Annotated in this window: 48 protein-coding genes and 1 tRNA gene (2 of these 49 cut by a window edge); 30 read left to right on the forward strand and 19 right to left on the reverse strand. The window is 69.8% G+C overall.

Annotated elements, in window-relative coordinates:
* Positions 1-40: the 5' portion of a hypothetical protein gene (locus QSK26_RS37445; RefSeq protein WP_285780090.1), read on the reverse strand. It extends 146 nt beyond the left edge of the window; the window shows 40 of its 186 coding nt (coding positions 1-40); its start codon is at positions 38-40; the stop codon falls past the left edge of the window.
* 118 nt (positions 41-158) lie between these two features.
* Between QSK26_RS37445 and QSK26_RS37450 the strand changes: the two genes are divergently transcribed.
* Positions 159-917: a deoxyribonuclease IV gene (locus QSK26_RS37450; RefSeq protein WP_285780091.1), complete on the forward strand. Its 759-nt coding sequence runs from the start codon at positions 159-161 to the stop codon at positions 915-917.
* Between the two features lie 119 nt (positions 918-1,036).
* Here QSK26_RS37450 and QSK26_RS37455 read toward each other — a convergent pair whose 3' ends face one another.
* The 5 genes from QSK26_RS37455 to QSK26_RS37475 all read right to left on the reverse strand — a co-directional run bounded on the left by QSK26_RS37455 (position 1,037) and on the right by QSK26_RS37475 (position 7,967).
* Positions 1,037-1,843 (reverse strand): SDR family NAD(P)-dependent oxidoreductase, encoded by an 807-nt coding sequence (locus tag QSK26_RS37455; protein ID WP_285780092.1) that lies wholly within the window; start codon positions 1,841-1,843, stop codon positions 1,037-1,039.
* Between the two features lie 199 nt (positions 1,844-2,042).
* The gene (locus QSK26_RS37460; protein ID WP_285780093.1) at positions 2,043-3,242 is read right to left on the reverse strand and encodes a mannosyltransferase family protein; all 1,200 of its coding nucleotides are present in this window, start codon (positions 3,240-3,242) and stop codon (positions 2,043-2,045) included.
* Between the two features lie 19 nt (positions 3,243-3,261).
* Positions 3,262-4,629, reverse strand: a complete 1,368-nt coding sequence (locus tag QSK26_RS37465; RefSeq protein WP_285780094.1) for a glycosyltransferase family 87 protein — start codon at positions 4,627-4,629, stop codon at positions 3,262-3,264.
* Positions 4,630-4,632: 3 nt separating this feature from the next.
* Positions 4,633-7,455, reverse strand: coding sequence for a transglycosylase domain-containing protein (locus tag QSK26_RS37470; protein ID WP_285780095.1), 2,823 nt, complete (start codon positions 7,453-7,455; stop codon positions 4,633-4,635).
* A gap of 77 nt (positions 7,456-7,532) precedes the next feature.
* Positions 7,533-7,967 carry a DUF5318 family protein gene (locus tag QSK26_RS37475; RefSeq protein WP_352244473.1) on the reverse strand — a complete coding sequence of 145 codons (435 nt, stop codon included), beginning with the start codon at positions 7,965-7,967 and terminating at the stop codon, positions 7,533-7,535.
* A gap of 91 nt (positions 7,968-8,058) precedes the next feature.
* On the opposite strand from QSK26_RS37475, the gene QSK26_RS37480 reads away from it, so the two are divergent.
* Together QSK26_RS37480 and QSK26_RS37485 are read left to right on the forward strand one after the other, a co-directional pair.
* Complete coding sequence (locus QSK26_RS37480) at positions 8,059-8,757, forward strand: PadR family transcriptional regulator (RefSeq protein WP_285780097.1); 699 nt, start codon at positions 8,059-8,061, stop codon at positions 8,755-8,757.
* 20 nt (positions 8,758-8,777) lie between these two features.
* Positions 8,778-9,857, forward strand: coding sequence for an inositol-3-phosphate synthase (locus tag QSK26_RS37485; protein ID WP_285780098.1), 1,080 nt, complete (start codon positions 8,778-8,780; stop codon positions 9,855-9,857).
* Positions 9,858-9,903: 46 nt separating this feature from the next.
* On the opposite strand, the gene idi is transcribed toward QSK26_RS37485, so the two are convergent.
* The gene (gene idi / locus QSK26_RS37490; RefSeq protein ID WP_285780099.1) at positions 9,904-10,488 is read right to left on the reverse strand and encodes an isopentenyl-diphosphate Delta-isomerase; all 585 of its coding nucleotides are present in this window, start codon (positions 10,486-10,488) and stop codon (positions 9,904-9,906) included.
* A gap of 114 nt (positions 10,489-10,602) precedes the next feature.
* On the opposite strand from idi, the gene QSK26_RS37495 reads away from it, so the two are divergent.
* Positions 10,603-11,898: an MFS transporter gene (locus QSK26_RS37495; protein WP_285780100.1), complete on the forward strand. Its 1,296-nt coding sequence runs from the start codon at positions 10,603-10,605 to the stop codon at positions 11,896-11,898.
* Between the two features lie 31 nt (positions 11,899-11,929).
* Here QSK26_RS37495 and QSK26_RS37500 read toward each other — a convergent pair whose 3' ends face one another.
* The gene (locus tag QSK26_RS37500; RefSeq protein WP_285780101.1) at positions 11,930-13,393 is read right to left on the reverse strand and encodes a CCA tRNA nucleotidyltransferase; all 1,464 of its coding nucleotides are present in this window, start codon (positions 13,391-13,393) and stop codon (positions 11,930-11,932) included.
* Positions 13,394-13,616: 223 nt separating this feature from the next.
* Here QSK26_RS37500 and QSK26_RS37505 point away from each other — a divergent pair, with 223 nt between their 5' ends.
* The 8 genes from QSK26_RS37505 to trxA all read left to right on the forward strand — a co-directional run bounded on the left by QSK26_RS37505 (position 13,617) and on the right by trxA (position 23,427).
* The gene (locus tag QSK26_RS37505; RefSeq protein ID WP_285780102.1) at positions 13,617-14,159 is read left to right on the forward strand and encodes an aminoacyl-tRNA deacylase; all 543 of its coding nucleotides are present in this window, start codon (positions 13,617-13,619) and stop codon (positions 14,157-14,159) included.
* Between the two features lie 67 nt (positions 14,160-14,226).
* Positions 14,227-16,794, forward strand: coding sequence for a DUF6049 family protein (locus QSK26_RS37510; RefSeq protein WP_285780103.1), 2,568 nt, complete (start codon positions 14,227-14,229; stop codon positions 16,792-16,794).
* Positions 16,795-17,005: 211 nt separating this feature from the next.
* Positions 17,006-18,613 carry a murein biosynthesis integral membrane protein MurJ gene (gene murJ / locus QSK26_RS37515; RefSeq protein ID WP_285780104.1) on the forward strand — a complete coding sequence of 536 codons (1,608 nt, stop codon included), beginning with the start codon at positions 17,006-17,008 and terminating at the stop codon, positions 18,611-18,613.
* Positions 18,614-18,848: 235 nt separating this feature from the next.
* A complete protein-coding gene (locus QSK26_RS37520; RefSeq protein WP_285780105.1) occupies positions 18,849-20,366 on the forward strand; it encodes a protein kinase family protein in 1,518 nt (505 codons plus the stop codon).
* A gap of 13 nt (positions 20,367-20,379) precedes the next feature.
* Positions 20,380-21,021 (forward strand): RNA polymerase sigma factor SigM, encoded by a 642-nt coding sequence (gene sigM, locus QSK26_RS37525; RefSeq protein WP_285780106.1) that lies wholly within the window; start codon positions 20,380-20,382, stop codon positions 21,019-21,021.
* Positions 21,011-21,982 (forward strand): RsmA family anti-sigma factor, encoded by a 972-nt coding sequence (locus QSK26_RS37530; protein ID WP_285780107.1) that lies wholly within the window; start codon positions 21,011-21,013, stop codon positions 21,980-21,982. Before sigM ends, QSK26_RS37530 begins: the two co-directional genes overlap by 11 nt.
* Positions 21,983-22,156: 174 nt before the next feature.
* The gene (gene trxB / locus QSK26_RS37535; RefSeq protein ID WP_285780108.1) at positions 22,157-23,089 is read left to right on the forward strand and encodes a thioredoxin-disulfide reductase; all 933 of its coding nucleotides are present in this window, start codon (positions 22,157-22,159) and stop codon (positions 23,087-23,089) included.
* Positions 23,090-23,103: 14 nt separating this feature from the next.
* Positions 23,104-23,427: a thioredoxin gene (gene trxA, locus QSK26_RS37540; protein WP_285780109.1), complete on the forward strand. Its 324-nt coding sequence runs from the start codon at positions 23,104-23,106 to the stop codon at positions 23,425-23,427.
* A gap of 254 nt (positions 23,428-23,681) precedes the next feature.
* On the opposite strand, the gene QSK26_RS37545 is transcribed toward trxA, so the two are convergent.
* Positions 23,682-24,299: a GNAT family N-acetyltransferase gene (locus QSK26_RS37545; RefSeq protein ID WP_285780110.1), complete on the reverse strand. Its 618-nt coding sequence runs from the start codon at positions 24,297-24,299 to the stop codon at positions 23,682-23,684.
* Between the two features lie 288 nt (positions 24,300-24,587).
* Between QSK26_RS37545 and QSK26_RS37550 the strand changes: the two genes are divergently transcribed.
* The 3 genes from QSK26_RS37550 (at position 24,588) to QSK26_RS37560 (ending at position 29,277) form a co-directional block, all read left to right on the forward strand.
* Positions 24,588-25,820: an aminotransferase-like domain-containing protein gene (locus QSK26_RS37550; RefSeq protein WP_285780148.1), complete on the forward strand. Its 1,233-nt coding sequence runs from the start codon at positions 24,588-24,590 to the stop codon at positions 25,818-25,820.
* A 70-nt stretch (positions 25,821-25,890) separates the two neighbouring features.
* Entirely contained in the window at positions 25,891-26,841 is a 951-nt protein-coding gene (locus QSK26_RS37555; protein WP_285780111.1) for a D-alanine--D-alanine ligase family protein, read from the forward strand.
* Positions 26,842-28,227: 1,386 nt separating this feature from the next.
* On the forward strand, positions 28,228-29,277 hold the full coding sequence (locus QSK26_RS37560; RefSeq protein ID WP_285780112.1) for a threonine aldolase family protein: 1,050 nt from the start codon (positions 28,228-28,230) through the stop codon (positions 29,275-29,277).
* Positions 29,278-30,395: 1,118 nt separating this feature from the next.
* Here the strand turns inward: QSK26_RS37560 and QSK26_RS37565 are convergent.
* The 8 genes from QSK26_RS37565 to rpmH all read right to left on the reverse strand — a co-directional run bounded on the left by QSK26_RS37565 (position 30,396) and on the right by rpmH (position 36,270).
* Entirely contained in the window at positions 30,396-31,394 is a 999-nt protein-coding gene (locus QSK26_RS37565; protein ID WP_285780113.1) for a ParB/RepB/Spo0J family partition protein, read from the reverse strand.
* Between the two features lie 109 nt (positions 31,395-31,503).
* Positions 31,504-32,328: a ParA family protein gene (locus QSK26_RS37570; protein WP_285780149.1), complete on the reverse strand. Its 825-nt coding sequence runs from the start codon at positions 32,326-32,328 to the stop codon at positions 31,504-31,506.
* Positions 32,329-32,732: 404 nt separating this feature from the next.
* A complete protein-coding gene (rsmG, locus tag QSK26_RS37575; RefSeq protein ID WP_285780114.1) occupies positions 32,733-33,419 on the reverse strand; it encodes a 16S rRNA (guanine(527)-N(7))-methyltransferase RsmG in 687 nt (228 codons plus the stop codon).
* Positions 33,420-33,751: 332 nt separating this feature from the next.
* Positions 33,752-34,246 (reverse strand): Jag family protein, encoded by a 495-nt coding sequence (locus QSK26_RS37580; RefSeq protein WP_285780115.1) that lies wholly within the window; start codon positions 34,244-34,246, stop codon positions 33,752-33,754.
* Between the two features lie 48 nt (positions 34,247-34,294).
* Complete coding sequence (gene yidC / locus QSK26_RS37585) at positions 34,295-35,254, reverse strand: membrane protein insertase YidC (RefSeq protein ID WP_285780116.1); 960 nt, start codon at positions 35,252-35,254, stop codon at positions 34,295-34,297.
* Between the two features lie 4 nt (positions 35,255-35,258).
* Entirely contained in the window at positions 35,259-35,540 is a 282-nt protein-coding gene (yidD, locus tag QSK26_RS37590; RefSeq protein WP_285780150.1) for a membrane protein insertion efficiency factor YidD, read from the reverse strand.
* An 82-nt stretch (positions 35,541-35,622) separates the two neighbouring features.
* Positions 35,623-36,003, reverse strand: coding sequence for a ribonuclease P protein component (gene rnpA, locus QSK26_RS37595; RefSeq protein ID WP_285780117.1), 381 nt, complete (start codon positions 36,001-36,003; stop codon positions 35,623-35,625).
* Positions 36,004-36,132: 129 nt separating this feature from the next.
* Positions 36,133-36,270: a 50S ribosomal protein L34 gene (gene rpmH / locus QSK26_RS37600; protein WP_130345073.1), complete on the reverse strand. Its 138-nt coding sequence runs from the start codon at positions 36,268-36,270 to the stop codon at positions 36,133-36,135.
* Positions 36,271-36,788: 518 nt separating this feature from the next.
* On the opposite strand from rpmH, the gene dnaA reads away from it, so the two are divergent.
* From dnaA to QSK26_RS37645, 9 genes are all read left to right on the forward strand, one after another.
* On the forward strand, positions 36,789-38,675 hold the full coding sequence (dnaA, locus tag QSK26_RS37605; RefSeq protein ID WP_285780118.1) for a chromosomal replication initiator protein DnaA: 1,887 nt from the start codon (positions 36,789-36,791) through the stop codon (positions 38,673-38,675).
* 564 nt (positions 38,676-39,239) lie between these two features.
* Positions 39,240-40,376 carry a DNA polymerase III subunit beta gene (gene dnaN, locus QSK26_RS37610; RefSeq protein WP_285780119.1) on the forward strand — a complete coding sequence of 379 codons (1,137 nt, stop codon included), beginning with the start codon at positions 39,240-39,242 and terminating at the stop codon, positions 40,374-40,376.
* Positions 40,377-40,460: 84 nt separating this feature from the next.
* A complete protein-coding gene (gnd, locus tag QSK26_RS37615; protein ID WP_285780151.1) occupies positions 40,461-41,423 on the forward strand; it encodes a phosphogluconate dehydrogenase (NAD(+)-dependent, decarboxylating) in 963 nt (320 codons plus the stop codon).
* 83 nt (positions 41,424-41,506) lie between these two features.
* A complete protein-coding gene (gene recF / locus QSK26_RS37620; RefSeq protein ID WP_285780120.1) occupies positions 41,507-42,739 on the forward strand; it encodes a DNA replication/repair protein RecF in 1,233 nt (410 codons plus the stop codon).
* Positions 42,729-43,253: a DciA family protein gene (locus QSK26_RS37625; RefSeq protein ID WP_352244474.1), complete on the forward strand. Its 525-nt coding sequence runs from the start codon at positions 42,729-42,731 to the stop codon at positions 43,251-43,253. The genes recF and QSK26_RS37625 overlap by 11 nt, the downstream gene beginning before the upstream one ends.
* Before the next feature lie 352 nt (positions 43,254-43,605).
* Positions 43,606-45,549 carry a DNA topoisomerase (ATP-hydrolyzing) subunit B gene (gene gyrB, locus QSK26_RS37630; RefSeq protein ID WP_285780121.1) on the forward strand — a complete coding sequence of 648 codons (1,944 nt, stop codon included), beginning with the start codon at positions 43,606-43,608 and terminating at the stop codon, positions 45,547-45,549.
* A gap of 30 nt (positions 45,550-45,579) precedes the next feature.
* Complete coding sequence (gene gyrA, locus QSK26_RS37635; RefSeq protein ID WP_285780122.1) at positions 45,580-48,141, forward strand: DNA gyrase subunit A; 2,562 nt, start codon at positions 45,580-45,582, stop codon at positions 48,139-48,141.
* A gap of 255 nt (positions 48,142-48,396) precedes the next feature.
* Positions 48,397-48,957: a DUF3566 domain-containing protein gene (locus QSK26_RS37640; protein WP_285780123.1), complete on the forward strand. Its 561-nt coding sequence runs from the start codon at positions 48,397-48,399 to the stop codon at positions 48,955-48,957.
* A gap of 147 nt (positions 48,958-49,104) precedes the next feature.
* A tRNA-Ile gene (locus tag QSK26_RS37645) sits at positions 49,105-49,178 on the forward strand.
* Between the two features lie 33 nt (positions 49,179-49,211).
* Here QSK26_RS37645 and QSK26_RS37650 read toward each other — a convergent pair.
* Positions 49,212-49,826, reverse strand: coding sequence for a hypothetical protein (locus tag QSK26_RS37650; protein ID WP_285780124.1), 615 nt, complete (start codon positions 49,824-49,826; stop codon positions 49,212-49,214).
* Between the two features lie 158 nt (positions 49,827-49,984).
* Here QSK26_RS37650 and QSK26_RS37655 point away from each other — a divergent pair, with 158 nt between their 5' ends.
* The gene (locus QSK26_RS37655) at positions 49,985-50,470 is read left to right on the forward strand and encodes an HAD family hydrolase (RefSeq protein WP_285780125.1); all 486 of its coding nucleotides are present in this window, start codon (positions 49,985-49,987) and stop codon (positions 50,468-50,470) included.
* Positions 50,471-50,761: 291 nt separating this feature from the next.
* Here the strand turns inward: QSK26_RS37655 and QSK26_RS37660 are convergent, their stop codons facing one another.
* On the reverse strand, positions 50,762-51,529 hold the full coding sequence (locus QSK26_RS37660) for a GntR family transcriptional regulator (protein WP_285780126.1): 768 nt from the start codon (positions 51,527-51,529) through the stop codon (positions 50,762-50,764).
* A gap of 278 nt (positions 51,530-51,807) precedes the next feature.
* On the opposite strand from QSK26_RS37660, the gene QSK26_RS37665 reads away from it, so the two are divergent.
* The 5 genes from QSK26_RS37665 to QSK26_RS37685 all read left to right on the forward strand — a co-directional run.
* On the forward strand, positions 51,808-51,984 hold the full coding sequence (locus tag QSK26_RS37665; RefSeq protein ID WP_285780127.1) for an FxLD family lanthipeptide: 177 nt from the start codon (positions 51,808-51,810) through the stop codon (positions 51,982-51,984).
* A 77-nt stretch (positions 51,985-52,061) separates the two neighbouring features.
* Positions 52,062-54,092 carry a lantibiotic dehydratase family protein gene (locus tag QSK26_RS37670; protein ID WP_285780128.1) on the forward strand — a complete coding sequence of 677 codons (2,031 nt, stop codon included), beginning with the start codon at positions 52,062-52,064 and terminating at the stop codon, positions 54,090-54,092.
* Positions 54,089-55,159: a lanthionine synthetase C family protein gene (locus tag QSK26_RS37675; RefSeq protein ID WP_285780129.1), complete on the forward strand. Its 1,071-nt coding sequence runs from the start codon at positions 54,089-54,091 to the stop codon at positions 55,157-55,159. Before QSK26_RS37670 ends, QSK26_RS37675 begins: the two co-directional genes overlap by 4 nt.
* A 20-nt stretch (positions 55,160-55,179) precedes the next feature.
* Positions 55,180-57,213 (forward strand): methyltransferase, FxLD system, encoded by a 2,034-nt coding sequence (fxlM, locus tag QSK26_RS37680; protein ID WP_285780130.1) that lies wholly within the window; start codon positions 55,180-55,182, stop codon positions 57,211-57,213.
* 11 nt (positions 57,214-57,224) lie between these two features.
* Positions 57,225-57,671: the start of a hypothetical protein gene (locus QSK26_RS37685; protein ID WP_285780131.1), read on the forward strand. 681 nt of this gene lie beyond the right edge of the window; only the first 447 of its 1,128 coding nucleotides appear in the window; its start codon is at positions 57,225-57,227; its stop codon lies beyond the right edge, outside the window.

Raw genomic sequence — 57,671 nt, forward strand, 5'->3', positions numbered from 1 at the left:
GTCCGACCAGGCTGACGCCTCTCCGGTATCTGTATGCCACGTCGTCTCCTCGGGGGTAAAAAGCCGCGTGACGCGGGGGTTTCGCCCGTCACGACTGCCCATCCGGCGGGCCTCGAAACGGAGACCGGCCCCCACCTGGGTCGACTACGCTCGAAGGCATGGTGCGCATCGGAGCTCACGTCGACCAGGACGACCCAAGAGGCCACGCGGCGGCGGTCGACGCCGACGTGGTGCAGTTCTTCCTCGGCGATCCGCAGGGCTGGAAGGGTCCCGTGGTGCCGGAGAAGGCCGCCGACCTCCGGGACTCCGGCGTCGACGTCTACATCCACGCGCCCTATGTGATCAACGTGGCGACCGCCAACAACCGGATCAGGATCCCCAGCCGCAAGCTGCTCGGCCAGCACCTCGCGGCGGCGGCCGACCTCGGCGCGAAGGGCCTGATCGTGCACGGCGGCCACGTCGGCAAGGACGACGACCCGCAGGGCGGTTTCGACAACTGGCGCAAGGTGTTCGAGCGCCTGGAGGACCGCCGCGTCCCCGTCCTCATCGAGAACACCGCGGGCGGCGGCAACGCGATGGCCCGCAAGCTGGAGCGGATCGCCCGGCTGTGGGAGGCGCTCGACGGGTTCGACGTGGGCTTCTGCCTCGACACCTGCCACGCCCACGCCGGCGGCGAAGACCTCGTCGGCCTCGTCGAGCGGGTCAGGGCCATCACCGGCCGCGTCGACCTCGTCCACTGCAACGACTCGCGCGACGCCTTCGACTCCGGCGCCGACCGGCACGCCAACCTGGGCGCCGGCCGGATCGACCCGGAGCTGATCCTCGGCGTGTGCCGGGCCGCCGGGGCGCCGATCGTGGTGGAGACGCCCGGCGCGGGCCAGGCCGACGACATCGCCTTCCTCAGGAAGCACCTGTAGGGATATCCCCAAGGGCTGCCCAGGATTCGTACACAGCCTGTGGATAACTTCCCTGGATTACCAAGACCGAAAAGTGGGTAAGGGCGCCGGGCCCCAGGTCAAGGGCCCGGCACCGAGCCTCAGACGGCCTTGAGGAAACCGCCGTCCACCACGTAGTCCGCCCCGGTGGTGCTGCCCGAGCGCGGCGACGCCAGCAGCGCGACCACGTCGGCGACCTCCTGCGGGTCCACCAGGCGGCCGGTGGTCAGGCTCATCATCTCCGGCGCGAGGCTGGCGATGACGGTGTCGCGGTCGGTGTTCACCTGGGCGGCGATGATGTCGGCGGCGCCGCCCTCCTCGGTCCACCAGGCCGTGCGGACCGGCCCCGGGGAGACGGTGTTCACCCGGATGCCCTGCGGGCCGTACTCCTCCGACAGCGCCTTGCCGAGGTTGTTCAGGCCGGCCTTGGCGGCGTTGTAGTCGACGTTCATCGGGGCGGGCTGCCGCGCGCCGCCCGAGGAGACGTTGACGATGGCGCCGCCGCCCCGCCGGAGCATCAGCGGGATCGCCGCCCGCACCGCACGGACCACGGAGAAGAGGTTGAACTCGAACATCTCCCGCCAGGCGGCGTCATCCGGGGCGAGGAAGGTGAAGCGCGGAAGGCTGACGCCGGGGGGCGGACCGCCCGCGTTGTTCACCAGGATGTCCAGCCCGCCGAACTCCTCGGCCGCGCGCGCCATGACCCGGGCGGGCGCCTCCGGGTCCATCAGGTCCACCGGCACGTGCACCAGGTCGGGCCCGGCGAGCGCGTCCAGGTCCGCGCCGCTCCTGCGGGAGGCGGCGACCACCCTGGCGCCCTCGTCGAGCAGGGTACGCACCACGGCGAGCCCGATGCCCTTCGACGCCCCGGTGACCACGGCGACACGGCCGGAAAGTCGCAGGTCCATGATGTCCGTCCTTCCCTCGTCAACGGCCCGGATCCGGGCCACGTCGCCGAAGGTAGTTCGCTCATCTGTTCGATCGCTGGCGGCGAACGGACGCGTAATCCGGCAGGTGGTCCCGGCGGATTCCTAGGAACGCCGACCCTCTCCTTGCCTGCGGCACGGCCCAGCCTGGGTCCGCCGGTGCGCCGGTGCCCCGGGCGGTCTAGCCCGCCCAGGCCCCGGCCAGGAAGGTGAGCGTGTTGAGCGCCATCAGCGGCGCGATGAGCAGGGCGTAGACCCAGATGCCCGAACGGCGGAGCCGGGACCTCCGGCTCGTCTCCCCGGGGCGCGGCGTGGTCGCGCGGGCGAGCGCCAGCCACAGCGGCCACCACAGCAGCGCCGAGCGCGGGATCGACAGGTAGTACGCGGAGCACACCAGCGCGCCCACCTGGAGCCCCACGTAGACGAGTTCGCTCCACCTCCGCCGGGCGAGCAGCCACCCCACCAGCGCCACGCCGACGAACGCCCCGGCGATCTCCAGCCGGAACGCCCAGACGTACGGCCCGTTCCCCGTCGCCTCCTGCCACGTGGTGAGGAACGACTCCCACGGCGGCACGAGGGTGCGCCCCCAGCCGGCCTCCTGGGCATGGTTCCAGGCCAGCCAGTCGCCGGTCCGCCCGTGCTGGTAGGCCGAGTAGAGCACCAGGGGCACGAACGGCACCGCCAGCCAGCCCCAGTGGGTCCGGTACGGCTCCCGCCTCCGGTGCGCCCGCCACGAACCGCCGGCGTACTCCACGATGAGCGCGAGGGCCAGGAAGAGGCCGGTGATCCGCATGCAGGAGGCGCCCGCGGCGAGCAGCCCGGCCGTCAGCCAGTCGCCGCGCCGGGCGGCCAGCCACGCCGGGATGGCGAACGCGAGGAACAGCGCCTCGCTGTACCCGGCGAACAGGAAGACCGCGGTCGGGCACAGCAGCAGCGCCAGGACGGCACGCCAGCCGGCGCCCGGCGGCCCTTCGAACTCGGCGAGCCTGGCCAGCGCGACCACCGCGACGCCCCCGGCCACCATCGAGATCAGCAGGCCGCTGAGGGTCCAGTCGGGCACGAGGAGGTGAACCACCCGGAGCATGACCGGCATTCCGGGGAAGAAGGCGGGCAGCCCGGCGTCCGGCGGGGCGGAGGGGTCGCCGCCGTAGCCGTACTGGGCGATCTTGATCAGCAGGTCGGCGTCCCAGTGCCGCCAGCGGTCCACGAAGGACGGGGCGGCCCGGTCGCCGAGCAGCGCCCCGGTGCCCACCACGGCCAGGATGACGATCCCGGCCCGGGAGGCCACCCACAGCGTCAGGGCGTGGAAGGCGGCGTCCGAGCTATCCCGGGGGGCCGGGGTCCGGGCGGCGGCTGCGGTCTCGGAGGGCGGGGAGGACACGGGGGTGCGCGGCGGGCGGTCAGCCGATGCCGAGGAGCGGGTCCCGCCGGGACGAGGGCAGCAGGCGGAAGCGGTCCGGCGCGTTGTCGAAGACCCCGCCGGTCACGTCGTCCGAGCCGTCCTGCCGTACCACGTCCTTCTCCGGCCGGAGGATGTCCCGCACCACGAACGCGACCAGGATCATGATGGTGATGGCCCGGCCCCACACGGCGGTGAAGTAGGTGGTGTCGCTGATGCCGAGGGCCTCGTTGCCCTGCTGGAGGCCGACGAGGTAGAGCCAGATGGCGAAGAAGTACCAGACTTCGGCGAGTTGCCACAGCGCGAGCGGTTTCCAGTTGGGTCTGGCCAGCACGGCGAAGGGCACCAGCCACAGCACGAACTGCGGGGACCACACCTTGTTCGTCAGCATGAAGGCGGCGAGCGCCAGGAAGCACAGCTGCGCCAGGCGCGGCCGGGTCGGCGCCAGCAGGGCGAGCAGCGCGATGCCGAGGCAGAGCAGGGCGAGGACGACGATTCCCAGCACGCTCAGCAGGTCGGGGTCGCCCAGGATCGGCCACTGCCGCTGCTGGAAGTAGAACCAGAGCGATCCCCAGTCGGCCCCGCGCTCCTGGCTGAAGACGTAGAACCGCCGCCACCCGTCGAACGCGAAGATCATGACCGGCAGGTTGACGGCCAGCCACGCGCCCGCCGTGCCCGCCATCGTCTTCAGGAACGGCCGCCACGTCCCGGTGCGCAGCGTGAGCAGGAAGAGCGCGCCGACGAACATGAGCGGGTAGAACTTCGTGGCGATCGCCAGGCCGAGCAGGATGCCGGCGAGCCACTGCCGCTTCCTGGACCAGGCGAGCAGCATGCCCAGGGAGAGGACGCCGGCGGCGAGGTCCCAGTTGATGTACGCGGCGAGGATCACGCCGGGGGCGACCGCGTACCACAGCGCGTCCCAGCGGCGGCGGCCGGGACCGGCGAGCGCCGCCATCAGCAGCACGCCGGCCACCAGGCAGACGGCCATGAGCAGCGCGGTCAGGTCATAGAACCGCGCGCCCCTGGCCGCCACGTCGCCGACCGTGCCGACCAGCCGCGAGATCACGTCCATGACCCCGCCGAGCACCACCGGGTACTCGACCTGCTTGTCGAAGGGCACGTTGGCGAAGTAGGGGACCTGCCCCTCGGCCAGGTGCCGGTCGAAGTAGAGCGGATAGATGTCGGTGTAACAGAAGTTGGTGAACTGCAGCGTCCCGTCGTTCCACGCCCCGCCGAAGCGGCAGGGCCACTTCCACAGGTACGCGAGGAGCGCGCCCATCACCCCGAACACCGCGAGCGGCACGTAGGCGAGGGCGCGCGTCCCCGAGTCGAACAGGATCAGATCGCGGGACGCTGTGTCACGTTTCATCCGTCATCCGTCATCCGTGTCGCGGCCTCGGGTGGAGAACTCGGACGTGGTGCCGGGCGGGTTGCCGCCCCAGCCTCCGCCGCCGTCGCCCATGCCCGGATCCTCACAGGAGCCGTCCCACGGGAGGCACTCGCGGCTCTCCTCGGTGGGCGGGTCCACCGGGACGTCCTCGGCCGGTCCCCAGTCGTCGCCGGGGAAGCCCGAGTCGTCCGGCGGGATCGGGGTTTCGGTCTCCGTCGGCGTCGGGGCCGGGGAGGGCGCGAGGTTCTCCGGCATGCCGACGTTGGCGCGCGGCGGGAACTGCTCGACCTTGGCGCCCTTGAGCGCCTCCTGCATGAAGGCGTGCCAGACCTTGGTCGGGTAGGTCGCGCCCTGGATGTCGCCGAGGGTGACCTCCGCGCCCTTGTGCTCCCTGTACATGCCGACGGCGGTGGAGAGCTGCGGGGCGAAGCCGACGAACCAGGCTTCCTTGTTCTCGTTGTTGGTGCCGGTCTTGCCGGCCACCGGGCGGTCGTAGAGCGCGGCAGCCTTACCGGTGCCGGCCTTGACCACCTGCTGGAGCGCCACGATGGAGTCGGCGGCGGCGTCCGGCGAGATGACCTGCTTGAAGGTGTCGGACTCCTTGAACTGGGTCAAGCCCTCCTTCGTGACGACCTTCTTGATCACGTGGGTCTCGTAGTGCTTGCCCTGGTTCGCGAAGATCGAGTAGCCGGCCGCCTGCTCCAGCGCGGTCACCTGGTTGCTGCCGATGCTCAGCAGGTAGTGGTGGCGCTGCTCGGCGTCCTCCAGCCGGGCCCGGTCCAGCCCCGCCGCGCTGGCGATGTCGATGACCTTGTCCAGTCCGACCTTCTCGGCCATGGTGGCGAACGCGGTGTTCACCGAGTCGGCCGTGGCTTTGATCACGTCGACCGAGGCGGGCCCGGAGTGGTCGTTGCCGATCGGGGTCGTGCCGGGCAGCTTCACCTCGCCGGTGCCCTGGAGGTAGCTGTTCAGGCTGTAACCGGAGTCGAGCCAGGCGGCCAGCACGTACGGCTTGAACGCCGACGCCGCCTGCTTCTGCGACATCGTGGACTGGTTCCACTCGTCCGTGAGGTAGTTCCTACCCCCGTAGAAGGCGCGGACCTGGCCGTTGCGCGGGTCGACGGCCGCGAGGCTGGTGGTGATCTCCTTGGACAGCCCGGAGGTGTTGTTCACCACCGCGTCCCTGGCGGCGGTCATCAGCCGCTTGTTGAAGGTGGAGGTGATCTTGTAGCCGCCCTTCTCCACCTCCTCCTTGTCGATGCCGTACTTCTTCTGCATCTCGTCCAGGACCGCGGTGATCATGTAGCCGTTCAGGCCCTTGTACGCGTCGGGACGCGTCCACTTCACGCGCTTCGGCATCGTCGGCGACTTGGTGGGCAGCGACCCGTACTTCTCCGGGTTCATCTCGGCCATGTTCTTGATCGCGGCGCTGTACCGCTCCTGGGTGGCGGCCATGTCCCCGGCCTCCTCCAGCCGGTCGAACCGGTCGGGGTTCTGGATCCGGCCCGCCAGGTAGGCGCCCTGCTCGGGCGAGAGGTCCTTGACGTTCTTCTTGAAGTACGCCTGCGCCGCCGCCTGGATGCCGTAGGCGCTGCGGCCGAAGTAGATGGTGTTGAGGTACCGGGTGAGGATCTCGTCCTTCGACAGCGACTTGTCGACCTTGACGGCGACGAAGATCTCGGTGATCTTCCGGGTGACGGACACCTCCTGGCTGAGGCCGTCGTAGTAGTTACGCACCATCTGCTGGGTGATCGTCGAGGCGCCCTGCACCTGCTGCCCGGTGACCGTGCTGTAGACCGAGCGGGCGATACTGCGGAAGTCGATGCCGTTGTCCTCGCGGAAGGACTGGTTCTCCACCGCGATCACGGCGTCCTGCACCCACACCGGGATCTGGTCGATCGTCACCGGCGTCCGCCGGGTGCCGAGCCTGGCGATCACGCCCTTGCCGTCGTCGTAGTAGATGACGCTGCCCTGGTCGTCCGCGGTGTCCTGGGTCACCGTGGGGATGGGGGTGTTGGCGTAGGCCACGGCGATCATGCCGAAGATGCCCGCGGCGAACACCACCGCGCCGGCCATGACGAGCTTCCAGCTTGGGATGAACCGCTTCCAGCCCGTCTTGCCCGTGCCGCCGTCCCCGTCATCGTCGCCGCCGCCCGCGCGCCTGCGCCGGCGGCCACCGCCGCCGCCCGAGGCTCCGGGGTCGGTGGGATTGTCGTCACCCGGCCTGCGCGGTCCCCGGGGGCCGCGCGGACCGTCGGGGCCGCCGGGACGGCCGGGGCCGCCTTCCATGGAGCTGCGCGCCGTACGCGCGGCGCGCCTGCCGCCACCGGGTCCGCCGGGTCCCCCCGGGCCCGCGGGAGGGCGCGCGCCCGCCTCCGCCGCCGCGGCGGCGGCCATCATCGCCTGGGTGTCCTCGAAGGCGGCCTCGGCCCTGCGGCCCTGCGGGGCGGGCTGGCGGCCGGGGGCCTCGCGGCGGCCTCCCGGGGGCGGGCCCGCCCTTCGACCGCCCGGGTCGTGATCGCCCTGGCGGGCCTCCGGCGGGCGGCCGTCCTGGCGGGCGCGCGCCCCGCGGCCGGGAGGCGGCGGGGCGGGGCCGCGCTCGGGCGGATAGGAGCCACGGTCGGGTGGCGGGGCGGCGGGGCCGCGCTCGGCGTACCCGTCGCGGGACGACGGCGGCCCGGGGACGGCTCGGGGGTCGTTGCCCGGGGCGGAGCGACGACGCCGCCCTGGCTGAGCCGGCCCGGAAAAGCCGTCGCGCGGGGCGGGACCTCCGGTCGGCTCGGGGCCATAGCTGCTGTTACTCACACGTCCTCGTTAAGTCATCGGCGATGTTGTCATTGGCGACGGCCAGGGGCGGGTGCATGGACATCCGCCTGCCGGGATCAGGTCTCCGAGGGGGGATCCCCGTTCCCGAGGACGAACGAGATCGCCAGGTGATTCCAGGCACAACCTTGGCAGACCTCTACCACGTAAACGCGGAATTCGCGGTATTGCCGCGCCATCTCCGCAAGGTCCGACGTGTTCTTTACCCGGCCTACAAGGCGGCCGAGCTCGTCCCCATATACATAGGTAACGTTCGTGACGTTCCGGCGCTCGCACACCGGGCAGAGGCGCTGTGTCTCCTCGCCGTGGAATCTCGCGGCGCGGAGGAGATAGGGATGTGCGTCACAAACGTCGTCGGCGGAGGCACGGCCGGCGCGGAGCGAACGAACCGTCGCCCTCTTCGCCAGGCCGTAGTCCACGACCAATCGCTGTGACCACATAGCAGCCAGAGTACGGCTTTTTACCGATCTGCCCCAACCTCTTGGCGAACTCATGGAGCACCCCCCTCGTTGCGACGTATGCCGGGCCGACGTATCCTGCTGATGTATCGACTCGATACATCGACGCGAGAGGGGGTGCTCTCCAGTGACCGGCGGAAGAGGCAACGTGCTGGAGCTCGCCGTGCTCGGGTCGTTGCACGAAACTCCGCTGCACGGCTACGAGCTGCGCAAACGGCTCAACGCCCTGCTCGGAATGTTCCGCGCCTTCTCCTACGGCTCGCTCTATCCATGCCTGCGCTCCCTGCTGAACCAGGGGCTGATCGTGGAGGAGCAGCCGCCCACCGAGGAGAGCGTCGCCCCGCTCTCCGGCCGGCGGTCGAAGATCGTCTACAAGCTGACGGCGGAAGGCAAGGAGCGGCTGCAGGAGCTCCTCACCCATTCGGGCCCGTCCGCGTGGGAGGACGAGAGCTTCGGCGTCCACTTCGCCTTCTTCCGTCACACCGAGGCCGAGGTTCGCCTGCGCATCCTCGAAGGCCGGCGCAGCCGGCTGGAGGAGCGCCTGGAAAGCGTCCGCACAGCTCTCGCCCGCACCCGTGAGCGTCTGGACAGCTACACCCTGGAGCTCCAGCGGCACGGCCTGGAATCGGTCGAGCGCGAAGTGCGCTGGCTCAACGAGCTGATCGCGACCGAGCGACGCGCCGAGGCACGGGGCGAAGCGGACACCACACGAGACACAACCACCAACATCCCGGCGGAGCGAGCGGGCTCGGCCAACGCCGAGAACAGGTCGCCGTCCGGCCGCCGCGCCGAGGATGACGGGCCTGACCGGGCCACGGATACGTAATGAGCAAGGGAGCGAGTGTCATGGGTTCGGTGCGCGTAGCCATTGTCGGAGTCGGCAACTGCGCGGCGTCGCTTGTGCAGGGAGTGCACTATTACGCGGACGCCGACCCGGCCACCAAGGTGCCGGGCCTGATGCACGTACGGTTCGGCGACTACCACGTGGGCGACGTCGAGTTCGTCGCCGCGTTCGACGTTGACGCCAAGAAGGTCGGCCGCGACCTGTCCGAGGCCATCGTCGCCTCGGAGAACAACACGATCAAGATCTGCGACGTGCCGCCGCTGGGTGTGACCGTGCAGCGTGGCCCGACCTACGACGGTCTGGGCGAGTTCTACCGGGACATGATCGAAGAGTCTGACTTCGAGCCGGTGGACGTCGTGCAGGTGCTCAAGGAGACCCGGGCCGACGTGCTCGTCTCCTACCTGCCGGTGGGTTCCGAGGAGGCCGCCCGCTTCTACGCCCAGTGCGCGATCGACGCCAAGGTGGCCTTCGTCAACGCGCTGCCCGTCTTCATCGCCTCCGACCCCGAGTGGGCCGCGAAGTTCACCGAGGCGGGCGTGCCGATCGTCGGCGACGACATCAAGTCCCAGGTCGGCGCCACCATCACGCACCGGGTCATGGCCAAGCTGTTCGAGGACCGCGGCGTCGAGCTGCTGCGCACGTACCAGCTCAACTTCGGCGGCAACATGGACTTCATGAACATGCTGGAGCGCAAGCGCCTCCAGTCGAAGAAGATCTCCAAGACCCAGTCGGTCACCTCGCAGATCCCGCACGAGATGAGCAAGGGCGACGTGCACATCGGCCCCTCGGACCACGTGCCGTGGCTGGACGACCGCAAGTGGGCCTACGTGCGCCTGGAGGGCAGGTCCTTCGGCGACACCCCGCTCAACCTGGAGTACAAGCTCGAGGTGTGGGACTCGCCCAACTCGGCGGGCATCATCATCGACGCGGTCCGCGCGGCCAAGATCGCCCTGGACCGGGGCGTCGGCGGCCCGCTGCTGTCGCCCGCGTCCTACTTCATGAAGTCGCCGCCGGTGCAGTACTCCGACGACGTCGCCCGCGAGGCCGTGGAGAAGTTCATCCGCGGCGAAGCCGAGCGCTGATCGGCGGAGAAGGTACGGAAGCCCCCTGACCGGGGGCTTCGCCTCATCACAACCGGGCGGCCGGCGGCAGGTCCGCAGGGTCGGCGGGCGGCCAGGCCAGCGGGTCGTCGCCCAGCGCGACCAGCAGCGGCACCTGCTCCCGGCACCACGGCGAGATGTCCAGCCGGCCGTCGAGGACCTGCTCGGTGAAGTCCCGCCACGGCATCCAGGACACCTCGCCCACCTCCTCCGGGTTCGGCACCGCGTCGCCGGACACCACCGCGCGGTAGACCGGGCACAACTCGTGCTCGACGGTGCCGTTGTCCATCACCGCCCGGTAGGAGAACCGCGGCAGCATCAGATCGACGCGCAGGACGGACAGCCCCAGCTCGTAGGACAGCCGCCGGGTCACCGCCTCCGACAACGACTCCTGCGGCAGCGGATGACCGCAGCAACTGTTGGTCAGCGCGTCCGGCCAGGTGACCTTGTGCGCGGCGCGGCGGCTGAGCAGCACCCTGCCTGCGTCGTCGAAGACGTAGCTGGAGAAGGCCAGGTGCAGAGGTGTCTCCGGGCCGTGTACCGACGTCTTGGGCGCGGTGCCGATCGCGTTTCCGGCGCCGTCGACCAACACCACGAGTTCGTCAGTCGTCACCCATCCGAGAGTACGGGCTTTGATCAGGACTGCACAGTGCCTCGCCCGTTCCCAGGGTTGATCTAAGGGTTCATCCGGACGTCCGGGAAAACACCCAGCCCTTAGGCTTGCCGCGTGTCGTACGTCTCCGATCTACGCCTGGTCCTTCAGGGCCGGGATTTCAGGCGTCTCTTCGGGACGCGGCTCGTTTCGCAGTTCTCCGACGGCGTTTTCCAGTTCGGCGTCGCGGGTTACGCGTTCTTCAGCCCCGAGCAGCAGACCACCGCGGTCCAGGTGGCCACCGGTCTGGCCGTGCTGCTGCTGCCGTACTCGGTGCTCGGGCCCTTCGCCGGGGTCTTCATCGACCGGTGGTCCAGGCGGCAGATCCTGGTCATCGCCCCGATCATCAGGTGCGCGCTGCTGATGGTGGCCGCCCTGCTGGTCGCCACGGGCGCGCCCGACGGGTGGTTCTACGCCGCCGCGCTCGGCGTGCTCGGCGTCAACCGTTTCTTCCTCGCCGCGCTCGGCGCGTCGCTGCCGCACGTCGTGCCGGCCGAGCGTCTCATGGTGGCCAACGCGGTCACGCCCACCTCGGGCACCGTGATCACGTTCGTCGGCGTCGGGGCGGGTTACCTGCTGCGGCTGGCCTTCGGGGCGGGGCACAGCGGGACCGCGCTGCTGCTGGTCACCTCGGGCGTCGTCTTCGGGCTCAGCGCGCTGATCGCGTCCACCATGGCGCGCTCCCTGCTCGGCCCGGCCTTCGACCCCGACCGCCCGCAGGCCCGCGAGGCCGTCCGGCACGTCACGCGCGGGCTCGCCGACGGGCTGCGGCACATCCTGCACCACCGCAGGGCCGCCGCCGCGCTCGGCGCGATGTCCACCCACCGCTTCATGTACGGCATGTGCACCGCGTTGCTGATCATGCTGTACCGCTACTACTTCAGCCACGACCCGGAGGAGGCCCTCGCCGGGGTCGCCCTGGTGCTCGGCACGTCCGGCGTGGGGTACTTCGCCGCGGCGCTGATCACCCCCTGGGCGACCGAGCGGTTCGGCATCTCCACCTGGGTGCCCGCCATGCTGGCCAGCGCCGGGATCCTGTCCTTCGCGCTGTGCGTGCCGTTCCAGGAGTGGGGCTTCCCGGTGGCCGGCTTCGTGCTCGGCATCACCGGGCAGTCGGTGAAGATCTGCGCCGACACCGCGGTCCAGCGGGACATCCAGGACGCCTACCTGGGGCGGGTGTTCTCCATCTACGACATGCTCTTCAACGGGGTCTACGTGCTGGCCGCGGCGCTCGCCGCCATGATGCTGCCGCACGACGGCCGGTCCTACGCGGTGCTGGTGATCATCGGGCTCGGTTACCTGCTGGGCGCGGCGGCCTACCGGGTCGCGCTGCCCTCCCGGCTGCCCGAGCCGGACGGCACCACCGCCTGAGCGGCGCCGCCCGGCCGGGCCTCCCCGTCCGCTAGGAGAGCAGCCCGTTCTCCCTGGCCCAGTCGCGCAGCGCCGCCGCCGCGGCCTCCTTGCCGAGGATCCCCCGGTCCAGCCGGATGTCCAGCAGGAACTTGTACGCCCTGCCGATCACCGGGCCGGGGCCGACGCCGAGGATCTCCTGGATCTCGTTGCCGTCGAGCTCCGGGCGGATCTTGGCGAGCTCCTCCTCCTCGGCCAGCCTGGCGATGCGCTCCTCCAGGTGGTCGTAGGTGCGGGAGAGCGCCTGCGCCTTGCGCTTGTTGCGGGTGGTGCAGTCCGCCCTGGTGAGCTTGTGCAGCCGGTCGAGCAGGTGGCCGGCGTCGCGCACGTAGCGCCGGACCGCGCTGTCGGTCCACTCCCCCGTGCCGTAGCCGTGGAAGCGCAGGTGCAGCTCCACCAGCCGGGCGGTGTCGGTGACGACGTCCTTGGGGAACTTCAGCTCGGCGAGCCGCTTCTTGGTGAGCTGCGCGCCGACGACCTCGTGGTGGTGGAAGGAGACCCGGCCGCCCGCCTCGTACCTGCGGGTCTTGGGCTTGCCGATGTCGTGCAGCAGGGCGGCCCAGCGCAGCACCCGGTCCGGACCGTTCTCCTCCAGCGCGATCGCCTGCTCCAGCACGATCAGCGTGTGCTCGTAGACGTCCTTGTGCCGGTGGTGCTCGTCGATCTCCAGCCGCAGCCTGGGCAGCTCGGGCAGCACGAACGCGGCGAGGCCGGACTCCACCAGCAGCCGCAGCCCCTCCCTGGGGTACCGGCCGCAGATCAGCTTGTCGAGTTCGGCCTGGATCCGCTCGGCGGAGACGATCTCGATCCGCTCGGCCATGTCGCGCATCGCCGCGAACGTCGCGGGGGCCACGCCGAACCCGAGCTGGGAGGCGAAGCGGGCGGCCCTGAGCATGCGCAGCGGGTCGTCGTCGAAGGACCGCTCCGGCGGGCCGGGCGTGCGCAGCACCTTGGCGGCGAGATCGGCGAGCCCGCCGTACGGGTCGACCAGCTCGATGGAGTCGCGGGCGGGGAGCTTCACCGCCATCGCGTTCACCGCGAAGTCGCGCCGGGCGAGGTCCTCGTGCAGGCTCTCGCCGTACACGACCTCCGGCTTGCGTGACTTGGGGTCGTAGGACTCGCTGCGGTAGGTGGTGATCTCCAGCATCCAGCCGGCCTTGCGGACGCCGATCGTGCCGAAGTCGATGCCGATCGTCCACACGGAGTCGGCCCAGTCGCGGACGATCTCCAGCACCCGCTCGGGCCGCGCGTCGGTGGTCAGGTCGAGGTCGTTGCCCGTCCGCCCGAGGAACACGTCACGCACCGATCCGCCGACGAGCGCGAGCTCGTGACCGTTCGCCGCGAAGAGCCCGCCGAGGTCGTCGACGACCGGGGCGACCCGCCGGAACAGGTCCGTGAGCAGGAGCGAGGCCCTGGAGTCGAGGGCGGTCCTGTCACTCACGCGCGCTCCTTCCATTCTGGACATACCCGGCTTGCGGGTTGGTACGCGACATAACCACACATGGCTCCGCGTTGGCTTCCATTCAGATTTGAATCGGACAAGCTGGGTAAGTCCTTCGGTTACGGAGGATGTTTCTCCCGGGCCCAACCTGGCGCATCGGCGGGAGACACACCGTCAGCGATCACCAGGTTCCGGTCGATACCGCCGGGTGTCGCGCGACGAGGCTAGGAGCGCACATATGAAGGACGCACTCGCGATCCACCGCTGGCTCCTCGCCCACCAGGTCCACCATGAGATCGTACGCCTTCCTCGCGCGTTGACATCCGCAGCCGAGCTACCCGAGGTCCTTTCCGCCGAACCCGCCGACTGCCTGGAGGTGTCGGTGTTCGAGGTGGACACGCGGGTCGGCCTCGAACCCGTCGCCGTCCTGCACTCCGCCGGCTCCCCGCCCGGCCCCGCGCTCGTCGCCGCCGTGCTCAGCGCCCGGCGGGTACGGCCGGCCTCCGCGTTCCTCGTCAACGCCGCCACCGAGTACGCCGCGGGGCTGGTCTGCCCGCTGCTGCTGCCCGAGGGGCTCACCCTGCTGATCGACGAAGGAATCTACGACCCGAAGCACCCCTTCAGGGTCGTGCACACCCCCGCGGGCGAGCGCCGGACGGCACTTTCCATGCGGGCGTGCGATCTGCTCGCGCTCGTCCCCGGCAAGCGTCTCGACCTGGCACCGAGGCCCCCGGCGCACCTCGCGAACGTCCCCCGCCAGGCGCACCCGCTGCCTCAGTGAGCCCGTCCCTGCCGTCGTGAGGCCATAGCATTGCGGACGTGCGCCGTATTCCAGCTCGGGCCGGCACGTGATCCGCGAAGTCGCGCTGCTCACCGCCCTGACCGCCACCCTGCTCGCCCCGTCGGCCGTCTCGGCGGGGACCACGGCTGCCGCAAAGTCGACTCTGAGCCGCGAATCCCCCACCCTCACCATCGACTCGATCACGCCTGACGTGCCGCGCGAGCGGAGCACCGAGATCAAGATCTCGGCGACCTTCGCCAACTCCACCGGCGGCCCGCTCGGCAGCATGACGATGAGGCTGCGCAAGTCCACCACGCCGTTCGCCGACCGGACCGCGATGGCCGCCTACCAGGCCGGTCAGGGCCCCGCCGACCTCGCCTCGCTGTCCGCCTCCGTGACCATCCCCTCGCTGACGGCGGGCGCGAAGTTCAGCCACGAGTTCGTCGTGTCGCCCGCCCAGCTCGAACAGTTCGACTTCGGGGTCTACCCGCTGGCCGTGGAGGTCGTCGACTCCTTCGGCCGTACCCTGGCGCTCCAGCGCACCTTCATGCCCTACGCCCCGCGGGACACCGACTTCACCCGCAGCAAGTTCTCCGTGCTGCTGCCGCTCTTCGACGCCCAGCCGCGCCGCAGCGACGACCGCACCTTCCTCGACGACGACCTGCGCACCGCGCTCACCGGCGACGGCCGGCTGGCCTCGCTGGCGACGCTGGTCAAGGACACCTCCGCGGACAAGGCCGTCTCCTGGCTGGTCGATCCCTCCCTGCTCGACGACGTGACCGCCATGACCGGTCCCTACGTCGTCGGCACCGGTGGCGACCAGCGCAAACGCCCCGCCGAACCGGCCGCCGCCCCGTGGCTCGACGGGCTGCGCGCCTCGCTGGCCGGCGCCTCCGTCTTCGCCGCGCCGTACGCGGACCCGGACGTGACGGCGCTCGCGCACCAGGGGCTCGACGGGGCGACCGGCACGGCTGTCCGCACCTCCGCCGCGGTGGCCAAGGAGCTGCTCGGCCGCGACGTGCCCACCGACGTCAACTGGCCGGTCTCCGGCCTGGTCGACTACGACGGACTGGACGCGCTGGCCGACGCCGGGGTGCGCACGGTCGTGCTGGACGGGCGCAACCTGCCGCCCGCGCAGGCCGCCGCCCAGACCCCCACCCAGACTCCCGTCCAGAGCACCGCCCAGACCCCCGACGCGGCCACCACCGTGACCTCGGTCTACGGCGACATGACCGCGCTGGTCGCCGACCCGGTGCTGAGCGACGTGCTCGGCGACGACGTCAGCGCGCCGGGCGCCGCCGTGCTGGCCAAGCAGCGTTTCATCGCCGAGACCGCGATGATCGCCGCCGAGAGTCCCGCGACGGCCAAGAACCTCGTGGCCGCGCCCTACCGGCGCTGGCATCCGGACCCGGCGTTCGTCTCCGGCCTGCTGAAGACCGCGGAGAGCCTGCCCTGGCTGGCCCCCACGCCGCTGAGCTCGATCAAGCGGCCCGCCGCGCCCACCCCGCGCGCCGACCTGACCTACACCGACCAGAACCGCAAGGCCGAGCTGGGCAAGAGCTACCTCACCAGGGTCAAGCGCGCCTTCGCGCAGGCCGACCTCACGGCCGCCGTCACCCAGCAGGAAGAGTCGCCCATCTTCACCCGGGCCCTGCTGCGGCTGGCCTCCGCCGGCTGGCGCGGCAAGACCGGCACCGCCAGGACGGCGGTCGAGCAGGTGGACAAGTCGATCGCCGGGCGCATCGACGAGGTCTCCATCACCGGCGCCGAGCAGCCGCGCACCCTGGCCGGTGACGACGGCGTGGTGCCGATCAGCGTGCACAACTCCCTGGGCGAGGCCGTCTCCATCCGCCTCGACGTGAAGTCGACCAACTCGAAGCTGCTGGAGATACAGAAGTACGACCAGGCCGTGGTGATCGGCGCGCGGCAGAACCAGACGGTGCAGGTCCCGCTGACCGCGCACGTCAACGGCGACACCACGGTGACGGTGCAGTTGAGGACCGACCAGGACAGAAGGTACGGCCCGCCGGTCAAGCTGACCGTGCGGACCACCGGGTACACCGGCATCGCCCTGGTGATCGTGGGCGGTGCGCTGTCGGTGATGCTGGCCGCCGTGGTGCTGCGCGTGCTGCGCCGCCGTACCCAGCGGTCCAGCAGGAAGGCCCGGCCCGCCAAGGGCGCCGCGCCGGCGGGGCCGTCCCCCCAGAACGCGCCCGCCGCGCGGCCGGTGCCGGGCGGCGCGCCCGCGTCCCCCGCCGGAGCCGGCCCCGCGCCGGGCTTCGGGCAGGAGACCACCATGCCCACCCGCCGCCGCCCGGTGCCGCCGGACGAGCGCGTGTGGCCGGAGACCCCCGCCCCCCGCGTCGGCGACCGCCCCCGCCCGGACGGCGGCGCGACCGCCCGCCAGAACGGCGCACGCGCGGGCTCCCGCCCCGAAGGCGGCGCGGGCACGCGCCCGGAGAACGGCGCGGGCCCCCGCGAGGGCGCGGAACCGCGCGGCGGCGACGCCCGGGAGGACGAGGCGGAGGCAGAGGCAGAGGTCGAGGTCGAGGCCCGGCCCGAGGGCCGGGCGGGCAGGCAGCCGTACGGCAGGGCCGGCGGCGACCGCGCGGACACGGGCGAGCGCCCGCGGTGAGGACGGTACCGGGCCTCGCACCGGGTGCCCGGAGCGACAGACGGCCGACGAGCGTGCTGACGCCCGCGGCGGCGGGCGTGTCGGCGGGTGTGCCGACGGGCGGGGCGGTGGGTGTGCCGACGGGTGTGCTGACAGGCGTGCCGGCGGGCGGGCCGAGGGGTGGACGAGTGGCCGATCAGCGCGGCAGCGCGCGGAGTGGGCAGGGAAGCGCATGAGTAGGGTGCTGCGCGCGGGCGCGATCATGGCGGCGGGGACCCTGGTGTCCCGGGTGACCGGCTTCCTGCGGACGGCGGTGCTCGCCGCCGCGCTGGGCACCGCGGCCCTCGGCGACGCCTACAACGTCGCGTACACGATCCCGTTGATCCTGTTCGACCTGCTCCTCGGCGGCGCGCTGAGCAGCGTGGTGGTGCCGATGATCGTGCGGGCGCACCGGCGCGACCCGGACGGCGGCCTGGCCTACGAACAGCGGCTCATGACCTTCGCCACCGTGGGCCTGACCGTGGTCGCCGCGCTCGCGGTGTTCTTCGCCCCGCAGATCATCGGCCTCTACACCGACGACTGGCAGGGCCCCAAGCTGGAGGCCGCGATCATGCTGGCGAGGTTCATCCTGCCGCAGATCGCGTTCTTCGGGATCGGGGCGCTGGCGGGGGCGATCCTGAACACCAGGGACCGGTTCGGCGCGCCGATGTGGGCGCCGGTGCTCAACAACCTCGTGATGATCGGCGTCGGGCTGCTCTACCTCGTGGTCAGCGACGCGGGCAGTTCCGTCGAGCAGGTGAGCGAGGCCGACCTCACGCTCCTCGGGCTCGGCACCACGGCCGGGATCGTGGCCCAGTGCATCGTGCTGATCGTCTCGCTGCACCGGGCGGGCTTCCGCTTCCGGCCGCGCTTCGACCTGCGCAACGCCTACCTGGGCGAGATGGCCCGCGCCGCGGTCTGGACCCTCGCCTACACCGTGATCAGCCAGTTCACCTTCTGGATCACCACCAAGCTCGCCACCGGGGCGGGCGACCGGGCGCCGGGTGCGGGCAACGCGGCTTACTCCTACGCCTACCAGTTCTTCCAGCTTCCCTACGGGATCATCGCGGTCTCCGTGATCACCGCGATGCTGCCCCGGATGAGCCGGTCGGTGGCCGACGGGGAGTTCGGGGTGGTGCGGGAGGAGTTCTCCTCCGCGGTGCGGCTCGTCTCCTCGGCGATCGTGCCGGCCGGGCTGCTGCTCATGGTGGTCGGCCCGGCGGTCACGGTGCTGATCTTCGGGCACGGGAACATGACGATCGCGCACGCGATCTACATCGGCAACGTGCTCCAGGTGTTCGGGCTGGCGCTGGTGCCGTTCTCGGTGTTCCAGCTGCTGCTGCGGGTGTTCTACAGCTTCGGCGACACCCGCACGCCCGCCCTGGTGGCGGTGGCGAACGCGGTGGTCAGCGCGGGGTTCAGCCTGGTCGCCTACTGGCTGCTGCCCGCCGAGTACATCGTGATGGGCCTGGCCACGGCCTTCACGATCGCCTACATCTTCGGCTCAGCGGTCCTGTGGCGCCTCGCCAGCCGCCGGGTCGGCGGGCTGGACGGGCGCCGGGTCGCCGCCGCGCTGAGCCGGATGTACGTCGCGGCGATCCCCAGCGCGGCGTTCGCGCTCGCGGTGCTCTGGGCGGCGGAGAGGTTCGGTTCCGGGCTCTCGGTGCTCACCTCGCTCATCGTCCTCGTGGCCGGCGGCGGGCTCGGCCTGGCGCTCTACCTGGCCGTCGCGCACAGAATGCGCATCCCCGAGGTGCATTCGATCGTTGGAATGGTCGCAGGAAGGGTAGGTCGGGGTTAGGTGGCCACGCCGCCGCTGACGGCCGGGTGACCCGGCGGGATCGTCGATGCGTCCCGCTCCGGACACACGGGCGGAACCGGCGCGGGACTACCATGGAGCCCGACACGCGGCGGAATGGAAGCAGGAGGGGCGTGGGGCGGATCCACCCGGCATCATGCGATGCGTGGCGAAAAGCTGACCTGGCCACGCGAGCGCGGCACGCTTCTCTCTCTAGGCATGGACTGGTGATCGTCGCATGAGCGCCCCCGCTGTCGAACCAGGCACCAGACTGGCCGCGCGTTTCCGGCTGGAGGACCGTGTCAACGAGTCCGACGGTGCCACGTTGTGGAAGGCGATCGACGAGATTCTGGCCCGTCCGGTCGCCGTGCACACCTTCGACGCAGACTTCCCGAGGATCGAAGAGGTGGTCACCGCGGCGCGTGCCGCGAGCCGGCTGTCCGATCCCCGGCTGACCCAGGTGTTCGACGCCGCCGAGGAGGACGGGCAGTCCTACGTGGTGAGCGAGTGGGTCACCGGGGAGAGCCTGGCCGACCTGCTCGCCGCCGGGCCGCTCGACCCCGAGCGGGCCGCCGCGCTGGTCGGCGAGGCGGCCGAGGCCCTCGCCCACGCGCACGAGGCCGACCTCGCGCACCTCTGCCTGCGGCCCGACAAGCTCGTGTGGACCTCGGGCAACACCGTCAAGCTGCTCGGCGTCGGGCTCGACGCCGCCCTCGCCGACCTGGTCAGCGCCGACCCCGCGCACACCGACACCGAGGGCCTCGGCCGGCTGCTCTACGCCGGTCTCACCGGCCACTGGCCGGAGGCGGAGGGCGTGTGCGGGCTGCCGCCCGCGCCCACCACCGACGGCCACCTCTGCACACCGCGCCAGGTGACCGCGGGCGTGCCCGGCTACCTCGACACGATCACGGTCCGCGCGCTGCTGCCCTCCGCGCGGCGCGGCCTGACGCCGCTGACCACCCCGGCCGAGGTGGCCGACGCGCTGGCCGACGTGCCGCGTCCCGTGCCGGCGCCCGCCGCCGCGGTGCCGCCCTCGGTCCAGCAGCGCAACGACGACAGCGGCCGGTTCGAGATGATCCGCCCGGCCGAGACCGGCCCGATGCGCGGCGCGGTCTACGGGCCGCCGGGCACGGCTCCGCGGCCGGCGACCGGCATGGTCAACCGGGCCCTGATGACCGTGGTGGTGCTGGCGGTGATCGCCGCCGTGGGCCTGGGCGCGTGGACGCTGGGCCGTAACATCGGCACCCCTTCCCCGCCCTCGGCGCAGAGCACCCCCACCGCCGACTCCTCGGTGCCCAGCGCCAAGCCGGTGGCCGTCGAGCCCAAGAGTGCCAAGGACTTCGATCCCCAGGGCGACAACACGGAGAAACCTCAGTGGGTCGGCAACGCGATCGACGGCAAGGGCGGCACGGAGTGGCATACTGACGGCTATACCAGCGCCGACCTGGGCGGACTCAAGGACGGCGTGGGTCTGATACTCGACATGGGCAAGCCGGTGAAGGTCTCGGAAGTGGCCGTCACCCTCGCCAAGGCGTCGGGCGCCAGCCTGGAGGTCAAGGTCGGCGACTCGCCCAGCCTCGGCTCTCTGAAGACCGTGGCGAAGGCGAAGGGCGCGGGCGGAAAGATCACCATGAAGGCGGACGAGCCCGCAACCGGTCAGTACGTTTTGATCTGGTTTACTCGCGTTCCGGCCGATCATGGAGAATTTCGTGGCACCATCTATGACGTAGTGGTCTATTCCCCCGGATCGGCATAGCAGGACTCTCCTTGTGAACTCACCACCGACCCCGCCCGACGCGGAGCAGACGGCACGGTCCTCGCTGCCCGATGCCGAGCTCCTGCTTCGGCACATCAACGGGGACCCGCACGCCTTCAGCGAGATAGTCAAGCGGCACCGCGACCGCATGTGGGCCGTGGCCCTGCGCACCCTCGGCGATCCCGACGAGGCGGCCGACGCCGTGCAGGACGCGTTCGTCTCCGCCTATCGCAAGGCGGAGAGCTTCCGCGGCGAGGCGGCGGTGACGACCTGGCTGCACCGCATCGTGGTCAACGCCTGCCTGGACCGGATGCGCCGCAAGTCGGTGCGCCCGGTGGCCGACGACGAGCTGATCGAGGCGGCCGAGCGCGACACCCCGATGCCGGACCAGACCGGCGAGCGCGAGGTCTCCATGGAGGTGTCCGCCGCGCTCAAGGTGCTGCCCGCCGACCAGCGGGCCGCGCTCGTCCTGGTCGACATGATGGGCTACTCCGTCGAGGACGCCGCACACGTGCTCCAGGTCCCCAGCGGGACCGTGAAGAGCCGGTGTGCCCGAGGCCGCGCGAAACTTGCCCCGATTCTTTCGCATCTGCGGAACCGATCCGACCTAACTCGCGTCTCATCCGGGAAGGGAGCAGAACTTCGTGACGGGTGACACGCACTACGATCTGGACGTCTTGGCCGAGCTGGCCGAAGACCTCCTCGACGCCGCCACGGCCAGGAAGGTCCGCGAGCATCTCGCGATATGCGACCCCTGCGGGGAGCTTCTGGCCGATCTGGCGGCGGTTCGTGAAGTGCTCGCGGCGACACCTACCCCGGCCATGCCGATGGGCGTCGCTCTGCGCATTGACCAGGCCCTGGCCGCCGAGGCGGGCAACGGCAGCCGGCCGGGCGTCGCCGTGGCCGAGGCCCCCGACTGGGACCGTCTCATGGCCGCCGCGCCGTGGGAGACCGCCTCCGAACCGGAGCCCGCGACTCCCCGCGCCGGAGACGCCCCGGAGCCCCTCCCCCTCGCGGGAGACGCCCCGGAGCCGTCGGCCGACGAGCCCGAGAAGGAGCCTGTACGGCTGGGCGTGGTCGCCGAGGACGGCAGCGTCGTCCCGGCGAGACGCCGTGCCAAGGGCGCCAGGAGACGCCGTGGCTGGGTCATGCCGCTGACGGCCGCGGCCGCGGCCTGCGCGGTGATCGGCTCGGCGGCGGTGGCGACCAGCCTCATCGCCTCGGGGCCCACCGGTCCCTCCGGCGGCGGCCAGATGGCGCAGCCGGCGCCCGCGCCGCCCCGGGAAGCGTTGATCACTCCCACGTACAAGATCACGCAGACCGACTACAACTACACCAGCCGTGACCTGCGCGGCTCACTGAGTGACTACCTCGCGCCGGCGCCGGTCCTCAAGTCGGCCGACGACGACGAGAACGCCAAGCTGATGCGCTGCGTCGGCAAGGTGGCCAAGAACGTGGGGAGCAACCCGTTCCACGTGGACCAGGCGTTCTACCTGGGCCAGGAGGCGACGCTGATGCTCTTCTGGAAGGACCAGGCCGCCAACTCGGTGCAGGTGCGGGTCCTCGGCCCCGAGTGCAACGACCTGCGCAAGCCCGGTCTCGCGAAGTGGGAGTGACCTCCCCGTCCTGACCTGCCCTGGAGCCCGCTTCGGCGGGCTCTTCGGCGTTTCGGGCACCCTCTCGCCCCCGGTGCGGGCGGGTTCTCGCGCGTTGCGGACAGGGCCGGGAATCTCCGGCCCCTAGGATCTGTTGACGCGACTGGCACCCCAGCAGAGCTGAAAGGCATGGAAGTGAGCGACGTCCGGAATGTGATCATCATCGGGTCGGGCCCGGCCGGTTACACGGCGGCCGTCTACTCTGCCCGTGCCGACCTCAAGCCGCTGGTCTTCGAAGGCTCGGTGACCGCCGGCGGTGCCCTCATGAACACCACCGACGTGGAGAACTTCCCGGGTTTCCCGGACGGGATCATGGGCCCCGACCTGATGGACAACCTGCGCAAGCAGGCGGAGCGGTTCGGCGCCGAGCTGGTCGCCGACGACGTGATCGAGGTCGATCTGGAGGCCACCCCGAAGGTGGTCAAGACCGCCACCGACACCTTCTACGCGAAGTCCGTCATCCTGGCCACCGGTTCGCGCTACCGCGAGATCGGCCTGCCCAGCGAGAAGCGGCTGTCCGGCCACGGCGTGTCCTGGTGCGCCACCTGTGACGGCTTCTTCTTCCGCGACCAGGACATCGTCGTGGTGGGTGGCGGCGACTCCGCGATGGAGGAGGCGACGTTCCTCACCCGGTTCGCCCGGTCGGTCACGATCGTCCACCGTCGCGACGAGCTGCGCGCCAGCAAGATCATGCAGGAGCGCGCCTTCGCCAACGAGAAGATCCGCTTCGTCTGGGACAGCGAGGTGGTCGACATCATCGGCGACGACCGGGTGTCCGCGGTGCGGGTCCGCAACCGTAAGACGGGCGAGGAGAGCGAGCTCCCCGTCACCGGCATCTTCGTCGCGATCGGCCACGACCCGCGCAACGAGCTGGTCAAGGGCCAGATCGACCTGGACGAAGAGGGCTATATCCGGGTCAAGTCCCCCGGCACCGGCACCAACATCGACGGCGTCTTCGCCTGCGGCGACGTCGTCGACCACATCTATCGTCAGGCGATCACCGCGGCGGGCACCGGGTGCCAGGCGTCCCTCGACGCCGAGCGCTGGCTGACCCTTCAGGAAAGTTAGGAGAAGATCCCATCGTGGGCACCATCAAGAGCGTCACGGACAAGTCCTTCCAGGCCGACGTCCTCTCCAGCGACAAGCCGGTCCTCGTCGACTTCTGGGCGGAGTGGTGCGGCCCCTGCCGCCAGGTCGCCCCGATCCTGGAGGAGATCGCCAAGGAGCAGGCCGACAAGCTGACCGTGGTCAAGCTCAACATCGACGAGAATCCCGAAGTTCCGCGCGACTACGGCGTACTCCAGATCCCGACTCTGAACGTCTATAAGGGTGGAGAGGTCGTCAAGCAGATCATCGGCGCCAAGCCGAAGGCCATGCTGCTTCGCGAGCTCGAGGGCATCATCTAGAGCTCGTCCCCACGGGGCTCAAGATGCGGCCCCCTGCGGCGGGCGCCCACGGGCGCGTGCCGTACCACCGCTTTTCCGAGCGGCACACCCACCCAAACACAGCGCCCCTTCGCCACCACCGGCGAGGGGGCGCTGAGTTTTGGCGAGGAGGCGCTGAGCTTCGGCGAGAGGGCGCTGAGTGTTTACGGCGCGATCGTCGTGAGGCTCATGGGGCGGCAGGGGCCGCAGGGGCCGCAGGGGCCGCTGAGATCGTCTCAGACGGGCCGGAGGGCCCGCTCCGGGCTCATGGAGCCCAGGAGGCGCTCCAGGGCCACCTCGACGTCCTCACGCCAGGAGATCGCCGTCTTGAGCTCCAGCCGGAGGCGCGGGAAGCGCAGGTGCGGGCGCACGGTCTTGAAGCCGACCGCGAGCAGATAGTCGGCCGGCAGCACGCAGCCCGGCTGCTCCCACTTCAGGTCGCCGAACGCCTCGATGGCCCGCACGCCGCGCCGGGTGAGGTCCTTGGCCACGCCCTGCACCAGCATGCGCCCGAGCCCGCCGCCGGAGAACTCCGGCATGATGTGCGCGGTCATCAGCAGCACGGCGTCGGCGCTGACCGGCGAGGTCGGGAAGGCGGTGGAGCGCGGCACGTAGAGCGGCGGGGCGTAGAGGACGAACCCGGCGGGCACGCCGTCCACGTAGGAGATCTTGCCGCAGCTCCCCCACTCCAGCAGGGTCGCCGAGATCCACGCCTCCTTCTCCAGACCCGGGTCGCCCACCTCGGCGGCGCGGTTGCCACTGGCCGGATCAAGCTCCCAGAAAACACACCGCCTGCACCGGCGCGGCAGGTCGTCAAGGTTGTCCAGGGTGACGTTGGCGAGGCGACGCGACAACTGCTGGCCCCAATCCTGACGAGAGTCTTGGCGGAAAGCGCGCGAATACGGCGTCTCCAGTCTGGCATGGTAGCCCAGGGAAGTACGCGTCACGCTGCATGTCGGCGCCGCACGCGCCCAGCGCGTCCCCAGTGAGGGTAGTCACATTTCGTGACGTACTCTGGTTTTCCGGGCTATATACCTAGGAGGTGGACCGTGGCGAAGGAGACGGATCACGGTCAGACTGCCGCGACCCACGGGTCGCGTATCGACGCCTATGTCGATCGGTATGCCGCGCGAGCTACCGGGATGGTCGCCTCCGAGGTCCGAGCTCTTTTCGCCGTCGCGTCGAGGCCCGAGGTGGTCTCGCTCGCCGGCGGCATGCCGTACGTCACGGCGCTCCCCCTCGACGTGGTCGGCGAACTGGTCGCCGACCTGGTGGCTCGGCGCGGCCCCGTCGCGCTGCAGTACGGCTCAGGCCAGGGCGACCCGCATCTGCGTGAGCAGATCTGCGAGGTCATGCGCCTGGAGGGCATCGAGGCGGGTGCCGACGACGTCGTCGTGACCGTCGGATCGCAGCAGGCGCTCGACCTGATCACGCGCATCTTCATCGACCCCGGAGACGTCGTCCTCGCCGAGGGGCCGTCCTACGTGGGCGCCCTGGGCACGTTCGCCGCCTACCAGGCGTCCGTGGTGCACGTGCCGATGGACGCGGACGGGCTGATCCCGTCGGCGCTGGCCGAGACCATCGAGTCTCTCGCCCGTGCCGGCCGGCGGATCAAGTTTCTCTACACGATCCCCAACTTCCAGAACCCCGCCGGTGTGACGCTCACCGCCGACCGACGCCGCGAGGTGCTGGAGATCTGCCAGCGGGCCGGCGTGCTCGTCGTCGAGGACAACCCGTACGGCCTGCTCGGCTTCGACGGGGAGCCGATGCGGGCGCTGCGCGCCGACGACGCCGAGGGGGTCGTGTATCTCGGTTCGTTCTCCAAGACGCTCGCGCCCGGGTTCCGGGTGGGGTGGGCGCTGGCGCCGCACGCCGTGCGGGACAAGCTGGTGCTGGCGATGGAGTCGGCCGTGCTGTCGCACTCCACCTTCTCCCAGCTCGCCGTCGGCCAGTACCTCACCACGCAACCGTGGCGGGAGCAGATCAAATCCTTCCAGGAGCTTTACCGCGAACGGTGCGAGGCCATGCTGACGGCACTGGAGGCCCAAATGCCTCCCGGCTGCACATGGACCCGTCCCAGGGGCGGTTTCTTCGTCTGGATGACCCTGCCAGAAGGGCTGGACTCCAAGGCACTGCTGCCGCGCGCCGTCGCCGAACGCGTCGCTTTCGTACCAGGAACCGGCTTTTATGCTGACGCACAGGGTGCTCAGAACATGAGGCTGTCCTACTGTTATCCCCAGCCCGATCGCATCCGGGAAGGCGTCCGCCGCCTCGCCGGGGTGATCGAGCAGGAGATGAGACTGCGCGACACGTTCGGAACCGGTGCGGCACCCGATCACTTCGGAGTCGACACACCCGGTCCCGATCTCGCCTGACGCCCGTACGGCCGGCGCCCTCGGAAGGGGTGCCGGCCGTACACGAGTGTGAGAGAAGAGGGCCCTCCCGATGAGTGATCTCGGCCACGTACTGGTTCTGGCCGGTGGACTGTCATACGAACGGGAGGTGTCCCTGCGTTCGGGACGCCGGGTGAGCGACGTCCTACGGGCGGCGGGGATGGATGTGGAGACCCGCGACACCGACGCGTCCCTGGTGCCCTCCGTGCTCGCCGACCCGCCCGACGCCGTCTTCGTGACCCTGCACGGCGGGGCCGGCGAGGACGGTGCGATCCGGTCGGTGCTGGAGCTGCTGTCCGTGCCCTACGTGGGTGCCGGTCCCGACGCCTGCCGGGTCGCCTTCGACAAGCCCAGCGCCAAGGCGGTCGTCCGCTCGTTCGACGTACGCACCCCCGAGTCGGTGACGCTGCCCAAGGAGACGTTCCACGACCTCGGCGCGTCCGCCGTGCTGGCCCGCATCGTCGCCCGCCTCGGCCTCCCCCTCTTCGTCAAGCCGGCCCGTGGCGGCTCCGCGCTCGGCGCCTCCATGGTGCGCACCGCCGAAGAACTGCCCGCCGCCATGGTCGGCTGCTTCGCCTACGGCGACACCGCCCTGATCGAGCGTTACGTCAAGGGGATCGAGGTCGCCGTGTCCGTCGTCGACCTCGGCGACGGCCCGGTGGCGCTGCCGCCCGTCGAGATCGTGCCCGACAAGGGCGTCTACGACTACGCCGCCCGCTACACCGCCGGCCACACCGAGTTCTTCGCCCCCGCCCGCCTCTCCCCCGAGGTCGCCACCGCCTGCGCCGACATGGCCGTCACCGCCCACTCCGCCCTCGGCCTGCGCGACATCTCCCGCACCGACCTCATCGTCGACGCCGACGGCCTCCCGCACTTCCTCGAAGTGAACGTCGCCCCCGGCATGACCGAGGTCTCCCTCCTCCCCATGTCCGTCGAAGCCGCCGGCCAAGACCTCGGCACCGTCTGCCGCACCCTCCTGGAACGCGCCGCCACCCGCCCCTAACCCCGCCCCCCGCCTTCCCTACACCCCTCTGCCCCGTGCGGCCCTCTGCCCCGTGCGGCCCCTTGGGCCGTGCGGGCGCATCGACCTGTGCGCCCTTTGGCCCGCGCGAGACGCTTTCGCCCGTGCGGCGCTTTCGCCCGCGCACCATTGACTGTGTGGCGCTTCGGCCCGCACGCCGCTTCGGCCCGCGCGGCGCTTTCGCCGCGCCATTGACCCGCGCGACGCCTCGGCCTGTGCGGCGCTTTCGCCTGCGCGCCATTCACCCGTGCGGCGCCTCGGCCTGTGCGGCGCTTTCGCCTGCGCGCCATTCACCCGTGCGGCGCTTCGGCCCGCACACCGCTTCGGCCCGCACACCGCTTCGGCCCGCGCGGCGCTTTCGCCTGCGCGCCATTGACCCGCGCGACGCCTCGGCCTGTGCGGCGCTTCGGCCCGTGCGAGCTTCGGCCGTGCGGCCCCCTGTTCGCTACAGGCGCTACCCCCTGAGGGGCCTGCCCTCGCGGCCCCTTAACGCCACTGTGGTCTCTGACGGCCTGCGGTACTTACCTGCGGCCCCTGACGTCTGCGCTGTTGATGCCTGCGGACCGTGACGTCCGTGGGCGTTGTCCACCGCGAGCATGGGTGCCCGCGGCCCTGACACCCACAACCCTGCGCCGTGACAGCAGCGCTGCCTAGTGGCCGATCGCGCGCAGCAGGTGCGCCTTGCCGAGACCCAAGTCGCCGCGACCTCTGCGCGCGTTGCCCCCCACGGACGTTGATGCCCATGGGCCCTGACGCTCGCAGGCTTTCACGCTGGCGGGCCCTGACTCTCGTAGGCCCCGACTCTCGCAGGCTTTGACCTCTGCGGGCGTCATCCTCCGCGGGTATTGATCTCCGCAGGCCCTGCCGCCTGCGAGCCCTGTTGGGCGAACGACACCGCAATGTCTTTCCCCGCGAGATCCATCATGGGCCGCTTCACCCGCCCTGGGCAGCGAGCGATCTTCTGCCCACCTTTGAGATGTCCCCCTCTGTCCTCCAGCACCCTAGGAGTGGCTTCCCAGGTAGCTTTCCGCTCGCCTCTCTCGCAGGCAGTCGAGCCACGTGCGCTGCAACCGGCCCAGTCATTTCCGCTTCGTCCACCGACCTCGGAAGTGGCTCAGCCGCCTTTACGGGGGGCCGGTTTGAATGTTGGTTCAGCGGACCAGCGGGCGAATCGGGAGGTGGTTCGAGAGTTGGGCTTGGGATTCGGAGAGCGTCACGAGCTCGTCGTCGCGCACGACTTCCTGGCGACACGGCTGGAGCGAGCGGTATCAACTCGACACAGCGAATGTCCACCAATGCACGCGCGTCGTTCAAAGCAGCGGCCGACCTCGCCACAGTGCCGTTCGCCGTACGGCGTAGCCTGGCGGCGTGTTGAACGGATCCCCCTACCCCAAGAGTTTTGCCAGCGACAACCACACGGGCGTGCACCCGGCGGTCCTCGCGGCGATCGGCGCGGCGAACACCGGTGACGCTCCGGCGTACGGCGACGACCGCTGGACCCATGACTTCGAGGCCAAGGTGAAGGAGGTGTTCGGCGAGGGCGCTGCCGGGTTCGCTGTGTTCAACGGCTCGGGGGCCAACATGGTGGGCCTGGCTCAGACGTTGCGACGCCCCTTCGACGCGATCATCTGCCCGGACACCGCGCACATCGCCACCGGTGAGGCCGGTGCGGCGGAACGCCTGCTCGGCGTCAAGCTTTTCACCGTGTCCACTCCCCTGGGCAAACTCGTGCCCAGCGATGTGACAAAGGTTCTCGACGCTCTGGAGGGGTCGAACCAGCCGCGACCCACCGCTGTGTCCATCTCCCAAGTGACCGAGTTGGGCACCTGCTACACGCCGGACGAGGTCTCGGCCCTCGCCGACGTCGCCCACGCCCACGGCCTTTTGCTACACATGGACGGCGCACGACTGGCCAACGCGGCGGCTTTCCTCGGCTGCCCGCTGCGCGACTTCACCACGGACGCCGGAGTAGATGTGGTGAACTTCGGCGGTACCAAGAACGGCGCACTCGCCGCCGAGGCGGTCATCTTCCTTTCCGCCACGCTCGCTGAGGGCCTCCCGCTGCTACGCCGGCAGTCGCTCCAGCTCGCCTCCAAGATGCGTTTCATCTCGGCTCAGCTCACCGCACTTCTCACCGACGACCTCTGGCGCGCGAACGCCGACCACGCCAACGCGATGTCCCGCCGCCTGGCAGACGGTGTGAGCGATCTCCCCGGCCTCTCCATCCACTACCCGGTCGAGTCAAACGCCGTCTTCGCCACTCTTCCCCCCGAGGCGATCCCAGTCCTCCAGTCGATGTACTCCTTCCACGTCTGGGACAAGTCCGAGTCCGTGGTCCGCTGGATGACCGCCTTCGATACCACCCCCGCGCACGTAGACGACTTCATCGCCGACATCCGCAAGGTCCTCAACGCCTAACACGTGGTTTCACGTGAAACCACGGCCCCCGCTCGGTTTCACGTGAAACCACGCCCCCCGCTCGGTTTCACGTGAAACCACGCCCCCCGCTCGGTTTCACGTGAAACCACGCCCCCCAGCTCGGATCACGTGAACCCACCCCTCTCGTTTCACGTGAAACATCCCACCCGAACGCCACCCCACCACACCGCTCCCCACCCCAGCCGGCCCACCATCACGCCAACCGCCGGAGCCCGGCACCTCTGGATGGCGCGGCGCGCAGCCCACCGCCCCACACAAGAGGTCGGGGGCTATGGAAGGGATCCCACGGAGGCTGGAAACGGAGGCTGGCCTCGGAGGCGAGGCGAGGGAGGGGGCTACAACTAGGCAAGAGTGAAGAGCTTTGGCGTTTGTGTGGGTGACGGTGACTGAGGTGAAGGGGTTCCAACGAGAGGACTGGGGTGAGGCAGCGGAGTGGGCCTACGCTGTGGCGGCTAGGTGACGGTGGAGGCGGCTGGAGTGCCACCGCCCTTCTCCCTGCCGCCCCGACGCCTCACCCACACTCAGCCCCCGTATACGCCTGCAAGGCTCGGCTACCAGTGCACGCCCGCCGCCTGGCCGTTGAAGCAGGCATCGCCACCACTGTCCGGTGAGCGGGCAACCCATATGCCCCAGAGGATCTCGCCGCAGCCAATGAGCCGCCGCCGATGACAGGCCGGCGGTTCGTCTCCGCAATCACACGAGCGCCTCCCGAATCAGCGCCGCGTCATGGTCGAGAACCTCGCGCGAGCGCTTCTTCTATTCAGCGATGACCACAACACCGTCTCCCGGGGAACACGGAACCACATGCAGGTGGAGGTGGAGGACATCCTGCCCGACGGCTAGTGACAGCCTTCCCAGTCACAGCGCAGCTCGACGCGCCCAACACAATCGACACGCGCCATCCCATCCGCCAGATCGCCGCACCAACCGCGCGTCGGCGTCCCCCAGCCCGACCCTGTGCACGCGCGGGATCACCAGCACGGCACCCACCGCGGCCGGCTTGTGATCCAAGATGACCACCCACACTGTCATCGCGATAGACGACGTTGGCCTCGGCCGCCCTGCGATGATCTCGCAGAAAGGAAGCGAGGGTTGGGTCAGTCGTCGAGGTTTACCGTGGTGATGGCTTCGGGGGCCATGGTGCCGAGGATGCGCTCCAGGTCGTCGATGGTGGCGAACTCCACGACGATGCGGCCCTTGCGGCGGCCGAGATCGACCTTCACCTTGGTCTCGAAATGGTCCGAGAGGCGGTCGGCAAGGTCGCGCAGGGCGGGGGCGGCGGGGGCCTTGGGGGCGCGCTCACGTGGCGCGGGGGCGGCCTTGGCGTCGCCGAGGGCGACGATTTCCTCGACGGAGCGGACGGAGAGACCTTCGGCGACGATCCGGCTCGCCAGCCGCTCCTGGGCGGCCGGGTCGTCCAGGGTGAGGAGTGCGCGGGCGTGGCCGGCGCTGATGATGCCGGCGGCGACCCGCACCTGCACTTCGGGCGGCAGCTTGAGCAGGCGCAGCGTGTTGGTGATGTGCGAGCGGGACCGGCCGATGCGCTGGGCGAGCTGCTCGTGGGTGGCGCCGAAGTCGTCCAGGAGCTGCTGGTAGGCCGCGCCTTCTTCGAGCGGGTTGAGCTGTTCGCGCTGGAGGTTCTCGATGAGCGCATCGCGGAGCAGGTCGTCGTCCTGCGTGCTGCGGACGATCGCCGGAATCTCGGTGAGCCCGGCGAGCTTGGAGGCGCGCCAGCGACGCTCCCCCATGATGAGCTCGTACCGGTCGTCCTCCGCGGGGCGCACCACGATCGGCTGGAGCAGGCCGACCTCGCGGATCGAGGCCGCCAGCTCATCCAGCGCGTCGCCGTCGAAGACCTGGCGCGGCTGCCGCGGGTTCGGCTCGATCGCCGAGATGGGGATCTCCTGGAAATACGCTCCAGGCACCGGCGCCGGCACCGGCACGAGCTGAGGGGGGATGACGACCGGCGCGGCACCGGGCTCCGGCGTGACCTCGGCGGTCGAGACGATCACCGCAGGACCGTCCACGACGGGACCGGTCGGAATCAGCGCTCCGAGCCCCCTGCCCAGACCGGATTTGCGCCGCTGCTGACTCACTGCATCTCCCTCAATCCACCCGACCACCACCGGCCGTTCCTGCGAAGGTTACAACCGCGAAAGCCGTCCCCACGCCGCGAAGCGCGCGGCTGTGGATAAGACCTGTGGATCAGACCTCGGCGCCGCGGTAGGCGATCTCCCTGGCCGCGTCCTTGTAGGCCATGGCACCGCTCGATCCCGGGTCGTACGTGATCACGGATTGGCCGTAGCTCGGCGCCTCGGACACCCGGACGCTCCGCGGGATGACGGTGTTGAGCACGGTTGCCCCGAAATGCGCCCGCACCTCGTCGGCTACCTGGGACGCCAGCCGGGTCCTGCCGTCGTACATGGTGAGCAGGATCGTGGACAGGTTGAGCGACTGGTTCAGGTGCACCCGTACCAGGTCCACGTTCCGCAGGAGCTGGCCGAGACCTTCCAGCGCGTAGTACTCGCACTGGATGGGGATCAGCAGCTCGTCGGCCGCGACGAGCGCGTTCACGGTGAGCAGGCCGAGGGACGGTGGGCAGTCGATCAGGATGTAGTCGAGCTCCAGGGAGTCGAAGGCGGTGAGCGCGCGCTTGAGCCGGGCCTCCCGGGCGACCATCGAGACCAGTTCGATCTCGGCGCCGGCCAGGTCGATGGTGGCCGGCGCGCAGTACAGTCCCGGCATATCCGGTACTTCCTTGACGATCTGCGTCAGCGGCAGGTCGTCCACGAGCACCTGATAGACGTCCGGCACGTCGCCACGATGCTCTATGGCGAGTGCGGTAGACGCGTTGCCCTGGGGGTCGAGGTCGACCACGAGCACCCGCTGGCCGTGCATGGACAGCGCAGCCGCGAGGTTCACCGAGGTGGTCGTCTTACCGACGCCGCCCTTCTGGTTGGCCACGGTGATGATTCGGGTCTTGGGCGGACGCGGCCATTCTCCGTCTGCCCCACGCGGAGCTCCCCCCAGCGTGGGTGCTGCCGTAGTAGTCGTAGCCGATGTTTCACGTGAAACCACTGAGCTGAGTGCCTCTCGTACCAGCGGCGAGTCGCCGGGGTTAAGGGGGGTCTGGGTCACGGTCGTCGTCCTTTCAACCGGCGCGGCGACACCGGTCGTGCCGGGGGCCGGCCCTGCTGATCCGGAAGGCTCGGTGGGCGTTACCGGCGCCACCGACCTCGTCGATTCAGCCACTATCGGCACGGTCGGCGCAAGCCCTTCAAACGGCACTCTAGGCACAATGTCCCCTGAGGACACCAGCGACACACCTTCGCCGCCGTCATCATCGGGCCAGCCGAGACCGGAAGGACGACCGGCGCTCGGCACGATGTGCGCGTTGGGCCAGCCCAGGCCGCGAGCCGTACCCGGCAAGGCCGTCACCTCTTCCGTCTGCGCCGCGACGCCTGCGGAGCTCGTGCGGGAGAACGACCGGCGACCACCCGGACGAGAGTTGCAGGCGGCTCGACCTTACCGCGCCCAACCGAAACAAGCTCGGCCGTTCGCGCTCCCCCGGCCGTCAATTGCTCACGAGCTTCCTCCAGCTCGGCGGCGGCACGCTCCCCCTTCATCGCCAGTAACTCCCCTCCCTCGCGCAGCAACGGCAGCGCCCAGGTGAGCAACCGGTCCAGCGGCGCCACGGCACGTGCGCTCGCCACGTCGAACACCCGCTTGCCGGCCAGCTCCTCTGCCCGCCCCCGCACCACCTCGACGTTGTCGAGCTCAAGCGCCTTGACGCATTCCTCCAGGAAGACGGTCCTGCGCAGGAGCGGCTCCAGCAGCGTCACCGTGACATCCGGCCGGACGATCGCAAGCACGAGACCCGGGAGGCCGGCCCCGGAGCCGATGTCCACCAGCTTGACCACCGGGGGAATCGCCTCCGCCACCACGGCACAGTTGAGCAGATGCCGGTCCCAGATCCGCGGCACCTCACGCGGCCCGAGCAGACCGCGCACCACCGCCGGTCCGGCCAGCAACCCGGCGAACTCCTCAGCCCGGGCCCACGCCTCGCCCGTGAACACCTCACGTGCGATCGCGGGCGGGACGGGCACTCCGCCATCGTTCACGACACCAACTCCGTCGGCTACGCCCTCGTCGTCATCCGGCACGGCATGCGTGTCCACTCGGTCGCTGATCACTTGGTCGAACTTCCCTTCGCTTCGCGGACGGCCACGTGTCGCGCCACCCTCTCCCGCGCCAGCGCAAGGTGCGATCCGACTGCTCCACCGCACGCACTCGACCTGCTGAGCCTATCCAGCCCCGCGCCATCGCCGGCACGATGAGCCTAGATCGTTCCAGCCCAACGCTCGCCGCCGAACGGGCGGCCGGCGCCGGAACAGCACCAAAAGGAAACGGCCGCCGGCTGCCGGGGCAGCGGGCGACCGTTTCTCGCGGAAGATCAGGCGGGGAGGACCACCACGTAGCGGTGCGGCTCCTCGCCCTCGGACTCGCTGCGCAGACCCGCCGCCGCCACCGCGTCGTGCACGACCTTGCGCTCGAACGGCGTCATCGGCTGGAGGGGCTTGGGCTCACCGCTGCGCTTGACGTCCTCGGCGATCCGGGCGCCCAGCTTGCTCAGCTCGGCCCGGCGCTTCTCGCGGAAGCCGGCGACGTCGAGCATCAGGCGGGACCTCTCCCCCGTCTGGCGGTGCACGGCGAGCCGTGTCAGCTCCTGGAGGGCCTCCAAGGTCTCCCCGTGGGCGCCGACGAGGTCGCCCCCCTTGACGTCGACGACCGACACGACCGCGCGATCGCCTTCGACGTCCATGTCGATGTCACCATCGATGTCGGCGATGTCCAGCAGACCCTCGATGTAGTCGGCCGCGATCTCGCCTTCTTGTTCGAGCGCCGCGAGATCGGGGGCGGCTGGCGTCTCCTGGTCGGTCTCGGTCACGTCCGGCCTCTCCTTCCTGGTGTCTGCGGGTCGCGGGGACCCGGCCTGCTACGACTTCTTGCTACCCGTGCGCTTGCTGCGCGGCTGCCTGGTCGGCTGCTGCCGTACGACCTTCGGCTTCGGAGGCGGCGGCGGCTCGTCCTTCGGCTGCTCCTCGGGCTTGGCCTTGCGCACCTTGCTGAGCAGGCTCGGCTTCGGCTCGGGCTCCACCACGTTGCCCTTGGCGTCGAAGGTGGGCATCGGGTTGCGACTGTAGAACCAGTGTTGCTGACCCAGGGTCCACAGGTTGGTAGTGACCCAGTAAAGGATCAGACCCAGGGGGAAGTTGAGGCTGAAGAAGGCGAACAGCGGCGAGATGTACATCAGGATCTTCTGCTGCTGCGCCATGGGGTTGTCCGGCATCTGTGCGATCGAGCGGGTCACGCTCTGCCGGACGGTCAGGAAGGTGGTCAGCGAGCTGACCGCGACGAACAGGGCCAGGATGATCTTCGTCATCACCGGCTCGGCGCCCAGCTTCTCGATGTCCGCGGCGCTGGTCCAGAACGTCGCCGGGATGGGGGCGCCGAAGATGTGCGCCGCCCGCGCGCTGTTGACGAACTCCTGCGTCATGCCGAACCGCGGCTGGCCGTGGGCCATCGCGTTCAGCACGGTGAACATGGAGATGAAGATCGGGAACTGCGCCACAATCGGCAGACAGCCACCGAGAGGGTTGGCTCCACCCTCCTGGTAGACCTTCATGACCTCCTGGTTCATCCGCTGCTTGTCGTTCTTGTAACGCTTGCGCAGCTCTTGGATCTTCGGTGCCAGCTCCTGCATCTTGCGCGAGGAACGCATCTGCTTCAGGAACAGGGGGAAGATCAGCAGACGCATCAGCACGGTCAGCGTGATGATGGTCAGCGCCCAGGTGAGGCCGCTGTCCCGGGGCAGGACGTAGCTGTAGCCCTCGTGGATCCAGATGATGACGTGCGCGACGGCCGTGTAGAGCCAATTCAGCCAGGACAGCTCCACGGAGCTAGCTCCCTTGCTTTTCGTGAGGTCGGATCGGGCGGGGAGGCACGGGGTCGAATCCTCCTGGGTGGAAGGGGTGGCAACGCCCGATTCGCCGGATCGTCAGCCATGATCCGCGCAGCGCACCGTGGACGGCGATCGCCTCCAGGCCGTAAGCACTGCACGAGGGGTGGAAACGGCAACGGGGACCGAGCAGCGGCCCCAAGAAAGCGCGATAGAACCGGATCGGCGCCATCAGTAGCCGGGCGGCCGGGCCGGGCCCGGCGGCCTGCTGCGGCGTACTCATGATCGTGTCCGGGACACGTGGCGACCGCGCGAGCGTGCTGCGTGGCACGATGTGTCGTGTCGCGCCCGGCTCGACTGCTCCGTCATACTCGTCCATCCGTCCGGGCCTGCGGTTCAGGCCCACGCCGCCTGAGTAAACGATCCAGCGCGACGTCGAGTTCGGCGGCAAGGCGCTCGTTTCGCGCGGACGCAGCCGGTGGATTGGCGCGTACCACCAGCAGGCTACCCCGCGGGAGGCTATGCAGCCGGTCTCGCATCAGGTGTCGCAACCGACGCTTCACCTGGTTTCGGACAACTGCCCCACCCACGGCACGGCTTACTACAAAACCTACCAATGGCGGCGCGTCCACGTCATCGCGCACCGTAAGGTGCACGACCAAGGTGGGACGGCCGGCACGACTCCCCCGTCGGATCGCGGCGGCGAACTCGTCGCCTTGCCGCATACGGGACCCGGGCGGCAACACAGATGGACCTCTCGGAGAGCCGCGGGCGGGCGAGTCCGCCGCCCGACGGCAGTCGGCCCGGCCGCCGTCGGGCGGCCGGGTTTCGACGGCCTGCGGGCGACGCGCTCTCCCGGACCGCTGGCCGGGGCGTCAGGCCGACAGGCTCGCGCGGCCCTTACGGCGACGGGCGGCCAGGATGGCGCGACCGGCCCGGGTGCGCATGCGCAGCCGGAAGCCGTGGGTCTTCGCGCGGCGACGGTTGTTCGGCTGGAAAGTACGCTTGCTCACGAGTGGGCTCCAGGCTTCAATGAAGCGTCCCCAGCACATGGGGCGCTTGATACACAGGGCTGGCGTGCCGGCTTCCGCAAGGGCATGCGAAATAGCCGTCACGCCACAAGCCGACTGTCGTACGCTACGCGCCGGCACGCCCGAGGTCAAACCGGAGACACGAGCGGATCAGGTTATCCACCAATCCACAGGCGGTTTTCCACCCCTGTCTCTCCATCCACAGTATGTGCACCCAGCCTCCCCCGCGCTGCCACTAGGCTGTGGACAACGTCTTGAACACAGGTGTGCACAAGGCTACTGTCGGCCCTTCGGACCTTCTCTCCATTGGGCCAATGCGCCCGTGACCGACCACGTGGGCTGTGCACACGTTGTGGATTCCCTGTGGATCTCCGGTGGAGAACACGCGGACGCCAGGTTGTGGATACGAGGGGCAATCCGGCGCCGCCGCCCGGCAGTGGCAGGCCGCCGGTGTGGATAGAGATCGCGGGGGGCCGCGGCAGGAAGGAGGGGAGCCGGACATGGAGGGTGTAGACCTCGGCGCTGTGTGGAACCGCGCGCTGGAGAGTTTCCTTGATGGCAGTGTTCCCGCGCAGCAGCGGGCCTGGCTCGCCATGACCCGCCCCCTCGGCTTGGTCAACGCCAACACCGTGGTCCTCGCCGCCCCCAACGACTTCGCCAAGGACGTGCTGGAAAGCAAGATCCGGCCGCTGATCGCGCACGCGCTGTCCCAGGAGTTCGGTCACCCCATGCAGGTGGCCGTCATGGTGGACCCGCTGGCCGCCGGGCTTGAGGACAAGGGGGCGCGCACCGAGGTCTATCCTCAGCCTCCGCAGCAGGGTTATCCCCAGGTGAGGAGCCCGCAGCCGGACTATGCACAGCCCCCTTCCCCCCAGCACAGGCAGGGGCCGGCGGGGCAGCAGGGCTATCCACAGGGCTCTGGTCATCCTCCGTTGTCCACCGATTATCCACAGCAACAACCACAGGTACAGCCCGGTCCTCCACAGCGTTCGGGTCAGTACCCCTTCCACTACGGCCCGGACGACCCGGCCCAGCCCTATCTCCCCCAGGCCGACGCCCAGCAGGGCGATCCGGCCCGCGGCCGCGCCTACGGCCAGCCGTACGGCGACGCCCGGCAGCAGTCCTACGGCGACGTGCCGTTCACCGACCAGCCCGCCTACGGCGAGGCTCCCCCGAAACAGCACGCGTTCGAGGCGGGCGGCCGCTACGGCGGCGGCGACACGCACTTCGGTGAGCAGCCGCGCGGCGAGGCCGACCAGGAGCGTCCGCCGCAGGCCGCGCCGCCGCAGAACCGGTGGGACGGCCGTGGCCCCCGCCCCGGCGAGACCGCGCGGACGAAGCCCGGCGAGCCCGCCCGGCTGAACCCGAAATACACCTTCGAGACCTTCGTCATCGGGTCCAGCAACCGCTTCGCGCACGCCGCGGCGGTCGCGGTCGCCGAGGCGCCGGCCAAGGCGTACAACCCGTTGTTCATCTACGGCGACTCGGGTCTCGGCAAGACGCACCTGCTGCACGCGATCGGCCACTACGCGCAGAGCCTCTATGACGGCGCGCGGGTGAGATACGTGAGCTCCGAGGAGTTCACCAACGACTTCATCAACTCGATCCGCGACCACAAGGCCGACAGTTTCCGCAGCCGCTACCGGGCTGTGGACATCCTGCTGGTGGACGACATCCAGTTCCTGGAGGGGAAAGAGCAGACCCAGGAGGAGTTCTTCCACACCTTCAACACCCTGCACAACGCCAACAAGCAGATCGTCATCTCGAGCGACCGGGCGCCCAAGCAGCTCGTCACCCTGGAGGACCGGTTGCGCAACCGGTTCGAGTGGGGTCTGATCACCGACGTGCAGCCGCCCGAGCTGGAGACCCGCATCGCGATCCTGCGTAAAAAGGCGATCCAGGAGGGCCTGGCCGCGCCCGGTGACGTGCTGGAGTACATCGCGAGCCGGATCTCCACCAACATCCGGGAGCTGGAGGGCGCGCTGATCCGGGTCACCGCGTTCGCGAGCCTCAACCGGCAGGGCGTCGATCTCCAGCTCGCCGAGGTCGTGCTGAAGGATCTGATCACCGAGGACTCCGGCCCGGAGATCACGGTCGCCGCGATCATGGCGCAGACCGCCGCCTACTTCGGGATCTCCATCGACGACCTGTGCGGCGGCTCCCGGTCCAGGGTGCTGGTGACCGCCCGGCAGATCGCGATGTACCTGTGCCGCGAGCTGACCGACATGTCCCTGCCCAAGATCGGCCAGCAGTTCGGCGGGCGCGACCACACCACGGTCATGCACGCCGACCGTAAGATCCGCTCGCTCATGGCGGAGCGACGCTCCATCTACAACCAGGTCAACGAGCTGACGGGCCGCATCAAGCAGCAGTCACGCAACGTGTGACCCTGCCCCTCACATCATGCACAGCCTGTGGATAACACTGTGGATCAGCGGTGGAAGACCGCTGACGGCGGGGCATCGGGGCGCTCCGGCCGCATGAAGATCGTCTTGGGCGCGGACGACGCCGATCAGAGCCTGGGGAAAAGTCTGGGGACATCCTGGGGACAGGTTGGGGACTACTCGTGGATAACCTGGGGACGCCCTGTGCAGTCGTTATCTTCGGGTCCGCAAACCGGACACGTACCCCGTGGACAACCGGTGGAAACCTCGTGGACAACCGGTGGACAGAGCACCCCTCATCTGGGGACGGCCTGTGTGCAAAGCTCCGTCGTCCCCAGCCGAACGGGTTTCCCCCAGGCTTCCCCCACACCTCCGGTGGATGAGAAAATGCCCTCTGAGCTGGGGAAACGATCGTCATCCACAGTATCCACCGCACCTATGAAGATGACTTCCTATTTCTCTCTCTAAGAAACTCAAAACCCATAGAAGGGTTCCCTCCCTGCCTGAGCGCGGGAGGGTGAACACTTGGACTCGACGAGAGCCGAGCCACACAGGAGGCGAATCCACGTGATGTTCCGGGTCGACCGAGACGTGCTCGCAGAGGCGGTCGCATGGACGGCACGCAGCCTTCCGGCGCGTCCGTCCGTGCCGGTGCTCGCCGGCATGCGGCTGGAGGTCACCGAGGACACCCAGTTGAAGCTGTCGGGCTTCGACTACGAGGTGTCCGCCGAGGTGACCCTTGAGCTGCAGACGGGAGAGCCCGGCGTGGTCCTCGTGTCGGGCCGGCTCCTCGCCGAGATCACCAGGGCGCTGCCCGCACAGCCTGTGGATCTGGTGGTGGAGGGCGCCAAGGCCGTCGTCACCTGTGGCAGCGCGCGGTTCACCCTGCTGACCATGCCGGTGGAGGACTACCCCTCGCTGCCCGCGATGCCGCCGGCCGCCGGCCGGGTCGGCAGCGACGTCTTCGCCTCCGCCGTCGGCCAGGTCGCGGTCGCCGCAGGCAAGGACAACACGCTCCCGATGCTCACCGGGGTGCGGATGGAGATCGAGGGTGACACGGTGACCCTCGCCGCCACCGACCGCTACCGGCTGGCCGTGCGCGAGCTGAAGTGGCAGCCCGACCAGGTCGACATCTCGGCGATCGCGATGATCCCCGGCAAGACCCTCGCCGACACGGTCAAGTCGCTGACCACCGGCGCCGAGGTGGAGATCGCGCTCAGCTCCACCGGCGGCACCGGCGAAGGCATGATCGGCTTCCTCAGCGGCGGCAGGCGGACCACGACCAGGCTCCTCGACCCGGAGTTCCCGAAATACCGCTCGCTGCTGCCCACGGAGTTCTCCGCGCGCGCCGAGCTCGGCACCGGCGCCTTCGTCGAGGCGGTCAAGCGCGTGGCCCTGGTCGCCGAGCGCAACACGCCGGTCCGGCTGGCCTTCCGCGGCGACGAGGTCGTGCTTGAGGCGGGCAGCGGCGACGAGGCCCAGGCGGTCGAGGTGCTGCCGGTGGACTTCGACGGCGACGAGATCAACATCGCCTTCAACCACCAGTTTCTGCTGGAGGGGCTCGGCGCGATCGACTCCGACGTCGCGCGCCTGCAGTTCACCACGTCCACCAAGCCGGCCATCCTCACCGGTGGCAAACCTGTGGATAACGAGACGATTCCGGACTACAGGTACCTCATCATGCCGATCCGCCTGTCCGGGTGAGTAGGATTCCCGCGGGCCGCGCCGTACGGCCCTGAACAGGCGGGTTCGACACACCGAGCCGGGGTATGCGGGTCGCCTCGTGACATCACCAGACCTGGGAAAAGGGGTGCACCCATGCAGATCGGCATGGTCGGGCTCGGCAAGATGGGCGGCAACATGGCTGAGCGCCTGCGCCGCGGCGGGCATGACGTCGTGGGCTACGACCGCGATCCGAAGGTCAGCGACGTCGGCGATCTGCAGGGGCTGGTGGCCGCGCTGGAGGCCCCCCGCGTGGTGTGGGTGATGGTCCCCGCGGGCGAGCCGACCCACACGGTCGTCGGGCAGCTCGGCGAGCTGCTGTCCGAGGGCGACATCGTCATCGACGGCGGCAATTCACACTATGTGGACGACCAGAAGCACGGCGCCGAGCTGGCGGCCAGGGGCGTCGGCTTCGTCGACGTCGGTGTCAGCGGCGGCGTCTGGGGCCTGGAGAACGGCTACGCCCTGATGGCCGGCGGCGACGCCGAGCTCATCTCGCGGATCTCGCCGATCCTGGACACGCTCAAGCCGGAGGGCCCCGACGGTTTCGTGCACGCCGGCAAGATCGGCGCCGGCCACTTCGCCAAGATGGTCCACAACGGCATCGAGTACGGCATGATGCAGGCCTTCGCCGAGGGCTGGGAGCTGCTTGAGGCGACCGACATCGTCACCGACGTGCCCGGCGCCTTCCGCTCCTGGCGGCACGGCACCGTGATTCGCTCCTGGCTGCTCGACCTCCTGGTCCGGGCGCTGGAGGAGGACCCCGACCTGTCGGACCTCCGTGGTTACGCACAGGACTCCGGAGAGGGCCGGTGGACCGTGCAGGCCGCGGTGGACCACTCCGTGCCGCTGCCGGTGATCACCGCCGCGCTCTATGCCCGGTTCGCCTCCCGGCAGCCCGACTCGCCGGCGATGAAGGTCGTCGCGGCGCTGCGCAACCAGTTCGGCGGCCACGCCGTCACCGCCAACGAGGGTTCGCAGGCCAAGGGCGCCGACGCTCCCGGGGCCGACGTCGTCCCGCCGAAGTAGCGCGCCGGTGTCCACAGGGGCGCGGCATACCCGGTGACACCGGTGTGACGACGGTGGGCCCTGTGGCTCGGTAACCTCTCTGGGTGCATGTCGCCCACCTGTCGCTGACCGACTTCCGGTCCTACGAGGCCGTGGAGCTCGGCTTGGAGCCGGGCGTCACGGCCTTTGTCGGGCCCAACGGGCAGGGCAAGACCAACCTGGTCGAAGCGCTGGGTTACGCGGCGACGCTCAGCAGTCACCGGGTGGCGAACGACGCGCCCCTGGTCCGCCACGGCGCGGGCCGGGCGATCGTCCGGGTCGCCGTGGTCAGGGACGACCGCAGGGCGCTGGTCGAGCTGGAGCTCAACCCGGGCCGGGCCAACCGCGCCCGCCTCAACCGCTCCCCCGTCCCCCGCCCGCGCGACGTGCTCGGCCTGCTGCGCACGGTGCTCTTCGCCCCCGAGGACCTCGCCCTGGTCAAGGGCGACCCGTCCGAGCGGCGGCGGTTCCTCGACGATCTGCTGGTGGCCCGCGCGCCGAGGTTCGCCGGGGTCCGCGCCGACTACGACCGCGTGCTCAAGCAGCGTGGCGCCCTGCTGCGTACCGCCTCCGCGGCCCGCAGAGGGCGCGGAGGCGGCCGGCGGGCCGAGCGGGAGGCGGGATTCGCCGCGGCGGGCGCCGGCGACCTGCTGAGCACGCTGGAGGTCTGGGACGCGCAGCTCGCCCGGCACGGCGCGGAGTTGCTCGGCGCCCGGCTGGAGCTGGTGGAGGCGCTCCGCCCGCTGACCGCGCGGGCGTACGCGACGCTCGCCCCCGCGTCCGACGTGGTCGAGCTGTCCTACCGCGGCACGCTGCCCGCGGACGATTCACCCGCGGATTCACCCCCAGCTTCATCCACAGACGGTCCCGATCTGTGGAAAACCCTGGTGACGGATCGCGAGGTCCTCGCCGAGCGGCTGCGCGCGCGCCTGCTGGAGATGCGCGACGCCGAGCTGGAGCGCGGCGTCACCCTGGTCGGCCCGCACCGCGACGACCTGTTCCTCGGCCTCGGCGAGCTGCCCGCCCGCGGTTACGCCAGCCACGGCGAGTCGTGGTCGTTCGCGCTCGCGCTCCGGCTGGCCGCCTACGACCTGCTCCGCGCCGACGGCGGCGACCCCGTGCTGATCCTCGACGACGTCTTCGCCGAGCTGGACACCGCCCGCCGCCGCAGACTCGCCGAGATCGTCGCGCCCGCGGAGCAGGTGCTGATCACCGCGGCCGTGCCCGAGGACGTGCCGGCCGAGCTGGCCGGGGGCAGGTTCGACGTCGCCGAGGGGAGCGTGACCCGTGTCGGCTGAGCCGTCCGGTCCCGCGCAGGGGCCCGGGGAGAACGCCGCGGCGCGCGGCGCGGCGATGGCGCGGGAGAAGCTCGCCCAGGCCAAGGCGGACGCGGCCAGGCGCGGCCAGCTCCCCCGCAGGGAGCCGCGCCGCAGGGCGGCGGGCCAGCGCCGCGACGCCGGCGACCCGCAGCTTTTCGGCCGCGCGATCCGCGACCTGCTCGCCGAGCGCGGCTGGGAGCGGGAGATCGCGGTGGGCGGAGTGTTCGGCCGCTGGTCCCAGATCGTCGGCCCCGACCTGGCCGCGCACACCAGGCCGGAGACCTTCGACGAGGGCGAAGTGCTCATCCAGGCCGATTCCACGGCCTGGGCCACCCAGGTGCGCCTGCTCGCCGGCACCCTGGTCAGGCGGTTGAACGAGGAGCTCGGCGACGGCGTCGTGCAGCGGGTGAAGGTCCGCGGACCGCAGAACGGGCCGCGTCCGGGCGGCCTGCGGGTGCCCGGCAGCCGTGGTCCTCGTGACACGTACGGCTGACGCGGAGGCCCTGGGGCGACCGTGATGGGGGCACGGGAACCGGTTGGGGCACAGGCGGGCGGAATCGGCCAGCGCGGCGTCTACGGCGACGACCCCCGCGCCCGTGGGGGGACTCTTGACCGAGGGGTAAACGCTCGACAGGGCATCACAGCGGCCGTCAATGCCCTATTGGGCGCTCAGGACCGGTAGAATGAAACCGGATTCCGGACACGTCCACTTGCGTGTCACCCCCGGCCTACACAGCCGATTCCCCCGGGTGAGCGCATCGGGGCACTCACGACGGTGACGGGCAGGGCGGGGCAGCTCAAGATCGGGCGCCCCGCCGCGTGTCCGCGGCAGGAGGATTTGGCACTTGTCCTACGACGCTAGCTCAATCACCGTACTCGAAGGGCTTGAGGCGGTCCGCAAGCGCCCGGGTATGTATATCGGCTCGACCGGCGAGCGCGGTCTTCACCATCTTGTCTACGAGGTTGTGGACAACTCCGTCGACGAGGCCCTGGCCGGATACTGCGACACCATCGAGATCACGCTGCTGGCCGACAACGGCGTCAGGGTCGTCGACAACGGCCGTGGCATCCCCGTCGGCATCGTGCCCGGTGAGGGTCGCTCCGCGGTCGAGGTCGTGCTCACGGCCCTGCACGCGGGCGGCAAGTTCGACAGCAAGTCCTACGCGGTCTCCGGCGGCCTGCACGGCGTCGGCGTCTCCGTGGTGAACGCGCTGTCCACGAGGGTCGACGTCGTGGTGCGCACCGACGGTCACGTGTGGCGGCAGCAGTACGACCACTCCCGGCCGCTGGCCCCGCTGGAGCAGGGCGAGCCGACCTCGGAGCACGGCACCAGCATCACCTTCTGGGCCGACGGCACCATCTTCGAGACCACGACGTGGAACTTCGAGACGCTGTCCCGCCGCTTTCAGGAGATGGCCTTCCTCAACAAGGGCCTGACCATCAGCATCCGCGACGAGCGTCCCGACCACGTCAACGGCGAGCCGCATGTCGAGACCTATCACTACGAGGGCGGCATCTCCGACTTCGTCCGGCACATCAACTCGAAGAAGGAGGCCGTGCACGGCACGGTCATCGACTTCGAGTCGCAGGGCGAGGGCATCTCGGTCGAGATCGCCATGCAGTGGAACAGCTCCTACAGCGAGTCGGTCTACACCTTCGCCAACACGATCAACACGGCGGAGGGCGGCACCCACGAGGAGGGCTTCCGCGCGGCGCTGACCACCATCGTCAACCGCTACGCGCGCGAGCAGAAGTTCCTCAAGGAGGGCAAGGACGACAACCTCACCGGTGAGGACGTCCGCGAGGGGCTCACCGCGATCATCTCGGTGAAGCTGACCGACCCGCAGTTCGAGGGGCAGACCAAGACCAAGCTCGGCAACACCGAGGCCAAGTCGTTCGTGCAGAAGGCGTGCAACGACTCGCTGCGCGACTGGTTCGAGCGTAACCCGGGCGAGGCCAAAGAGATCATCAACAAGTCCCTCCAGGCGTCCCGGGCGCGGATCGCGGCACGTCAGGCGCGCGACCTGACCCGCCGCAAGTCGCTGCTGGAGGCCGGCTCCGGCCTGCCGGGCAAGCTGGCCGACTGCCAGTGGACCGAGCCGGAGAAGTGCGAGCTCTACATCGTCGAGGGCGACTCGGCGGGCGGCTCGGCCAAGGGCGGCCGGGATCCGAAGTTCCAGGCCATCCTGCCCATCCGCGGCAAGATCCTCAACGTCGAGAAGGCCCGGATCGACAAGGTCCTCAAGAACACCGAGGTCCAGGCTCTGATCACCGCGCTGGGCACCGGGGTGCACGACGAGTTCGACATCTCGAAGCTGCGGTATCACAAGATCATCCTGATGGCGGACGCCGACGTCGACGGCCAGCACATCACCACGCTGCTGCTCACGCTGCTCTTCCGTTTCATGCGGCCGCTGATCGAGGCGGGTCACGTCTACCTCTCCCAGCCGCCGCTCTACAAGATCAAGTGGGACCGCAAGGGCGAGGACGCGTCGTACGCCTACTCCGACCGCGAGCGCGACGCCGTCATCGAGGCCGGCATCGCGTCGGGCAAGCCCGACCCGCGCCCGCGTGACAACGTGCAGCGCTTCAAGGGTCTCGGCGAGATGAACGCCAACCAGCTGTGGGAGACCACGATGAACCCCGACACCCGCCTGCTCCTGCAGGTGACGCTCGACGACGCCGCGCAGGCCGACGAGCTGTTCAGCGTCCTGATGGGCGAGGATGTCGAGGCGCGCAGATCCTTCATCATCCGGAACGCCAGGGACGTTCGCTTCCTCGACGTGTAACTCGCTGAACTCGCAAAGGAACAATCACTCGTGACGGAAGTGAACACCACACCGCCCGGACCGCCCACGGACCGCATCGAACCGGTCGACATCCAGTCCGAGATGCAGCGCAGTTACATGGACTACGCGATGTCGGTCATCGTGTCCCGCGCGCTGCCCGATGTCCGGGACGGTCTGAAGCCGGTCCACCGCCGCGTCCTCTACGCGATGTACGACGGCGGCTACCGCCCCGACCGCGGGTACTTCAAGTGCTCGCGCGTCGTCGGCGACGTCATGGGCTCGTACCACCCGCACGGCGACACGTCGATCTACGACACCCTGGTACGGCTGGCGCAGCCGTGGTCGCTGCGCTACCCGCTCGTCGACGGGCAGGGCAACTTCGGCTCCCCGGGCAACGACCCGGCGGCGGCGATGCGGTACACCGAGTCCAGGCTCGCGCAGATCGCCATGGAGATGCTGCGCGACATCGACAAGGACACCGTCGACTTCCAGCCGAACTACGACGGGCGCTCCCAGGAGCCGGTCGTCCTGCCCTCACGCTTCCCCAACCTGCTGGTCAACGGCTCGGGCGGGATCGCGGTCGGTATGGCGACCAACATCCCGCCGCACAACCTGCGCGAGGTCGCCCAGGGTGTCCAGTGGTGCCTGGAGAACCCGGAGGCGAGCGACGAGGAGCTCCTCGAAGCGCTGATCGCCCGGGTCAAGGGTCCCGACTTCCCCACCGGCGCCCTGATCGTCGGCAAGCGGGGCATCGACGACGCCTACCGCACCGGCCGCGGCTCGATCACGATGCGCGCCATCGTCGAGGTCGAGGAGGACGCGAAGGGCCGGCAGTGCCTGGTCGTCACCGCGCTGCCGTACCAGGTGAATCCCGACAATCTTGCGTTGACCATCGCCGACCTGGTGAAGGACGGCAGGGTCACCGGGATCGCCGACGTGCGCGACGAGTCGTCCCAGCGCAGCGGGCAGCGGCTGGTCATCGTGCTCAAGCGCGACGCGGTCGCCAAGGTCGTGCTGAACAACCTGTACAAGCACACCCAGCTGCAGACCACGTTCGGCGCCAACATGCTGGCCCTGGTCGACGGCGTGCCGCGGACGCTGCGGATCGACCAGTTCGTCCGGTACTACGTGGCGCACCAGGTCGAGGTCGTCATCCGGCGCACCCGTTACCTGCTGCGCAAGGCCGAGGAGCGGGCGCACATCCTGCGCGGCCTGCTCAAGGCCCTGGACCGGCTGGACGACGTGATCCAGCTCATCCGCGGGTCGGAGTCGGCGGCGGCGGCCCAGCAGGGCCTGATGAGCCTGCTGGAGATCGACGAGATCCAGGCGCAGGCCATCCTGGACATGCAGCTGCGCAAGCTGGCCGCCCTGGAGCGGCAGCAGATCCAGGACGAGTTCGACGGCCTGATGGCGCAGATCGCCGACTACAACGACATCCTGTCGTCGGAGTCCCGGCAGCGCCAGATCGTCGGCGACGAGCTGCGCGAGATCGCCGGCAAGTTCGGCGACGAGCGGAAGACCGAGATCATCGCCTACGACGGCGACATGTCCATCGAGGACCTGATCGCCGAAGAGGACATGGTCGTCACGATCACCCGCGGCGGCTACGCCAAGCGCACCAACACCGACCTGTACCGCGCCCAGAAGCGCGGCGGCAAGGGCGTGCGCGGCGCGCAGCTCCGCCAGGACGACATCGTCGACCACTTCTTCGTCACCACCACCCACCACTGGCTGCTGTTCTTCACGAACAAGGGCCGGGTCTACCGGGTCAAGGCCTACGAGCTGCCCGACGCCGGCCGGGACGCGCGCGGCCAGCACCTCGCCAACCTGCTCGCCATGCAGCCCGACGAGGTGGTCAGGGAGGTGCTCGACCTCCGCGACTACGACGTCGCCCCCTACCTGGTGCTCGCCACCCGCAGCGGGCTGGTGAAGAAGACCCGGCTGAGCGAGTACGACTCGCCGCGGTCCGGCGGCCTGATCGCGATCAACCTGCGCGAGGACGACGAGGTGATCGCCGCCCGGCTGGTGTCGGAGGACGACGACCTGCTCCTTGTCTCCAAGGGCGCCATGTCCATCCGCTTCACCGCCTCCGACGAGGCCCTGCGCCCGATGGGCCGCGCCACCAGCGGCGTCATCGGCATGCGGTTCATCGACGGAGACGAACTCCTCGCCATGAACGTGGCAGGAGAGGGGCAAGACGTGTTGGTCGCCACTGAGGGCGGGTATGCGAAACGCACACCGGCCGAGCAGTATCCGGTACAGGGACGGGGTGGAAAGGGTGTGCTGACTGCCAAAATCGTCAGCGCACGTGGCAAGCTGGTGGGTGCCGTCATGGTGCGGCCTGAAGACGAGATCTTCGCGATCACGTCGGTGGGCGGCGTGATCCGGACGAGCGCGGGGGAGGTCAAGCAATCCGGCCGCCAGACCATGGGAGTGCGCCTGATGAATCTCGCACAGGGTGACAGTGTCGTCGCCCTTGCCCGGAACGCCGAGTCGCTGGAGACCACCGAGTCGCTGGAGACCACCGAGTCACTGGAAAGCGCCGAGCCGCTGGAGGCTGCGGACGGTGCTGACACCCGGGGAGGAGAGTAATCCATGAGCGCCCAGGCGAAGCCCGGGGGTGGAGGGGGTCCGGCCAAGCCGGGGCCGTCCTCCGCCAGGTCCGGCGCCGACTCGGGCACCGGTGGCACCGGAGGGCCTGCCAAGCGCAAGCCGCCCGCGGCCGCCTCGCCCAGCCGTAACCATGTCACGGAAAAGCTGGACAAGGCCAATGAGAACACGCCAGAGGCCGACCGTCGCGGGCCTGAGCCCGATGCCCGGGTGAGAGACACCAAGGATGGGCCGAAGGTGACCACAACCAACGACAGACCAGGTGAGCCGCTGGTCCGGATCCGTCCCACAGGCGACTCCCCCGGCAACGGCCTGACGGGCGGTGGCGCGAGCTCCGCGCTCGGCTTCGACAGCGGCAGGGACGCCTCGCCCGACCTCAACCGCCCCTCCGGGTCGAAGAGGCCGGCGTCGTCCGTCCGCGCCCCGCGCAAGGCCCACCTGGTCCTCCGCCGCATCGAGCCCTGGTCGGCCATGAAGTTCAGCTTCGTGGTCTCCCTGGTCTGCTTCGTGATCCTCTTCGTCGCGGTCGCCGTCCTGTACGGCGTGCTGAGCACCCTGGGCGTCTTCGACTCCGTCGTACAGACGATCAACACGCTCACCAACCCCGACGGCGAGGTCGCCAACGCGATCGACGCGTCGTCCTGGTTCGACCCGGTCCGCATCCTGGGCTTCACCGCCCTGATCGGCGCCATCAACGTGGTCCTCATCACCGCCCTGTCCACCCTGGGCGCGGTCATCTACAACGTCACCTCCGACATCGTCGGCGGCGTCGAAGTGACCTTCAGCGAGGCCGAGTAAGCCGCCGTCGTCCCCCGCCCAACCGGGGGACGACGCCCACATACAAGACGCAACCACCCGCCGAAGGCGGTAAGCTTTACCTCGTTCGGCCGCCGGATTCGCCTCCACCCCACTGGATGCGATAACCTCAGTGCGCCCGAGCGATGCGGGGCTATAGCTCAGACGGTTAGAGCGCTTCCCTGATAAGGAAGAGGTCCCAGGTTCAAGTCCTGGTAGCCCCACCTAGTTTGACCAGCAAAAACGGGTCGTCTCGATCACTGCGAGGCGGCCCTTTTTCGTGCCTGGGGAGAAATCTGGGAGACGATCATGCTGACGTTCCCCTCCCGCCACTTCGCCAGCTCCGCGTCCAGGATCGGGATGCTCGAATGCGGATGGATTGTGAACCGGGCTGCCACCGCGCTCTCCCACAGCACTTGGAGATAGGCGGTCAGCTCCTCGCGCATCCCGTCCGTCACGTGCCCATAGATCCCGGACATGCTGCGGTCCTCGTGCCCCATCCGCTCGACGGTGAGCGCCTTGTGGGTACGCGCGTCGTCGAGCCACGTCTGGTGCCCGTGCCGCAGCCCGTGCGGGGTCAGGCCCGGCAGGACCGGGAGCCAGCTCGCCAGGTGCGGCCGTTCCCCGTCCGGCCATGACAGCCAGTCCGGCCGCCCGCGGCCCGTCGGTGGCACGAAGGGCTCGCCTGCGACCGCACGCGGCCAGGGCCACGACACCGGCCGGCCCGGCCACATCATCTCGCCCTCGACGACCTGCCGCCGGCCGCGTGCGGGCGCCGCGCCGTACACCGCGGTGTCGACGAGCACCGGCCGTGCCGGGCGCGCGGACGCGCCCGTACGCGCCGGCCACTGCCCATCGGCTGCCGGCCGCATGACCCGTCCGCCGAAGTTGCCCCGCTGGTAGTGCGCACCCTCCGGGCTCAGGAAGAGGTACCGGTATGAGCCCCGGCATTCCCGATTGTCCGCCGCCGGAGGCTGCTTTTCGCTCGCCAGCAGGACGTCCCCCATTCCCACCGACCCAAGGGGGTCACGTGCGTTGTTCTGTCATTGCCATCGACTACGGGTCCACGATCTCGACCGACATGATCGACCACATACTCGGGCAGAAACCGGTCGATCCGGCAGCGGCCACCGCCTTGCGCACCCTGCACGACGACTACGGGCTGCGCCTGATCCTGGCATCCAACACCCTGCCGTGCGAGACCCGGTGGCCCGCTCTCCAGGAGGCCGGCATCGACGACCTCTTCCAGGTCGCGCTGCTCTCCTACCCGCTCGGAGTCCGGAAACCAGCCGCGCTGTTCTACCGGCTCGTGCTCGCCGCGGCCGAAGCGCCGCCCGAGCAGGTGCTGTTCGTCGGTGACAACGTCCACTGCGATGTGATCGCGCCGATGGAAGCCGGGATGGCCGCCGCCCTCGTGCGCCCCAACGGGCTGGCCCGGGGCGAGGGCCTTCCACCGGGCGCCCACCTGATCGCCGGCGTCGCGGCCCTGCCCGCGCTGATCAAAGGAGGTCATTGATGGGCATCCTGCGGGTGGGGTCATACAACTTGGCCGGAGAAACGAGCACGGCGGACGCTACTCGCCTCAACGACCAGCTCGCCATGCTGGCCAAGGAGGAACTCGATGTTCTGGCCCTCCAGGAGCCAAGAACTGGAGAGGCAACGAGCTGGCCCCGGCAGAGCAGGCGCTCGGCGTGCGTCCCTACCTGGCGCCCTCCGCGCACTATGGATGCCACCTGGTGACCACGGTCGGGGAATCACGGGTAAGCGCGGCGCGGCTAATCCGCACGGCAGCGCAAGAGAGCGCACATCAGACCGGATCGGCCGGGTAGCGGTAACGGAGGTTCCACTGGTAGCTGGGCAGGATGTAGACGTTGATCTTGACGGCTCGGTTGGTTGCGGTCCAGCCGATATGGAAAATCTCGATCACCCGCTGGTCTGGGGTCATGCGCAGGAACCGCGCCTCGTCCGGGGTGGGCGGCCGTACCCGCAGGTTCTCCTCGATCTCGGCCTGGGCGTAGCCGAGATCGGCCAGGCGGCTGCTGATCCCGCCGACGCCGGAGTCACGCTCGGCGATGGGGGTACCGTCGGCGATCTCGCGCGGAATGTAGCTGGTGACGATCTGGATAGGCACGCCCTGGGCGCGCATGCGGCGGGCGCGCACAATCACGCTGTCGGAGTCGGAGTCAACGCCGAGCACGTCCGCGACGTCCGCAGGGGGTCTGCCGGGGCCGATGGTGTTGTCGGAGTCCAGCGCGTAGCCGAGTTGATCGAGCTCGCTCGCGAGCGAGCCGCGCAGTCCGCCCCGCTCGCGGTGGGCGCGGCTGTGTCGTACGGCCGCATCGCGCAGGATCGTCGGCAACTCGTGGACGTAGGTGCCGACGCCCATATGCACGCGCAGCAGCCCCTCGGACTTGAGGATATTCAGGGCCTTATTGACTGTGGCCCGGTTGACGTCCAGTTCGGCGGCAAGCTGGTCCTCGTTCGGCAGGAGGGAGCCACGCGGGTAGACGCCGTTGTTGATCGCCTGTCTGAGGGTGGCCGCCACATCACGGTACCGGCGCGCTGGGGTCGTCATGACCTAACCCTATCGGCGCTATGTACTACGTACTCGTTGACCCACACCCTGAGCCGGTCTATGAAGTATGTAGCATCTACTTCCTCGACCCGGGTGAATGACCAGAGTAAGCGATTAGCCCGGGTGGTGAATCGGCGACACGCGATACGGCATCGACATGATCGCCCCGCCCGGCAGTCGGAAAGACTCCCAGGCTTCGGTCAGCGACGACCAGCCACTCTTCGACCGTCACGCCTCAATCACAGGGATAGCCCCGTCAAAGTGAAGGAGTACACCCCATGCTCAGCCCCACCACCATTACGGCCAACCACGAGCCCGCCACCGTGGACGTCGCTGACCCGTTCCAGCTCGACATCACCTTCATCGAGAACACCCCGGCGGCCGACACGGTGCTGATGTGCAGCACCGGCGACAACTGCGGAACCTCATGCCCGAGCGCCTGCCCCACCTCGTAGGGGCAGCCTGACCCCCGCGGGCCGGTGGGCTGGCTCCCCGGCCCGTACCCCCTTCTGCCAAGGACGGAGGTGCAGCGATGACGCGCTTGCGGCGCAGCCTGTACCGAGATGCCGGCGGCATGATGCTGCGCGCCGCAGTCAACGTCGCCGGGCCGGGCATGCCGCCCTGGCCGGGGCCTGCGGCGCCGGTCGAACGCTGGCGCTCATGGCTGGAGTCGGTGTGGGCGGACGACGCCTTCCAGGAGGCGGTGTCCATCGCCAGCCCAGACCTTGCCCGCCAGATCCAGGCGGTCCTTGACGGGCGATCGGTGAAGCCGCGTCGGGTACGCCGGACGGCACTGGCCACCGCCCGGTACACGATCAGGTACGCCCGCCGGTCCACCCCGTTCGGTCTGTTCGCTGGTGTCACGCTGGTCGAGCTGGGCGGCGGGGCCGACGTGTGGTTCGGGGACCAGCACCAGGCCGCCACCCGGCCCGACCCGGTAGCGCTGGACGCGGCGGTCACAAAGTGGGAAGCGGACGGCCAACTGATGACCGACGTCGAAGTCTGCGTCAACACCCTGGCACGCCGGCAGGGTGGCCGCGTCAACGTCCCGTCCGAGGGAGCCTCGGAGTTCTCCCTCGCGCTGACGCCCGCGCTCATGCTGGTGCTCGACGTGGCTCGATCGCCGATCCGGTATGCGGAGCTGGGCGACAAGCTCGCCGCCGCGTTCCCCAGCACGCTCGGCCACCAGCGGACCGGGCTCCTGGCCGAGCTCCTGCGGGTGCGGCTGCTGCGGTCGTCGCTGCGCGCTCCCGCCACCGTCATCAATCCGGTTGACCCGCTGCCCCCAGCCCTGCGGACGGCCACCCGCGCCGGCTCGGCGGCGGATCTGCGGCTGGACGCCACAGTGCGGCTGCCAGAAACGGTGCTCATCGAGGCGGAGACAGCCGCTACGGTCTTGACCCGGCTCGCCATGCATCCGGCGGGAACGCCGGCATGGCGCCGCTACGCCGACCGGTTCACTGAACGTTACGGCGACGGCGCCGAGGTACCGCTTGAATTCGTCATCGACCCAGACAGAGGGCTGGGCCTCCCTGAAGGATTTGCCCAGTTGGCCGAACCTCCTCGCCCGATGGCCCTGCGGGACCGGTTCCTGCTGGAGATAGCCGGCACCGCAGCTGTCGAGCCCGGCCGGTCCGTGGCCCTGTCCGAGGAGATGATCGAACGCCTTGAAGGTACGGGGCAGCCGGCGGTCACCCCGCCCCATGTCGAACTGTGCGCGCAACTTCAAGCGGACTCGATTCGGGCTCTGGACCGCGGAGACTTTCGTCTCCGGGTGGTCACCGTCTCCCGCGCTGCCGGTTCGATGACGGGCCGGTTCTGGTACCTGTTCCCCCACACCGGCACCGCGTACGCCGGCCTGCCCACGGTGGAGCCCGGCGCCGAGCTGGCCCAGTTGTCCTTCCACGCCGGCCGCGTCCACGCCGACCAGCTCACCCGCGCCCCGCAGGTGCTGCCCCGTCTGGTCAGCGTCGGCGAGTTCCGGCACCCCGGCAAGGGCGTGCTGGTCCCGTCTGATCTGGCTGTCGGAGTCCGTGACGGCCGTCTCTATCTGGCCGAGGCAGCCACTGGGAAGCGTCTGGAGCTGTTCGCGCCGACCGCGCTCAACTTCGTGTGGAACAACTACACGCCGCCCCTGGCCCGGTTCCTCGCCGAGATCAGCCGCGCCCACACCGCCCAGGTGACATGGTTCGACTGGGGCGCCGCCTGGATCCTCCCGTTCCTCCCCACGCTGACCTACCGGCGGTCGATCCTGACCGCAGCACGCTGGAAGGTCCGGGCCCGGGACCTGCCCGGCCGCGCCGCCACGTTGGACGAGTGGGCCGACCGGCTGCGCGCCTGGATGGGCCGGTTCAGGGTGCCGGACCGTGTGCTCCTGGCCGAGGACGATCAGCACCTGCCGCTCGATCTACGCCAGGACATGCACCTGGATCTCCTGCGCGCCCACCTCGGTGCCAGCCGTACCGGTGTCGCGGTCCTCCACGACGCGCCACCGCCGGACGCCGACGGCTGGATCGGCGGACGGGCCCACAGCCTCGTCATCCCGCTCAAGGCACGCTCATGAACGCGCCGGCTCCGCCCAGGACGCAGGACCTGTCCGAAGGCCTGCTCGGAGTGGCGCTGCTGTGCATCGAACGCGGAGATCTTACCTCTGCCCGTGTCACCCTGAGGCAGGCGGTCGCAAGTGGCGTCAGCGTCGGCGGCAACGCATCGCTGTTCCACGGTGCCCCGGCGCTTGAGTTCGTGCTCGGCCGTGCCGGACGTGCCGACAACGGGGTTCGGGACGTCGTCGACCGCCTTGTGACCACTCGACTTGAGGCAGCACGCCGACGGCAGGCGTCCGGGGCGCTGCCGCGCCTCGCGGAGTTCGATCTCATCCGCGGGCTTACCGGGCTGGCCGCGCTGCTCTTGACCCGGGCAGAGCCGCCGCCGCTGCTCGAACAGGTGCTGACTCACCTCGTGTCGCTGGCACAGCCGGTCGACGTTGGTGGCAGGACTCTGCCCGGGTGGTGGTCGATGGACGGCCCCGGGCATGAGGAGATACTCGGGGGCCACGGGAACAACGGTCTCGCGCACGGCATCGCCGGCCCCCTGGCGATCCTGTCCCTCGCCGCCCGCCATGGTGTCCAGGTGCCGGGGCAGCGTGACGCGATCGAGGTGTTCGCGGGCTGGTTGGACAGCTACGGATGCCGCTACTGGGTCACTCTCGGCGAGCTGACCACGGCCGGCCCACTTGAACCGCTGCCCGCACGACCGTCCTGGTGCTACGGCCAGCCCGGCATCGCCCGCGCCCAGCAGCTGGCCGCGCTCGCACTCCACGACCCCGCCCGCCAGCACGGCGCGGAGAACACCATCATGGGCGCGCTGACCGACCCGGCTGGTATCGGCCGGATCACCGACGCCACGCTGTGCCACGGCTTGGCCGGTCTGCTGGTCGTCGCCCGCGCCGTAGCCGTCGACAGCCCCGCACCGGACCGGTTCGCGCCGCTCATCGAAGACCTCGCTGGACGCCTGGCCGCCGACCTGGACCGGCTACCGAAGCCCGGATTCATGGAAGGCCGCGCCGGCGCGCATCTGGCGTTGGACGGCACGAACACGACCGGCTGGACCAGAGCCCTACTGATCACCTAACCCGCGATAGGGAGTCCTACGTGGACGACGAGCATCTCTCGATCACCACCGACATGAGCTGGTGGCACGCCACCGTCACATTCCACGACGCCGGATTAACACCGGACGCGGCTGGGGCGCTGTCGGCCGCGCTGTCCGGCCGCCGTTTCCACTTCCTTCGCAAGGACAGCGGCCTCCGCCTCCGCACCGAGCAGCCCGCGGCGGACCTGCTCAACCAGCTCGCCACCGACCACATCGTGGCCGGCTGGGTCGGCGGAATCTACGAGCCCGAGGTTCACGCCTTCGGCGGCCCCGAGGCGATGGCGGTCGCCCATGACGTGTTCTGCGCCGACAGCCCAGCCGCTCTGGCCGGAACCGGCAGCCCGAGAGCTCGGGAACGCTGCGTCCTACTGCTGTCTGCGATGAACCGCGCGGCCGGCATGGATCCGTTCGAGATCGGCGACGTCTGGGCGAAACTCGGCGACCTACGGCCACCCGTCACCCCGCCCACCGGCCGGTCCCTCGACCGGGCGATCAGCGCGATGAGGCGTCTGATGAACGCCGACGCAGCCCAAAGGCCGGACGCCGAGCCGGGCTGGACGGTACGCGCGACCGCGTTCGAGGAGGCTGGACTACGGCTCAGGCGACTGGCCGCCGAAGGACGGCTGACGCGGGGCCTACGCGCCACACTCACCCACCACGCGATCTTTGCGTTCAACCGCGCCGGAATCCCCGCCGAACAGCAGGCCGCAACCGCATGGCTCGGCACTCAAGCCGCCTTCACCGAATGGGCATCAGCCGACGTGTCCACCCGCCGCTCCACCTCGCCGACCCCTACCCTCACCCCAATGGAGACCACTATGACCGCCGCCGACCCCGCCGACCTGCGAGAGGCGTACGTGACCCGCCTCATCGAAGGCGGCCACCTGCACGCCCCCGACGTCATCGCCGCGTTCCAGGCCGTCGAACGGCACCGTTTCCTTCCAGGCGTAGCCCTGCAAGCGGCATACGCCGAAGACGCCGTGCCCATCAAACACGACGAATCCGGCGAAATGATCTCGTGTATTTCCGCGCCCTCGATCGTCGCCCTCCAGCTTGAGCAACTGGACGCGAGGCCCGACCATAAGGTTTTGGAAGCCGGAGCCGCCACTGGCTACAACGCCGCGCTTCTCTCCCGACTCGTCGCTCCCCAGGGTCACGTATGGACTGTCGACGTCGACCAAGACCTCGTGGACCGCGCCCAGAAGAACCTCGCGGATGCCGGAGCGTCGAACGTCACCGCGATGCTGGCCGATGGCGCGGCCGGGCTCCCCGAGCACGCCCCGTTCGACCGGATCCAATTCACCGTGGGCGCCGGGGACATCCCCCTGCCCGTCCTGGATCAACTGGCCCCGGACGGCCGCCTCGTCATCCCGATGAGGATCCGCGGCAGCATCTCCCGTTCCTTCGCTTTCGAGCGCGACGGCAACACCTGGAGAACCGTCTCGTGTGAGATGGCAACGTTCGTCCCCCTCCGCAAGGGCGTCTGCGACGACATCTACACCCGCGTCCCCATGGCCGGCGAAGGGAACGTCCACCTGGAGACCTTCAGCGAACAGGACGTGGACCGCGACGCGATCCGCACCGTCCTCGACCAGTCACCCACCAAGATCTACACCGGGGTGAACTTCCGCCAGGGCAACCCCTTCGAATGGGTGTACCTCTACCTCGCCGCGATCCTGCCCAACGGTCTGTCTCGTATGCCCGGCTCTCGCCCCGGCTTCACCCCCCACTTCGCATGGGGATCGATGGCCGCACTCGATGGCGACAGCTTGGCGTACTTGACCGTCCGTGAAGGTGAGGACGAGCAGAGCAGGTTCTGGGAACTCGGCGTCATCGGCCACGGTACACGCGGCGCCTCCATCGCCGACCAGGTCGCCACCGGGATCATCGACTGGCATCGGGGCTGGGGCCACGACGGGCCCGAGCCGAGCTTCCGCATGGCCGTCGGCGACGCCCGCGACTTGCTGAAGGCCGCTGACTCACGCTTCATCATCGACAAGCCCAACAGCCGCCTGGTCATCGACTGGCCGTAGAAGGGAGCAGCGTGAATCCTGCGATCGCCGCCCGTATCCCGCTGGTCTGCCGGCCCAAGCCTCCCGGGTTTCCACTGGAGAGGCGCATTGCAGAGCTCACCGCGCTGACCGTCGAAACGCCCGGCGCGGGCCACTCTCAGCGGGTGGCCCGCGCAAGCGGTGTCCTCAACTTCGCCGCCCTCATCGCCTCCGACAGTGGAATGCCCGACCTGGCCGCCGAACTGTGCTGGCGGCAGTACAAGATCTTCGCCGAGGCCGAGGGCCTCGGCCAGGACATTGCCGTGATGTCACTGATGCCGCTGGTGAACATCGCCCGGCTCCTGATCCGCGAAGGGGACGGCACCGCCGCCTTCACGGTGCTTCAGCAGCTGTACCGGGCCGCCGAGCAACGCGGCGCCACCGTAATCCGCGATCACGACGTCGACCTGTCGCCGTTGATCCGGACCGTCGCAGACCAC

This window comes from Microtetraspora sp. NBRC 13810, assembly GCF_030268685.1.
Classification (GTDB): Bacteria; Actinomycetota; Actinomycetes; order Streptosporangiales; family Streptosporangiaceae; genus BSRQ01.

Excerpts from the sequence above, each read along its gene's own strand:
- QSK26_RS37450 (WP_285780091.1), top strand. The coding sequence starts at position 159 with ATGGTGCGCATCGGAGCTCACGTCGACCAGGACGACCCAAGAGGCCAC.
- QSK26_RS37455 (WP_285780092.1), bottom strand. The coding sequence starts at position 1,843 with ATGGACCTGCGACTTTCCGGCCGTGTCGCCGTGGTCACCGGGGCGTCG.
- QSK26_RS37465 (WP_285780094.1), bottom strand. The coding sequence starts at position 4,629 with ATGAAACGTGACACAGCGTCCCGCGATCTGATCCTGTTCGACTCGGGG.
- QSK26_RS37475 (WP_352244473.1), bottom strand. The coding sequence starts at position 7,967 with ATGAGTTCGCCAAGAGGTTGGGGCAGATCGGTAAAAAGCCGTACTCTG.
- QSK26_RS37485 (WP_285780098.1), top strand. The coding sequence starts at position 8,778 with ATGGGTTCGGTGCGCGTAGCCATTGTCGGAGTCGGCAACTGCGCGGCG.
- QSK26_RS37500 (WP_285780101.1), bottom strand. The coding sequence starts at position 13,393 with ATGGAAGGAGCGCGCGTGAGTGACAGGACCGCCCTCGACTCCAGGGCC.
- QSK26_RS37505 (WP_285780102.1), top strand. The coding sequence starts at position 13,617 with ATGAAGGACGCACTCGCGATCCACCGCTGGCTCCTCGCCCACCAGGTC.
- murJ (WP_285780104.1), top strand. The coding sequence starts at position 17,006 with ATGAGTAGGGTGCTGCGCGCGGGCGCGATCATGGCGGCGGGGACCCTG.
- QSK26_RS37520 (WP_285780105.1), top strand. The coding sequence starts at position 18,849 with ATGAGCGCCCCCGCTGTCGAACCAGGCACCAGACTGGCCGCGCGTTTC.
- QSK26_RS37550 (WP_285780148.1), top strand. The coding sequence starts at position 24,588 with ATGGTCGCCTCCGAGGTCCGAGCTCTTTTCGCCGTCGCGTCGAGGCCC.
- QSK26_RS37555 (WP_285780111.1), top strand. The coding sequence starts at position 25,891 with ATGAGTGATCTCGGCCACGTACTGGTTCTGGCCGGTGGACTGTCATAC.
- yidD (WP_285780150.1), bottom strand. The coding sequence starts at position 35,540 with ATGAGTACGCCGCAGCAGGCCGCCGGGCCCGGCCCGGCCGCCCGGCTA.
- dnaA (WP_285780118.1), top strand. The coding sequence starts at position 36,789 with ATGGAGGGTGTAGACCTCGGCGCTGTGTGGAACCGCGCGCTGGAGAGT.
- QSK26_RS37650 (WP_285780124.1), bottom strand. The coding sequence starts at position 49,826 with ATGCGGCCGGCAGCCGATGGGCAGTGGCCGGCGCGTACGGGCGCGTCC.
- QSK26_RS37660 (WP_285780126.1), bottom strand. The coding sequence starts at position 51,529 with ATGACGACCCCAGCGCGCCGGTACCGTGATGTGGCGGCCACCCTCAGA.
- QSK26_RS37665 (WP_285780127.1), top strand. The coding sequence starts at position 51,808 with ATGCTCAGCCCCACCACCATTACGGCCAACCACGAGCCCGCCACCGTG.
- QSK26_RS37670 (WP_285780128.1), top strand. The coding sequence starts at position 52,062 with ATGACGCGCTTGCGGCGCAGCCTGTACCGAGATGCCGGCGGCATGATG.
- QSK26_RS37675 (WP_285780129.1), top strand. The coding sequence starts at position 54,089 with ATGAACGCGCCGGCTCCGCCCAGGACGCAGGACCTGTCCGAAGGCCTG.